Annotated in this window: 52 protein-coding genes and 1 pseudogene (1 of these 53 running past the window's edge); 30 read left to right on the top strand and 23 right to left on the bottom strand. The window is 63.2% G+C overall.

The window, feature by feature from the left end; all coding sequences use genetic code 11:
• Positions 1–674, bottom strand: the 5' portion of a protein-coding gene (locus tag V1289_RS19365) for a vWA domain-containing protein (protein ID WP_334398371.1). It extends 448 nt beyond the left edge of the window; the window shows 674 of its 1,122 coding nt (coding positions 1–674); it begins with the start codon at positions 672–674; the stop codon falls past the left edge of the window.
• A gap of 156 nt (positions 675–830) precedes the next feature.
• On the opposite strand from V1289_RS19365, the gene V1289_RS19360 reads away from it, so the two are divergent.
• Positions 831–1,316 (top strand): MmcB family DNA repair protein, encoded by a 486-nt coding sequence (locus V1289_RS19360; protein WP_334398370.1) that lies wholly within the window; start codon positions 831–833, stop codon positions 1,314–1,316.
• A gap of 22 nt (positions 1,317–1,338) precedes the next feature.
• Here the strand turns inward: V1289_RS19360 and V1289_RS19355 are convergent, their stop codons facing one another.
• Positions 1,339–2,544, bottom strand: coding sequence for a serine hydrolase domain-containing protein (locus V1289_RS19355; protein ID WP_334398369.1), 1,206 nt, complete (start codon positions 2,542–2,544; stop codon positions 1,339–1,341).
• A gap of 168 nt (positions 2,545–2,712) precedes the next feature.
• On the opposite strand from V1289_RS19355, the gene V1289_RS19350 reads away from it, so the two are divergent.
• The gene (locus V1289_RS19350; RefSeq protein ID WP_334398367.1) at positions 2,713–3,867 is read left to right on the top strand and encodes an IS110 family transposase; all 1,155 of its coding nucleotides are present in this window, start codon (positions 2,713–2,715) and stop codon (positions 3,865–3,867) included.
• Between the two features lie 443 nt (positions 3,868–4,310).
• Here V1289_RS19350 and V1289_RS19345 read toward each other — a convergent pair whose 3' ends face one another.
• Both V1289_RS19345 and V1289_RS19340 read right to left on the bottom strand, forming a co-directional pair.
• Positions 4,311–4,865 carry an ActR/PrrA/RegA family redox response regulator transcription factor gene (locus tag V1289_RS19345; RefSeq protein ID WP_309180677.1) on the bottom strand — a complete coding sequence of 185 codons (555 nt, stop codon included), beginning with the start codon at positions 4,863–4,865 and terminating at the stop codon, positions 4,311–4,313.
• 107 nt (positions 4,866–4,972) lie between these two features.
• Entirely contained in the window at positions 4,973–6,295 is a 1,323-nt protein-coding gene (locus tag V1289_RS19340; RefSeq protein WP_309180676.1) for an ActS/PrrB/RegB family redox-sensitive histidine kinase, read from the bottom strand.
• A gap of 109 nt (positions 6,296–6,404) precedes the next feature.
• On the opposite strand from V1289_RS19340, the gene V1289_RS19335 reads away from it, so the two are divergent.
• The 4 genes from V1289_RS19335 to V1289_RS19320 all read left to right on the top strand — a co-directional run bounded on the left by V1289_RS19335 (position 6,405) and on the right by V1289_RS19320 (position 10,526).
• Positions 6,405–7,199 carry an ABC transporter ATP-binding protein gene (locus V1289_RS19335; protein WP_334398366.1) on the top strand — a complete coding sequence of 265 codons (795 nt, stop codon included), beginning with the start codon at positions 6,405–6,407 and terminating at the stop codon, positions 7,197–7,199.
• Positions 7,200–7,246: 47 nt separating this feature from the next.
• Positions 7,247–8,014: an ABC transporter permease gene (locus tag V1289_RS19330; protein WP_334407553.1), complete on the top strand. Its 768-nt coding sequence runs from the start codon at positions 7,247–7,249 to the stop codon at positions 8,012–8,014.
• Between the two features lie 124 nt (positions 8,015–8,138).
• Positions 8,139–9,488: a polyhydroxyalkanoate depolymerase gene (locus V1289_RS19325; protein ID WP_334398365.1), complete on the top strand. Its 1,350-nt coding sequence runs from the start codon at positions 8,139–8,141 to the stop codon at positions 9,486–9,488.
• 198 nt (positions 9,489–9,686) lie between these two features.
• The gene (locus tag V1289_RS19320; RefSeq protein ID WP_334398364.1) at positions 9,687–10,526 is read left to right on the top strand and encodes a M48 family metallopeptidase; all 840 of its coding nucleotides are present in this window, start codon (positions 9,687–9,689) and stop codon (positions 10,524–10,526) included.
• 160 nt (positions 10,527–10,686) lie between these two features.
• Here the strand turns inward: V1289_RS19320 and V1289_RS19315 are convergent, their stop codons facing one another.
• A complete protein-coding gene (locus V1289_RS19315) occupies positions 10,687–12,942 on the bottom strand; it encodes a transglycosylase domain-containing protein (RefSeq protein ID WP_334398363.1) in 2,256 nt (751 codons plus the stop codon).
• Positions 12,943–13,073: 131 nt separating this feature from the next.
• On the opposite strand from V1289_RS19315, the gene V1289_RS19310 reads away from it, so the two are divergent.
• Together V1289_RS19310 and V1289_RS19305 are read left to right on the top strand one after the other, a co-directional pair.
• On the top strand, positions 13,074–13,499 hold the full coding sequence (locus V1289_RS19310; protein WP_334398362.1) for a DUF1330 domain-containing protein: 426 nt from the start codon (positions 13,074–13,076) through the stop codon (positions 13,497–13,499).
• 87 nt (positions 13,500–13,586) lie between these two features.
• Positions 13,587–13,763, top strand: a complete 177-nt coding sequence (locus V1289_RS19305; protein ID WP_334398361.1) for a hypothetical protein — start codon at positions 13,587–13,589, stop codon at positions 13,761–13,763.
• Here the strand turns inward: V1289_RS19305 and V1289_RS19300 are convergent.
• The 3 genes from V1289_RS19300 to V1289_RS19290 all read right to left on the bottom strand — a co-directional run bounded on the left by V1289_RS19300 (position 13,760) and on the right by V1289_RS19290 (position 17,040).
• Positions 13,760–14,986: an ABC transporter substrate-binding protein gene (locus tag V1289_RS19300; RefSeq protein WP_334398360.1), complete on the bottom strand. Its 1,227-nt coding sequence runs from the start codon at positions 14,984–14,986 to the stop codon at positions 13,760–13,762. The two genes, V1289_RS19305 and V1289_RS19300, sit on opposite strands and share 4 nt — an antisense overlap.
• A gap of 365 nt (positions 14,987–15,351) precedes the next feature.
• Positions 15,352–16,578, bottom strand: coding sequence for an ABC transporter substrate-binding protein (locus tag V1289_RS19295; protein ID WP_309180668.1), 1,227 nt, complete (start codon positions 16,576–16,578; stop codon positions 15,352–15,354).
• A gap of 99 nt (positions 16,579–16,677) precedes the next feature.
• Entirely contained in the window at positions 16,678–17,040 is a 363-nt protein-coding gene (locus tag V1289_RS19290) for a DUF1304 domain-containing protein (RefSeq protein WP_334398358.1), read from the bottom strand.
• A 177-nt stretch (positions 17,041–17,217) separates the two neighbouring features.
• Between V1289_RS19290 and V1289_RS19285 the strand changes: the two genes are divergently transcribed.
• From V1289_RS19285 to V1289_RS19270, 4 genes are all read left to right on the top strand, one after another.
• A complete protein-coding gene (locus V1289_RS19285; RefSeq protein ID WP_442896189.1) occupies positions 17,218–17,700 on the top strand; it encodes a PaaI family thioesterase in 483 nt (160 codons plus the stop codon).
• A gap of 19 nt (positions 17,701–17,719) precedes the next feature.
• On the top strand, positions 17,720–19,228 hold the full coding sequence (locus V1289_RS19280; protein ID WP_334398356.1) for an AlkA N-terminal domain-containing protein: 1,509 nt from the start codon (positions 17,720–17,722) through the stop codon (positions 19,226–19,228).
• Positions 19,209–19,736, top strand: a complete 528-nt coding sequence (locus V1289_RS19275; protein WP_334398355.1) for a methylated-DNA--[protein]-cysteine S-methyltransferase — start codon at positions 19,209–19,211, stop codon at positions 19,734–19,736. The genes V1289_RS19280 and V1289_RS19275 overlap by 20 nt, the downstream gene beginning before the upstream one ends.
• A 152-nt stretch (positions 19,737–19,888) precedes the next feature.
• Entirely contained in the window at positions 19,889–20,293 is a 405-nt protein-coding gene (locus V1289_RS19270; protein WP_334398354.1) for a nuclear transport factor 2 family protein, read from the top strand.
• Between the two features lie 1,060 nt (positions 20,294–21,353).
• On the opposite strand, the gene V1289_RS19265 is transcribed toward V1289_RS19270, so the two are convergent.
• The 3 genes from V1289_RS19265 to V1289_RS19255 all read right to left on the bottom strand — a co-directional run bounded on the left by V1289_RS19265 (position 21,354) and on the right by V1289_RS19255 (position 24,250).
• Positions 21,354–21,743, bottom strand: coding sequence for a response regulator transcription factor (locus tag V1289_RS19265; protein ID WP_334398353.1), 390 nt, complete (start codon positions 21,741–21,743; stop codon positions 21,354–21,356).
• Between the two features lie 147 nt (positions 21,744–21,890).
• On the bottom strand, positions 21,891–22,556 hold the full coding sequence (locus V1289_RS19260) for a response regulator transcription factor (protein WP_334398352.1): 666 nt from the start codon (positions 22,554–22,556) through the stop codon (positions 21,891–21,893).
• Positions 22,553–24,250, bottom strand: a complete 1,698-nt coding sequence (locus tag V1289_RS19255) for a PAS domain-containing sensor histidine kinase (RefSeq protein ID WP_334398351.1) — start codon at positions 24,248–24,250, stop codon at positions 22,553–22,555. Before V1289_RS19255 ends, V1289_RS19260 begins: the two co-directional genes overlap by 4 nt.
• A 614-nt stretch (positions 24,251–24,864) precedes the next feature.
• Between V1289_RS19255 and V1289_RS19250 the strand changes: the two genes are divergently transcribed.
• On the top strand, positions 24,865–25,011 hold the full coding sequence (locus V1289_RS19250) for a hypothetical protein (RefSeq protein WP_334398350.1): 147 nt from the start codon (positions 24,865–24,867) through the stop codon (positions 25,009–25,011).
• Positions 25,012–25,212: 201 nt separating this feature from the next.
• Positions 25,213–25,824, top strand: a complete 612-nt coding sequence (locus V1289_RS19245) for a LabA-like NYN domain-containing protein (RefSeq protein WP_334398349.1) — start codon at positions 25,213–25,215, stop codon at positions 25,822–25,824.
• 11 nt (positions 25,825–25,835) lie between these two features.
• On the opposite strand, the pseudogene V1289_RS19240 reads toward V1289_RS19245, so the two are convergent.
• From V1289_RS19240 to V1289_RS19225, 4 genes and pseudogenes are all read right to left on the bottom strand, one after another.
• A pseudogene (locus tag V1289_RS19240) lies at positions 25,836–26,771 on the bottom strand (sensor histidine kinase); the annotation flags it as partial.
• Positions 26,772–27,201: 430 nt separating this feature from the next.
• The gene (locus V1289_RS19235) at positions 27,202–27,894 is read right to left on the bottom strand and encodes a response regulator transcription factor (RefSeq protein WP_309180650.1); all 693 of its coding nucleotides are present in this window, start codon (positions 27,892–27,894) and stop codon (positions 27,202–27,204) included.
• 346 nt (positions 27,895–28,240) lie between these two features.
• Entirely contained in the window at positions 28,241–28,732 is a 492-nt protein-coding gene (locus V1289_RS19230) for a hypothetical protein (RefSeq protein WP_334398347.1), read from the bottom strand.
• 208 nt (positions 28,733–28,940) lie between these two features.
• Complete coding sequence (locus tag V1289_RS19225; protein WP_309180648.1) at positions 28,941–29,177, bottom strand: hypothetical protein; 237 nt, start codon at positions 29,175–29,177, stop codon at positions 28,941–28,943.
• A 404-nt stretch (positions 29,178–29,581) separates the two neighbouring features.
• Here V1289_RS19225 and V1289_RS19220 point away from each other — a divergent pair, with 404 nt between their 5' ends.
• Positions 29,582–30,070, top strand: a complete 489-nt coding sequence (locus V1289_RS19220; protein ID WP_334407551.1) for a DUF417 family protein — start codon at positions 29,582–29,584, stop codon at positions 30,068–30,070.
• Between the two features lie 65 nt (positions 30,071–30,135).
• On the opposite strand, the gene V1289_RS19215 is transcribed toward V1289_RS19220, so the two are convergent.
• Positions 30,136–32,931: a [protein-PII] uridylyltransferase gene (locus tag V1289_RS19215; protein WP_334398345.1), complete on the bottom strand. Its 2,796-nt coding sequence runs from the start codon at positions 32,929–32,931 to the stop codon at positions 30,136–30,138.
• A 197-nt stretch (positions 32,932–33,128) separates the two neighbouring features.
• Here V1289_RS19215 and V1289_RS19210 point away from each other — a divergent pair, with 197 nt between their 5' ends.
• The 5 genes from V1289_RS19210 (at position 33,129) to V1289_RS19190 (ending at position 37,425) form a co-directional block, all read left to right on the top strand.
• Entirely contained in the window at positions 33,129–34,103 is a 975-nt protein-coding gene (locus V1289_RS19210) for an aliphatic sulfonate ABC transporter substrate-binding protein (protein WP_334398344.1), read from the top strand.
• A gap of 194 nt (positions 34,104–34,297) precedes the next feature.
• Positions 34,298–35,146 carry an ABC transporter permease gene (locus V1289_RS19205; protein ID WP_334398343.1) on the top strand — a complete coding sequence of 283 codons (849 nt, stop codon included), beginning with the start codon at positions 34,298–34,300 and terminating at the stop codon, positions 35,144–35,146.
• Positions 35,146–35,931, top strand: a complete 786-nt coding sequence (locus V1289_RS19200; RefSeq protein ID WP_334398342.1) for an ABC transporter ATP-binding protein — start codon at positions 35,146–35,148, stop codon at positions 35,929–35,931. Before V1289_RS19205 ends, V1289_RS19200 begins: the two co-directional genes overlap by 1 nt.
• A gap of 54 nt (positions 35,932–35,985) precedes the next feature.
• Positions 35,986–36,495 (top strand): OsmC family protein, encoded by a 510-nt coding sequence (locus V1289_RS19195; RefSeq protein WP_334398341.1) that lies wholly within the window; start codon positions 35,986–35,988, stop codon positions 36,493–36,495.
• 132 nt (positions 36,496–36,627) lie between these two features.
• A complete protein-coding gene (locus V1289_RS19190) occupies positions 36,628–37,425 on the top strand; it encodes a hypothetical protein (protein WP_334398340.1) in 798 nt (265 codons plus the stop codon).
• 99 nt (positions 37,426–37,524) lie between these two features.
• Here the strand turns inward: V1289_RS19190 and mutS are convergent, their stop codons facing one another.
• Positions 37,525–40,266 carry a DNA mismatch repair protein MutS gene (mutS, locus tag V1289_RS19185; RefSeq protein ID WP_334398339.1) on the bottom strand — a complete coding sequence of 914 codons (2,742 nt, stop codon included), beginning with the start codon at positions 40,264–40,266 and terminating at the stop codon, positions 37,525–37,527.
• A gap of 238 nt (positions 40,267–40,504) precedes the next feature.
• On the opposite strand from mutS, the gene pcaF reads away from it, so the two are divergent.
• The 5 genes from pcaF to V1289_RS19160 all read left to right on the top strand — a co-directional run bounded on the left by pcaF (position 40,505) and on the right by V1289_RS19160 (position 44,626).
• Positions 40,505–41,713 (top strand): 3-oxoadipyl-CoA thiolase, encoded by a 1,209-nt coding sequence (gene pcaF, locus V1289_RS19180; RefSeq protein WP_334398338.1) that lies wholly within the window; start codon positions 40,505–40,507, stop codon positions 41,711–41,713.
• 135 nt (positions 41,714–41,848) lie between these two features.
• Entirely contained in the window at positions 41,849–42,550 is a 702-nt protein-coding gene (gene pcaH / locus V1289_RS19175; RefSeq protein ID WP_334398337.1) for a protocatechuate 3,4-dioxygenase subunit beta, read from the top strand.
• Positions 42,550–43,152, top strand: a complete 603-nt coding sequence (gene pcaG / locus V1289_RS19170) for a protocatechuate 3,4-dioxygenase subunit alpha (RefSeq protein ID WP_334398336.1) — start codon at positions 42,550–42,552, stop codon at positions 43,150–43,152. The genes pcaH and pcaG overlap by 1 nt, the downstream gene beginning before the upstream one ends.
• Positions 43,153–43,156: 4 nt before the next feature.
• Positions 43,157–44,050: a dioxygenase family protein gene (locus V1289_RS19165; protein WP_334398335.1), complete on the top strand. Its 894-nt coding sequence runs from the start codon at positions 43,157–43,159 to the stop codon at positions 44,048–44,050.
• An 87-nt stretch (positions 44,051–44,137) separates the two neighbouring features.
• The gene (locus tag V1289_RS19160; RefSeq protein ID WP_334398334.1) at positions 44,138–44,626 is read left to right on the top strand and encodes a type II 3-dehydroquinate dehydratase; all 489 of its coding nucleotides are present in this window, start codon (positions 44,138–44,140) and stop codon (positions 44,624–44,626) included.
• 55 nt (positions 44,627–44,681) lie between these two features.
• On the opposite strand, the gene V1289_RS19155 is transcribed toward V1289_RS19160, so the two are convergent.
• From V1289_RS19155 to V1289_RS19145, 3 genes are read right to left on the bottom strand one after another with little or no spacing between them, the layout of a single operon-like run.
• Positions 44,682–46,241, bottom strand: a complete 1,560-nt coding sequence (locus V1289_RS19155) for an MDR family MFS transporter (protein ID WP_309180636.1) — start codon at positions 46,239–46,241, stop codon at positions 44,682–44,684.
• Positions 46,242–46,243: 2 nt separating this feature from the next.
• A complete protein-coding gene (locus V1289_RS19150) occupies positions 46,244–47,410 on the bottom strand; it encodes an HlyD family secretion protein (RefSeq protein WP_334398333.1) in 1,167 nt (388 codons plus the stop codon).
• Positions 47,403–47,882, bottom strand: coding sequence for a MarR family winged helix-turn-helix transcriptional regulator (locus tag V1289_RS19145; RefSeq protein ID WP_334398332.1), 480 nt, complete (start codon positions 47,880–47,882; stop codon positions 47,403–47,405). Before V1289_RS19145 ends, V1289_RS19150 begins: the two co-directional genes overlap by 8 nt.
• Before the next feature lie 157 nt (positions 47,883–48,039).
• Between V1289_RS19145 and V1289_RS19140 the strand changes: the two genes are divergently transcribed.
• Positions 48,040–48,525 (top strand): Fur family transcriptional regulator, encoded by a 486-nt coding sequence (locus tag V1289_RS19140; protein ID WP_334407549.1) that lies wholly within the window; start codon positions 48,040–48,042, stop codon positions 48,523–48,525.
• 209 nt (positions 48,526–48,734) lie between these two features.
• The gene (locus V1289_RS19135) at positions 48,735–49,691 is read left to right on the top strand and encodes a DMT family transporter (protein WP_334398331.1); all 957 of its coding nucleotides are present in this window, start codon (positions 48,735–48,737) and stop codon (positions 49,689–49,691) included.
• A 122-nt stretch (positions 49,692–49,813) separates the two neighbouring features.
• On the opposite strand, the gene V1289_RS19130 is transcribed toward V1289_RS19135, so the two are convergent.
• Positions 49,814–50,689: a sulfurtransferase gene (locus tag V1289_RS19130; protein WP_334398330.1), complete on the bottom strand. Its 876-nt coding sequence runs from the start codon at positions 50,687–50,689 to the stop codon at positions 49,814–49,816.
• Positions 50,690–50,947: 258 nt separating this feature from the next.
• On the opposite strand from V1289_RS19130, the gene ispG reads away from it, so the two are divergent.
• From ispG to V1289_RS19115, 3 genes are all read left to right on the top strand, one after another.
• The gene (gene ispG / locus V1289_RS19125) at positions 50,948–52,243 is read left to right on the top strand and encodes a flavodoxin-dependent (E)-4-hydroxy-3-methylbut-2-enyl-diphosphate synthase (protein WP_334398329.1); all 1,296 of its coding nucleotides are present in this window, start codon (positions 50,948–50,950) and stop codon (positions 52,241–52,243) included.
• Positions 52,244–52,451: 208 nt separating this feature from the next.
• The gene (locus V1289_RS19120) at positions 52,452–53,348 is read left to right on the top strand and encodes a TauD/TfdA dioxygenase family protein (protein WP_334398328.1); all 897 of its coding nucleotides are present in this window, start codon (positions 52,452–52,454) and stop codon (positions 53,346–53,348) included.
• A 75-nt stretch (positions 53,349–53,423) separates the two neighbouring features.
• The gene (locus V1289_RS19115) at positions 53,424–54,761 is read left to right on the top strand and encodes a Rieske 2Fe-2S domain-containing protein (RefSeq protein ID WP_334398327.1); all 1,338 of its coding nucleotides are present in this window, start codon (positions 53,424–53,426) and stop codon (positions 54,759–54,761) included.
• A gap of 109 nt (positions 54,762–54,870) precedes the next feature.
• On the opposite strand, the gene V1289_RS19110 is transcribed toward V1289_RS19115, so the two are convergent.
• Positions 54,871–56,478: a Na+/H+ antiporter gene (locus V1289_RS19110; RefSeq protein WP_334398326.1), complete on the bottom strand. Its 1,608-nt coding sequence runs from the start codon at positions 56,476–56,478 to the stop codon at positions 54,871–54,873.
• A 70-nt stretch (positions 56,479–56,548) separates the two neighbouring features.
• Positions 56,549–56,923 carry a nuclear transport factor 2 family protein gene (locus V1289_RS19105; protein WP_334398325.1) on the bottom strand — a complete coding sequence of 125 codons (375 nt, stop codon included), beginning with the start codon at positions 56,921–56,923 and terminating at the stop codon, positions 56,549–56,551.
• Between the last annotated feature and the right edge of the window lie 103 nt (positions 56,924–57,026).

The following is a 57,026-nucleotide window of genomic DNA, read 5'->3' as shown; positions in this document are numbered from 1 at the left end:
CGCTGCAGGATGATGATGTCCTGATCGAACGGCGTCTCGATCACGACGATCTGTCCGCCATCCTGCGGGATCGGAATGAAGCGGCCGTTGCCGTTCTGGGCGATATCGCGCCAGACCCGTTCGGTATCCTGCGCGTTGCCGGCGAGCACGGTGTTGACGATGATGTCCTTTTGCTTCGCCACCGACAGCGTGACCGGATATTTGGTGTCCTGCGCGTAATCCATGTGCGGCGGCGCGTCGCCGACCAGAAACACGATCCGCCTGGTATCGCCGCCGGTGGTCCATTGCAGCTTGTTGACGGCGACATCGAGCGCCTCGTTGACGCTTTCCGGCCAGTCGCCGCCGCCACGAGCCCTCAATTCCAGAAGGTGAGCGTAGAGATCCTGGATGTCGGTGGTGAGTTCAATCTTCCTGGTGACGTAGTCGTCGCCGATGTCGCGGTAGGCGACGAGGCCCATGCGGATGTCGGCGTCGGGATTTGAATCGACGATCGCGGTCGCGATCGACCAGATCTTTCGTTTGGCGCCTTCGATCAGCCCGCCCATCGATCCCGTGGTGTCGAGAACGAAGGCGACTTCGACGGTGGGTTTTGCAACGGCGGCCGACAGGCCAGCCGACAGCGGGAGCGCAGCGAGAGCGAATACGAGCGAGCGAAGTGCGATGCCTGACTTCATGGTTCTCCTCCGTGTGTTCCGTCCCTCGGAACCAAGGTTCCACTCGGTTCACGGTCGCCTGAGGTCGAAAACAAGGCGGGGCGGGTGCGAATTTGCGGCGCATTTCGCGCCACCGTCCTGTTGGGCGGCCGCGCCAAAATCGGCTAGGATTGCCGGATGGAATCGCCCGCCCGCCAGATCAGCCTCGTGCCCGCGCCGGACGGCCGTCAGTCGGAGACTGCGCTCAAGATCGCGCGCGGCACCGCGAGGCTGTTGAGATCGCTCGGATTTTCCTGCATCAGCGAACTGCCGCTGCCGTCGGGCCGGCGCGCAGATCTGGTGGCGCTGAACGAGCGCGGCGACATCTGGATCGTCGAGATCAAATCATCGCTCGAGGATTTCCGCGCCGACCAGAAATGGCCGGAATATCGCGCGCATTGCGACCGGCTGTTCTTTGCCTTTACGCAGGATCTGCCGTGCGAGATTTTCCCGCCCGATACCGGTCTGATCGTCGCCGATGCCTATGGCGCGCATATGCATTGCGAGGCGCCCGAGCATCGCCTGCCGGCGCCGACGCGCAAATCGATGACAGTGCGGTTTGCCATTGCCGCCGCACAGCGCATCAACCGGCTGGTCGATCCGCAGGGGCAGGGCGAGTTTTAGCGGGGCGAGTTGACCGAACGGGTCAACCCTTGCGCTTTACCGCCTCATACGCCAACCGCTTGAATTCGACCGCGAACGGATGCGTGAAAGCCATCTGACGCTGTGTCATCATCAAGCCCGCGACATTTGCCTTGGGTGAAATCCACCATTGCGTGCCAGCTATGCCGCCCCAGTAGAGTTCGCCGACGGAGTCCGGATGGTCGAACAGCGAAGGCTGCAGGATCCGCGCGCCAGCCAAGGCGAACCCTCTGCCCGGGAGATCGCCGATCCTGGCGAAGCGTATCCAGACGCCGTCAGGCAACTGGTTGGTCATCATCAGCGCAATGGTATCCGGCTTGAGCAGGGTGGGGCCGCCGGGAAGCAGGCTCCGGATCAGCGCCACCATATCCGGCAGCGTCGAAACCAGCCCGCCGCCGCCATTCAGCCGCGGGACGGGACGCAAATAAGCGCCCGGATAGGGCGCGTCATCGGTGCGCGTGAGCCCCGGCTTCATCGGCTCCATGATATCGGCCCCCGCGTAATACGCGGCAAGGCGGTTTCGATTTTGCTCCGGGATGACGAATCCGGTGTCCACCATGCCAAGCGGATCCAGGATTCGCGCCTGGATGAATGCGTCGAACGGCTGCCCGCTGACGATTTCGACCAGCCGCGCCGTGACATCGCTGGCGACCGAGTACTCCCACGACGTTCCCGGATGAAACACCAGCGGCAGGTCGGCCAGCACGTCCATCATGTCCGCCAGCGTTGTGGCGGGGTTGAGCACCTTGCGCTCGTTATACGCCTTGAAGATCGTCGTTCCTGGATCGAGCAGACCGTAGCTCAGTCCCGAATTGTGGCTCAGCAGATGGCGGATGGTGATCGAGCCCTTGGCTGGCTCGGTATCGTCCAACAAGGTTGCATCCGGACGCAGCACACGGCGGTTCGCAAGCTGCGGAATGAATTTTTCGATGGGGTCGTCGAGCTGGAAGCGCCCTTCTTCAAACAGCAGCAGCGCGGCACAGGAGGTGATCAGCTTGGTATTGGAAAACACCCGGAAGATGTGGTCGACGCGCAAGGGTATCTGCGCTTCCTTGTCGGCCCATCCAACGCAATTCACATCCACCAGATCCCGGCCGACCAGCACCACCGACGAAACACCCGAAAGAATGTTGCCATCGACGTAGCGGCGCATGGCGGCATGCGCTGCGCCAAAGTCGTAGCCGGCCGTCACCTTCATGTCTTCCATCATTGTCCCCTGTTCCCCGGAAATGCGTCACATGCATATCATCTCGCGACGGGGCCACGAGTGAGAAATGACAAACAGCTGGCTGTTCGAATTTTTTCGTAGATTCCATGTGGCGATGGGCGTGCATCCGCTAGGTTTGGGTTTCCACACTCGAACCCGCGGAGACGTCAGATGCAAGCATCCCACGTAAGCACGCCCATCAAGAGCAATGTTAGCACGATTTTTGTAGCGATCGAACTGAGCCAGAGGAGTTGGCTAGTGACGATGCACTGCCCGGACAAGGATAAGATATCCCACCATAAGCTGGAGGGCGGCGATCATGTCGGCTTGCTGACGCTGATCGAGCGGATGCGTGAGCGGGCAGCGCGAACGCTGGGAGCGGTCCCGGCGGTGGTGAGTTGCTATGAGGCGGGCTACGACGGGTTTTGGCTGCATCGGCTTCTGATGGCGGCGGGGATCACGAACCACGTGTTCGACCCTGCGAGTATTGCAGTGGATCAGCGGGCGCGGCGGGTGAAGACCGACCGGATCGATGGCGAGAAGATGCTGCGCACGCTGATGGCGTACCTGCGCGGCGAGCCGCGGGTGGTGCGGATCGTGCGGGTGCCGACCCCCGAGCAGGAGGACGCCCGCCGCGCCAGCCGCGAACGCGGCCGGCTGACCAAGGAACAGACGGCTCACACCACCCGGATCAAGGCGCTGCTGCGGCTGTTGGGCATGGCGGTGGGGAACCCGCGCCGACACGACTGGCTGACCTGGCTGGTGAAGCAGCGGGACTGGCAAGGCCAGGCGGTACCGCCGCAGATCATGGCCGAGATCAAGCGCGAACACGCGCGGCTGATGCTGGTGCGCGAGCAGCTTGATGCGCTGGCGCAGGCTCCGGCGGATCTGACCTCAGCGGCGGCTCAGATGGCACAGCGCAGCGAACTCTTGCTCCGGCTCAAAAGCCTCGGCCCGGCGTTCACAACGACGCTGACCAACGAGGTGTTCTACAAGGACTTTCGCAATCGGCGTGAGGTCGCGAGCTATTTCGGACTAACGCCCAGTCCATGGCAGAGCGGCGGGATCGATCGCGACCAAGGGATCAGCAAGGCGGGCAACCCGCGCGCCCGTTGCGCCGCGATCGAGATGGCCTGGCTGTGGCTGCGACATCAGCCGGACAGCAAACTCACCCAGGAGTATCGGCGACGCACACTCAATGCCAGCAAGCGCATCAAGCGCGTCGCCATCGTGGCCTTGGCGCGCAAGCTGATCGTGGCGCTCTGGCACTATCTCACAACCGGCCTTGTACCCGAGGGAGCGATGCTCAAGACGGCAGAGGTCTAAACTTTCAACCAACGCGTCGGCGTCGCGGCATCTGCCGCGGTCAGCGCGGGATGGATGGTGACCGTGCCACCCTTGGGCCAAAAACAGGCTGTTTCGTAGATGGGTCTCATCCTCATGGCTTCCTCGCCGCAAGTATGCGGAATGTGGGTACGGGCCAAAGCGGTCCGACCGGATATGAGGTGATGCAGTGAGCTGCTGCATAAATCGCCGGAAGCCAGTCCCTGAGCGCCTCGACCGCGGCGGCACGCTGCGCTACGCATGGCTCCGCGCGCCGCCTCTACGCCGAACACCAAAAATTAAACCCGAGCCTCCGGCGCGACGCTTGACTCAAAAGGCCTCATATGAGGGTGGGCAAAGCGAAGCGTGCCCACCATTGAGTAGCCGATGTGGATAAACGGTGGGCACGGCGCAAAGAGCGCCTTTGCCCACCCTACGATCTCAACTCAGCGCGGCGCGCGCTTGGCCAGAATGCGCTGCAGGGTGCGGCGGTGCATGTTGAGGCGACGGGCGGTTTCCGAGACGTTGCGATTGCACATCTCGTAGATGCGCTGGATGTGCTCCCAGCGTACGCGGTCGGCCGACATCGGGTTTGCCGGCAGTTCGGATTTCTCGGTGCCGCTGGCCAGCAATGCCGCGACCACGTCGTCGGCGTCGGCGGGCTTTGAGAGATAGTCCACCGCGCCCATCTTCACCGCGGTGACGGCGGTGGCGATATTGCCATAACCGGTCAGCACGATCGCGCGCGCCTCCGGCCGCTTGCGTTTCAGCGCGGACACCACGTCGAGGCCATTGCCGTCGCCGAGCCGCAAATCCACCACGGCGAAAGCCGGCGCGGCGCGGCCGATCTCGGCCAGCCCGTCGGACACAGTGTCGCAGGACGTCACCGAGAAGCCGCGGGTCTCCATCGCCCGCGACAGCCGCTCCAGAAACGGCTTGTCGTCCTCGACGATGAGGAGCGAACGGTCGGCGTGATCATTCAGTTCGGTGATGGCGTTCACGGTTGGATATCCTTGTGTCGGATATTCAACATATGGCGTGGCAAAATGGCGCTGCCAAGGCCACCTAAAGTCGACCGGACTGCCATCCTTAATGCCAGGAACCGCTGTTAGGACGCCGTCTCAGGTTCGGCCTCGGCCGCCTCGAAGCGGTCGCGCGGCCAGACGATATGAACCACCGCGCCGTGATCGGGAAACACACGGTTGGAGAACGACACCTTTGCGCCGGTGCGTTCCAGCAGGGTGCGGGCGATGAATATCCCAAGTCCAAGCCCGCCATGCTGGCTTTGGGCCTCGTCCGCGCTGCGCCGCCGCGATAAATAGGGCTCGCCGATCCGCTTCAGCATGTCCGGCGCGATGCCCGGGCCATCGTCGGAAATGTTGATCTCGACGGTGTCGGCGTTCCACCACGCGTTCACCTCGACGGTCGTGCGCGCGAAATCGACGGCATTTTCCAGGATGTTGCCGACCCCATAGAGGATCGCGGGATTGCGGGCGCCGACCGGCTCGCGCGTGGCTGCGACAGCAAGCCGCACCTTGATGGCGACACCGAAGTCACGGTGCGGTGCAACCGTCTCCTCGATCAGCGTCGACAGCGGCATGCGGTCGAACGGCGCGCCGGACGCGGAGAGCTGGGTGATCTTGGCCAAAATGTCGCGGCAGCGCTGCGCCTGCTCGCGCAAGGTCTTGAGATCGGCGGCGAGATGGCCGTCCTGCACGGTCTTCTCCAGTTCACGCGAAATCAGGAAGATCGTCGACAGCGGCGTGCCGAGCTCGTGCGCCGCCGCGGCGGCAAGCCCATCGATCTGGGTGAGGTGCTGCTCGCGGGTCAACACCAGTTCGGTCGCGGCCAGCGCATCCGACAGCTTGCGGGATTCCTCGGTGACCTGGAACGCATACAGGCTGGTGACGCCGATCGCGAGCACGATCGAGAGCCAGACGCCGAGCAGATAGATCGGCGGCAGCACCAGGGGATCTTCGTTGTCCCATGGCAGCGGTAGATGGAAGAACACCAGCGCCGAGGCGCAGGCCACCGCGAGCACGCCGAGCGCGATCGTCAACCGGATCGGCAGCGCGGTTGCCGAGATCAGAACCGGGGCGAGGAACAGGAATGAAAACGGATTTTGCAGGCCGCCGGTGAAGAACAGCAGGGCGGCCAGCTCGACGATGTTGAGCGCCAGCAGCGCCGCGGCATAGACCGGTTCCAGCCGCTGCATCGGATTGAACGCGATCTGCAGCGCAAGATTGACCACGGCCGAGAGGCTGACGATGGCGACGCAGGGGATGACGGGGACATCGAATTCGAGTCCCTGCGCCACGATGAAGATCGCGGCGAGCTGACCGAGCGCGGCCAGCCAGCGCAGCCGCAATATCGTATCCAGACGGACATAGCGGCGCGGCTGGCGGAAATCGGAGGCTGCAATTTCGGTCATATCCGCAGTTTAGCCGCGCAAGCGCCCGATCACAAACGCGCGGCTCACGGCTTCGATTCTCGCGCAAGTCTTGCACTCACCGCCGCAATGGCCCAATGAACGGCCCCAAATGGCGAAAAGTGACCCGGTGCCTAATCCGTCGCCCGCCGCCGATCCGGCAGGATCCGCGGCGATCGACGTCGCGCATCTGGTCAAATTCTACAAGACGACCCGCGCGGTGGACGACGTGACGTTTCGGATTAGGCGCGGGAGCATCACCGGCCTGCTCGGCGGCAACGGCGCCGGCAAGACCACGACGATTGCGATGATCATGGGGCTGGTGCTGCCGACCGCAGGCCGCATCCAGGTACTGGGCGCCGCGATGCCCGAGCAGAGCGCCGACGTGCTGGGGAGGATGAATTTCGAAAGCCCCTATGTCGACATGCCGATGCGGCTCACGGTGCGGCAGAACCTGACCATTTTCGGCCGCCTCTATGCGGTCGAGAATCTGCCCGCACGGATCGCGCAACTCGCTTCCGATCTCGACCTCGGCGACTTCCTCGACCGCGCCAACGGAAAACTCTCCGCCGGCCAGAAGACCCGCGTCGCTCTGGCGAAAGCGCTGATCAACCAACCCGAATTGCTGCTGCTCGATGAGCCAACCGCGTCGCTCGACCCTGACACGGCCGACTGGGTCCGGCAGCATCTGCAGAACTATCGCAAGACCCATGACGCGACCATTCTGCTGGCCTCGCACAACATGCTGGAGGTGGAGCGGCTGTGCGACCGCGTCATCATTATGAAGCGCGGCAAGATCGAGGACGATGACAGCCCCGACCAGATCATGGCCCGCTACAACCGCGCCACGCTGGAAGAAGTGTTTCTGGACGTCGCGCGCGGGCGCGAGCGGGAGGGCGCGGCGTGAGCGAAGCGGCGATCCGGCACACAATTTCGCTGCATCGCATCAACGCGATGGTGCTGCGCTATTGGTATCTCCTGGTGTCGTCATGGCCGCGGATGCTGGAATTGATCTACTGGCCGGCGCTGCAGATCATCACCTGGGGCTTTCTGCAGAATTACATCGCGCAGACGTCGGGGTTTTTCGCCCGCGCCGGCGGCTCGCTGATCGGCGCGGTGATCCTGTGGGACATCCTGTTCCGCGGTCAGCTCGGCTTTTCGATCTCGTTTCTCGAGGAGATGTGGGCGCGCAACCTCGGCAATCTGATGATGAGCCCGTTGAAGCCGATCGAGTTCCTGATCTCGCTGATGATCATGAGCCTGATCCGGCTCGCGATCGGCGTGATCCCGATGACGCTTTTGGCGCTGTACTTCTTCGATTTCAATTTTTATGGCATCGGGCTGCCGCTGATCGCCTTCTTCTGCAACCTGATCTTCACCAGCTGGTCGATCGGGATCTTTGTTTCAGGCCTCGTGCTGCGCAATGGGCTCGGCGCCGAGAGCATCGTCTGGACGCTGATGTTCGGCCTGATGCCGCTCGCCTGCATCTATTATCCCGTCAGCGTGCTGCCGCATTGGCTGCAATATCTCGCCTGGGCGTTACCGCCGACCTATGTGTTCGAGGGCATGCGCGCGCTGTTGATCAATCATGAGTTTCGGACCGAGCTGATGGTCGACGCCCTGGCGATCAATGCGGTGCTGTTCATTGCCTCATTTGCGATCTTTCTTGCCCTTTTACGCAGCGCCAAGCGGCACGGCTCGCTGCTCGGAGGCGGTGAATAACTCTCACTTTCCCGTGGATTTGCGGGGTTTTTGGTGGTTTTGGCAGGTAGATTTACCGATCTGTGCATTGACGCAATATTACGCATTCGGCACTATGCTGCGGCGCAAACGAGGGTCACAGATAATGCCGATTGGTGAATTTGGCGGAGCACCGCCACTGGCGGCCGAAGGCAGTCCGGCACTTACGACGCCGATGTACTGGATGTACGAATTGGCCCACGCGTCGCTCAACCCGGGGCGCGCCGTGACCGACGCCACGAAAATCCTGTTTCAAAACCCGCTCAATCCGTGGACGCATACCCAACTCGGCAAATCGATCGCCGCCAGCTGCGAATTGTTCGAGCGGGCCACGCGCCGTTACGGCAAGCCGGAATGGGGTCTCGACACCACCGAGGTCAACGGCATTCGCACGGCGGTGGAAGTCCGCTCGATCTGGGAAAAGCCGTTCTGCCGTCTGCTGTATTTCGATCGCAAGCTGACGCGCCCGCTGCGCGCGCCCCAGCCGCGCGTCCTGATCGTGGCGCCGATGTCCGGCCATTACGCGACGCTTTTGCGCGGCACTGTCGAAGCCTTCCTGCCGACGCATGAGGTCTACATCACCGACTGGTCGGACGCGCGCATGGTGCCGCTTGCCGAAGGCCGCTTCGACCTCGATGATTATGTCGATTACGTCATCGAGATGCTGCACGTGCTCGGCGGCAACATGCATGTCGTCGCGGTGTGCCAGCCGTCGGTGCCCGTGGTGGCGGCGGTTTCCGTCATGGAGGCGGCAAACGATCCGTTCGTGCCGCTGTCCATGACGCTGATGGGCGGGCCGATCGATACCCGCCGCAATCCAACCTCGGTCAACAACCTCGCCGCCGAGCGCGGCATCGAATGGTTCCGCAACCACGTCATCACCAAGGTGCCGTTCCCGCATCCCGGTGTGATGCGCGACGTTTATCCGGGTTTCCTGCAGCTCTCGGGCTTCATCACCATGAATCTCGACCGCCATACCGACGCCCACAAGCGGCTGTTCAGCAATCTGGTCAAGGGCGACGGCGATCTGGTCGACAAGCACCGCGAATTCTACGACGAGTACCTCGCGGTGATGGATCTGACCGCGGAGTATTATCTGCAGACCGTCGACGTCGTGTTCGTCAAGCACGCACTGCCGAAGGGCGAGATGACCCATCGCGGCAAGCCGGTCGATCCCTCGAAGATCAGGCGCGTGGCGCTGATGACGGTGGAAGGCGAGAAGGACGACATCTCCGGTCTCGGCCAGACCGAAGCGACCCACGCGCTATGCACCGCAATTCCCGCTCATCGCCGCGTGCATTACGTGCAAAAAGGCGTCGGGCATTACGGCGTGTTCAACGGCTCGCGTTTTCGTTCGGAAATCGTGCCGCGAATCTCCGATTTCATGCTGTCGGCGGCGAATACCAAGCCGAAATTGGTCGCCGCTGCCGAAAAATCGGTCGCCGCGGCCGAATAAGGGTGATTCCGGGGTCGAATCGGGGGGCGCGATAAGCCCCTGAATTGATTAAAAGAACCAAGATTCGCCGCCCTCACAAGGAATGAGTGTGACCTCAGTCTTTGAGGGTGCGTTCCCGGCCCGGTTCCATCCAAAATTTATGGTTCCGCCCCCAGCCGGTAGAGGTCAAATAGTGACCAGCCCCTGTATATTGGGCAAATGATTTGTTTTTGCGCCGAGCGATTTCAGTGGCGGCGGTTATGGCAGAATCCGGGCGAACTCCTGCTCCCCGGACTGTCAGACATGGCTACTCGCGCGCTCCTCTATCGGCGGCCTGCCGAACCTTCGACTCTCGTGGTCAAACACGGCTCCCAATTCTTCGCGATCAGGCTGCGCCGGCATCGCCGCGCGCGGCGCTACACCTTGCGCATTCATCCAACCGACCGCGAAGCGATCCTGACCATGCCGCCGCGCGGCACGCTCATGGAAGCCAAGGACTTTGCGCAGCTCCACGGCGGCTGGATCGCCGCGCGGCTCGGCCGTTTGCCGAAGGCGGCGCCGTTTCATTCCGGCACGGTGGTGCCGCTGCGCGGTGTTCCGCACCGGATCGTGCATCGCTCCGGCGAACGCGGCACGGTGTGGACCGAAACCCGCGACAGCGGCGAGAAGATTTTGTGCGTGGCCGGCGGCCCCGAGCATATGGACCGGCGCGTCCACGACTTCCTCAAGCGCGAAGCGCGCAAGGATTTGCACAAGGCTTCGCTCGCCTACGCCGCCGATCTCGGCGTGCGGGTGCGGCGAGTCTCGATCCGCGACCAGTCGAGTCGCTGGGGTTCGTGCACCTCGGCCGGATCGCTGTCGTTCTCGTGGCGGCTGATCCTGGCGCCGCCTTATGTGCTCGACTATCTCGCCGCCCATGAAGTGGCGCATCTCGTCGAGATGAACCATTCGGCCAGGTTCTGGCGGGTCGTCGGCCGGGTCTGCGATCACGTCGAGCGCGCCAAGCGCTGGCTCGACACCTACGGCAACGACCTGCATCGCTACGGGATCGAGGATTAGGGCGGAGTCGCGCCGCCCAACCGCTGTCATCGCCCGGCTTGAACGGGCGACCCGGTATTCCAGAGGCATTTGTGCTCAAGCCGAGAAGCCGCGGCGTACTGGATATCCGCTTTCGCGGGTATGACGACCGAATGTAATGCGCGCGATCGCCATGCGGCGGTCACCTTCCGCCGAACACCCGGTCCATCAGCCAGCCGTCCAGTCCCGCCGCCGCTTCCGGGCGCGCCGAGGATACAGGGGGCGCCGACGTCCGCGTCGGTGGCGGACGATAGCCGCCGCCGGATGGAATCGGCGGGACCGGGGCCTGGGCCGTCGGCGCGGAAGGTGCGCTGACCTGCGATACGGTCTGCATCAAATTCGAGAACAGCCCGCCGCCGCCGGCTTGCGAGTTCGGTAGATTCGCCACCGGCACGCCCTGATGCGCGGCTTTCATGAAGCGGGACCAGACTTCGACCGGCAGGCCGCCGCCGGTCGCCTTCCTGGTCGGCGAGTTGTCGTCATTGCCGAGCCAGACTCCCGTTACGAGATTGGCGGTGTAGCCGATGAACCAGGCGTCGCGGAAATCCTGGCTGGTGCCGGTCTTGCCGGCGGCGGTCCAGCCCGGAATTTCAGCCTTGTGCGCGGTGCCGGAGATCAGCGTCTCCTGCATCATGGTGTTCATCATTGCGACATGGCGCGGTTCGATCACCTGACCGAGTTGGTCGGCGGGCCGCATATACAGCACCTTGCCCTCACTGGTGCGGATCTTGGTCACGACATGCGGGGAGACGCCGAGCCCGCCATTGGCAAACGGCGCATAGGCGCCGACCAGTTCGATCACGGAAACTTCCGAAGTGCCGAGCGCGATCGAGGCATTGGCGTCGAGCTTCGATGAAATGCCGAGCCGGTGCGCGGTCCGCACCACGTTTTTGGCGCCGACTTCGAGGCCGAGCCGCACCGCGACCGTGTTGAGCGACATCGCCAGTGCTTGGGTCAATGTGACCGCGCCGAAATATTCGTGGCTGTAATTCTCCGGCTTCCAGCCCTTGACGTCGAGCGGCGCGTCCTGCCGGATCGTTTCCGGCGTCAGGCCCGCCTCGATCGCGGTGAGATAAACGAACGGCTTGAACGCCGAGCCGGGCTGGCGCTTTGCCGTGACCGCGCGGTTATACTGGCTCTCGGCATAGTTCCGGCCGCCGACCATGGCGCGCACCGCGCCGTCAGGCGTCATCGCCACCAGCGCGCCCTGGCTGACATTGAACTTTACGCTCTTGGCCGCGAGTTCGTCGATGATGGACGCTTCCGCCACGCTCTGCAGCTTTGGATCGATCGTGGTTTCGACGGTGATGTCACGGTCGATCTGGCCGACCAGATCGTCGAGCACTTCGCCGATCCAGTCGGCGACATAATTGACGGTGCCAGCGCCGGCCGGCTTCACATTGATCTGGGGATGGCCGATCGAGGCCTGCGCCTGCGCGTCGGTGATGAATTTGGCGTCCGCCATCGCCGCGAGCACGGTCTGGGCGCGCTGCGCGGCGCCTTCCGGATTGCGGTTCGGCGCCAGCCGCGACGGCGACTTGACGAGGCCCGCCAGCATCGCGGCCTCGGCGAGGGTGACGTTCTTGGCCGACTTGCCGAAGTAGCGTTGGGCTGCGGCCTCGACGCCATAGGCGCCGGAACCGAAATAGACCCGGTTGAGATAGAGCTCGAGGATTTCGGTCTTGGAATGCTTGCGCTCCAGCCAGAGCGCGAGTTCGACCTCCTGCAATTTTCGCTGCAGGGTGCGTTCCTGGGTCAGGAACAGGTTTTTCGCGAGCTGCTGGGTCAGCGTCGAGCCGCCTTGCGAGACGCCGCGATGCAGGATGTTGGCGACGGCCGCGCGTAAAATGCCGATCGGATCGACGCCGTAATGCGAATAGAACCGGCGGTCCTCGATGGCGATGAACGCCTTCGGCAGATAGGGCGGCAAATCCTTCAGCGAAACATTGGCGCCGGCCATTTCGCCGCGCTGTGCCAGCACGCTGCCGTCCATGCCGACAATCTGGATTGTCGGCGGACGCTTTGGAATTTCCAGCGACTGGATCGCCGGCAGATGCGCGCCGACCCAGACCACGACGCCGATAACCGCGATTCCCGCCCACAGGCCGAGCACCGCGCCCCAATAGAACAGGCGCGCAAGGCTGAAGCCGCCGCGCGATTTCGACCGCCGCCTGGCGCCGCCGCTGGACGCACGCGGTTTTCGCTCGCGCGGCGGCTCGTCATTATCTTCTTTGCGGTTTGCGGACGATTTGGCGGAAGATTTGGTCGAAGGTTTCTTGGGCCTGTCCTCGGCGGCGGGGATGCGATCTTCCGGCGAAAGACGCAGCTCCGCGAGCGCGGCCGGAAGCCCGAAAAGCGGCTCCTTGCGTCCGCCGCTCTTTTTCCGTCCCAACGCCATACGCACCGCCCACACCGGTCCCGCCGCACGCTAGCGCCCGGAATTTAAGGGCCGGTTACGCAAAGGTTAACGGGGGATTAGGAGGTGGGGCGGTGCGTGGTAAAGGTGGCCAAAGTCATAAGGAGAGCCGCATGGGCCACATCGATCCGACCAAGGAAGTTTTCGCGCAATTCCGCGCCAATGATCGGCCAGGGCCGATCCACATGCTCAATCTGGTGCGCTTGAGGGAACACGCGGCCTATCCCGACGGCCGCAAGGCAACCGGTGCGGAAGCCTATGCGGCCTATGGCCGGGAAAGCGGGCCGGTGTTCGAACGCCTCGGCGGGCGGATCGTCTGGCAGGGCCGGTTCGAGCTGATGTTGATAGGCCCTGCGGAAGAGCGCTGGGATCACTGCTTCATCGCCGAATATCCAAGCGTCGCTGCGTTTGCGGAAATGATCCGCGATCCCGTTTACCGGGAAGCGGTGAAACACCGCCAGGCGGCCGTCGAGGATTCGCGCCTGATCCGGCACGCGGTGTTGCCGGTCGGCAAGACGTTTGGGGAGATTCCGAAGTGAGTTTCGCTCGTCATGCGTGGGCTTGACCCGCGCATCCATCAAGAAAAACGCCTCCCTGTGGGATGGGCTGCCGGATCAAGCCCGATAATGACAGGCGAAAAGCCGGCACAAAAAATCGGCGGCTCCGAGAAACCGCCGATTGCAGATCTTAACCGCCCGTCATTGCGAGCGAAGCGAGGCAATCCATCTCGCCGCGCCAAGAAAGAATGGATTGCTTCGTTCGCTGCGCTCCTCGCAATGACGAGCGTCGAGCCGTACTACTAGCCCGCCGGTCCGGAATCCTCGAGGATCGGGCCGAACAGTTCCCAGCGCTCGCCGTTGAACTTCTGCATCTGCAACTGCTTGTTGACGCGATAGTCGTCCGGCGTGGTGCTGTTGACGATGCCCGGCAGCGACAGGTCGAGCTGGACATTCTTCAGGTTGGTGGCCTGCTTCATGACATTCTCGCGCGTCAGGTCGTCGCCGCACGCCTTGAGAACGTGAATCAGCAACTGCGAGGTCGAGTAGCCATAGGTGTTGAAGATCGAGTCCTTGTCGCCATCCGGATAGTACTTCGCCATGAAGTCGAGATACTTCTTCATGCCGGCATCGTCCTTCCAGGTCGGGTCGAGCGGATCCTTGCCGTAGTTGACGCTGATCACGCCCTTGGAGGCCTCCAGTCCCGCCGGCTTCATCACCGCGCCGACCGAGGTGGCGTTGATGTCGAGGATGTGCACCGGATGCCAGTCGAGCTCGGCGATCTTCTTGATCGCCTGTGCCGCCTGCTTCGGGGTCGAGGCGCTGAAGAACAGGTCCGCACCGGAGGACTTGATCTTGAGAATCTGCGAATCGATGGTCGGATCGGACACCTCGTAGGAGGCCTCGGCCACGATCATGGTCGCGGCCTTGTCGCCGAGGCCGGCCTTGATGCCGTTCAGATAGTCCTTACCGAGGTCGTCGTTCTGATAGAGGATTCCGACCTTGGCATTCGGATGATTCTTGATGATGTACTGGCCGTAGATGCGGCCTTCGACGAAGTAGTTGGGGTTGAAACCCATCGTCCAGGGGAAGTTCTTTGGATCGGTGAACTTCGACGCGCCGGTGGCGGCGAACAGCTGCGGCACCTTCTTGGCATTGAGATATTTCTGTACCGCCGCGTTCGAGGGCGTACCGAGGATCTGGAACGTGAGCAGCACTTCGTCGCTCTCGACCAGCTTGCGCACCTGCTCGACGGCCTTGGGCGGCGAGTAGGCGTCGTCATACTGGATCAGGTTGATCTTGCGGCCGTTTACGCCGCCCTGGTCGTTGATCATCTTCATATAGGCGGCCTGGGTCTTGCCGATGGTCGCGTATGACGAGGCCGGTCCGCTGAACGGATTGGTCTGGCCGACCTTGATCTCGGTATCGGTCGCGCCGGTATCGTATTTCTTCTGCGCGTAGGCCGACGAGGCCGACAGCGCAATCGCGAGCGCCGTGCCGGTGACCAGATGGAGAATACCCTTCCTCATAATGCTTATTTCCTCATGTGTTGTGATTGAGCCGACAGTCTTGTCCCGGGCCTTGATCGGCCCAGTGGATGCCATCGCTGGCCGGGATACTGGCGGAACGCTTGCTGCAATGCAAGGTGAGCCCTGCCGAAAAGGTGAACGATTTCGGGCCGACGAAAGTAGGATTGATGCGGGTGCAGTGGCCCAGCGCCTCTTCTCCCCGCGTGCGGGGAGAAGGCCGGGATGAGGGGGACTCCCCGCGGGTAATGCTCGCGGAGGGTCCCCCTCACCCGAAGCCTTCGCTATGCAAAGGCTTCGACGTTTCAAGAACGGCCGCCGCAAGCGGCGGCCTATGCTCTCCCCGCAAGCGGGGCGAGGTAAGAGAACTAACCCGCAGGTCCGGTATCCTCGATGATCGGGCCGAACAGCTCCCAGCGCTCGCCGTTGAACTTCATCATCTGCATCTGCTTGTTGATGCGATAGTCGTTCGGCCCCGTCGTGATCGACATGCCGGGCAGCGCCAGGCTGGGGACGAAGTTCTTCAGGCTGGTGGCCTGCCGCATCAGGTTTTCGCGGGTGAGATCGTCGCCGCACTGACGCAGGATCTGCACCAGCAATTCCGCGGTCGAATAGCCGTAGGTGTTGACGGTGTTGAGCTTGTCGCCCTCCGGATAATATTTGTCCATGAAGGCGAAATAGGCTTTCAGGCCGGCATCGTCCTTCCACTGCGGGTCGGCCGGATCCTTGCCGTAATTGGTGGAAACGATGTCCCTGGAGATGTCGAGGCCCGCGGGCTTCAGCGTCGCCGACACCGGGCTCGCATTGATGTCGAGGATGTGGACCGGCTTCCAGGCGAGGTCGGCGACCTTCTTGATCGCCTGCGCCGCGAATTTCGGCGTCGATGCGTCGTAGAGCAGATCGGCGCCCAGCGATTTCAGTTTCACGATCTGCGAATCGATGGTCGGGTCGGTCAACTCGTAGGACACTTCGCCGACGATCATGGCCGCGGCCTTGTCGCCAAGCCCGGCCTTGAGGCCGGTGATGTAGTCGCGGCCGAGGTCGTCGTTCTGGTAGAAGATGCCGATCCTGGCGTTGGGGTAATTCTTCAGAATGTATTTGGCGTAGATGCGTCCCTCCGACTGGTAGTTGGGATTGAACGCAATGGTCCAGGGCGCATTTTGCGGATCGGAGAAGCGCGAGGCGCCGGTCGAGGCGAGCAGTTGCGGCACCTTCCTGCCGTTGAGGTATTTCTGGACCGCGGCATTCGACGGCGTGCCGATGATCTGGAAGGTGAACAGGACCTCGTCGCCTTCGACCAGCTTGCGTACCTGCTCGACCGCCTTCGGCGGCGAATAGGCGTCGTCATACTGGATCAGATTGAGCTTGCGGCCGTTGATGCCGCCCTGGTCGTTGATCATCTTCAGGTACGCGGCTTGCGTCTTGCCGATGCCGGCATAGGCGGAAGCAGGGCCCGAGAACGGCACGGTCTGGCCGATCTTGATCTCGGTATCGGTAGCGCCGGTGTCGTATTTCTTTTGCGCAAGGGCCGATGATGCCGACAGTGCAATGGCAAGCGCGGTCGTCGCGATTAGCCGGGTAATCCCGTTCTTCATATCGTTATCTCCCATATGTGCCGATGGTCGAATGCCATCGTTGATGGGGAGTTTGGGGGATCGGTTGTGGCATTGCAAGGCAATGCCAAGGCGAGTGCCTTACACCAGCCAGAGCAGGATCATCGCCAGCACAGCCGGTGCTGCCTGCACATACAGGATCCGGCGGCTGACGGTGGCGGCGCCATAAATACCGGCAACGATCACGCAGAGCAGAAAGAAGGTTTTGATCTGGAACGCGAAGCCGGGATTGCCATGGAACAGGCCCCAGACAAGTCCGGCCGCGAGAAAGCCGTTATACAGCCCCTGATTGGCGGCCAGCACCGCGGATTCGGCGGCATTCTCGGGCGTGTTGCGAAAGGTTTTCAGGCCTAGCGGCCTGGTCCAGAGAAACATCTCCAGCACCAGAAAATAGACATGCAGCGCGCCGACCAGCGCCACCAGGCCATTGGCGATCCAGATCATGGTGCGGTCCCCCCAACCGGCAACGGAATTCGGGTGGACGCTAGCATGCCCGGCGTGAAAAGTGCGGCGGCTAACCAGGAATTGGACGAAAATGATGATGTCCGAAAACCGCCAGACAATCCGGTCCCGATCGATGATGCTTCGATCGATGCACCGCAACGCCAGGAAATGACAATGATGCCGGGTCGTAACGCCAGCAAGACCTATGGGACCGTCAGTGCCGACAGGCAGAAGGCGATGAGTGGGCTGGAATTCGTTCAGGGGCTGGCCGACGGAACGCTGCCCCTCAACACGATCGCCCAGACCCTGGGTTATGATGTGGCTGAAGCCGCGAACGGGCGCGTCGTCGTTACCGCGAAACCGAGCGGCATTCATCTCAATCCTGCCGGCACGGTGCACGGCGGTCTGGCGGCCACGCTGCTCGACAGCTGCATGGGATTGGCCGTCCAGTCGACCCTCGAGAAAGGCGTCGGGCAGACGACGGTCGAGTTCAAGATTTCGCTGCTGCGGCCGATTACGCCGGAGACCGGAGAGATCAGGGCCGAAGGCGTCGTGTTGAGCCGCGGCCGGCGTGTCGGCACCGCCGAAGGGCGCATCACCGATGGCAAGGGGCGTTTGCTCGCCCATGGTACAACCACCTGCCTGATTTTTGAGTGCTGATCGCGTGTCCGATATTTCGATGATGGATATGGACCGCACCGCCTGCTTCCGCGCGATCTCGACGCGGGATGCGCGCTTCGACGGAAGGCTGTTCGTTGGCGTCAGGACCACGGGCATCTATTGCCGGCCGATCTGTCCGGCGCGCACGCCAAAATTCGAGAACGTGTCGTTCTATCCTTCCGCGGCGGCGGCGCAGGAGGCCGGCTTTCGCCCCTGCCTGCGCTGCCGGCCGGAAGTCTCGCCCGAGCTTGCGTTCTGGTGCGGCACCTCCAACACCGTGTCGCGCGCGCTGGCGTTGATCGAATCCGGCGGGCTCGACGACGACGATGTCGAGGGCCTTGCCAACCGGCTCGGCGTCGGCGCGCGGCAGCTACGGCGGCTGTTCGCCCAGCATGTCGGTGCGTCGCCGGTCACGGTGGCGCAGACGCGGCGGGTGCTGCTCGCCAAGCAATTGATCCATGAGACCGTGCTGCCGATGGCCGAGGTCGCGTTGGCTTCGGGTTTCAACAGCGTCCGCCGTTTCAACGAGACCTTTCGTGAATTGTTCGGCCGTCCGCCGGCGGCGCTGCGGCGTGTCCGCGACAAGGGCAAGGACGGGCGCGAAGCCGGCGCATTGTCGGTTCGTCTCGCCTATCGGCCGCCCTATGATTGGGACGCGATGCTGGCCTTTCTCGCCGCCCGCGCCATTCCCGGCGTCGAGACCGTGTCGGAAAATCTCTACCGGCGCTCGATCGCGATCGGCGAAAATTGCGGCGTGATCAGCGTCAAGCCGGCGGACAAAAATCGTGTCGATGTCCGGGTACGTTTTCCCGATATGGCGGCATTGCCGCAGATCATCGCGCGGGTGCGGCGGGTGTTCGATCTATCAGCCGATCCCGATACGATCGGGGCGCATCTTGCGCTCGATCCGGCGCTGGCGCCGCTGGTGGCGGCACGGCCGGGCCTGCGCGTGCCCGGCGCGTGGGACGGCTTTGAGCTCGCGGTGCGCGCGATCTTCGGCCAGCAGATCACGGTTCCGGCCGCGACCAGGCTGCTCGGCAAACTGGTGCAGGCCTTTGGCGATCCGCTGCCGGCGGCGCTGCGCGAGAGCGAAGGCCTCAGCCATCTGTTTCCGTCGACCGCGCGGATCGCCGATGAAAATCTGGCAACGCTTGGCTTGCCCGGGGCGCGGGCGAGAGCGGTGACGTCGCTGGCGCAGGCGATCGCCGCTGATCCCGCGATCTTCAGCCGCGGCGCCAACCTCGAAGACGCCATTGTAAAACTGCGGTCGTTGCCGGGGATCGGTGAATGGACCGCGCAATACATCGCCATGCGCGAGCTGCGCGAACCCGATGCGTTCCCGGCCGCCGATGTCGGCTTGCTGCGTGCCCTGGCCGATGCCGACGGCCGGCGTCCCTCGCCGCCGGAGCTGCTGTCGCGCGCCGAGCGCTGGCGGCCGTGGCGCGCCTACGCGGCCTTGCATCTGTGGGCCGCCGGCGTCCAGCATCCCGCCCTGTCCGGAAAAATCGATGCCCGCGAAGCCGCCTGAAACGTTCGGTCTCGACCGGCTGCAAACGCCGATTGGCGTGGCGCTGCTCGTTACCGATGCCGACGGCGTTTTGCGCGCGCTGGACTGGGAAGATTTTGCGCCGCGCATGAAGGAGCTGCTGCGGCTGCAAGTGGGTGCCGTGGTGTTGCGCGGCGCACGGGCTCCCCAAGAGCTCAGGGCGGCGCTATCAGGTTATTTCAAAGGCGATCTCGATCGCCTGACCGCGATCAGATGGCGCGTTGCCGGCACGCCGTTCCAGCAAAAGGTCTGGAAGGCGCTGCCAAGAATTCCCGCCGGCACAACGATGAGCTACGGCGCGCTGGCGGCGAAACTGAAATCGCCCAACGCGATGCGCGCGGTCGGCCACGCCAACGGCTCAAATCCGATCAGCGTAGTGATCCCCTGTCATCGCCTGATCGGCGCCAACGGCTCGCTGATCAAATATGGCGGCGGGCTCGAGCGGAAGCGCTGGCTGTTACAGCACGAAGGCGTGGATATCGGCTCGTAGGTGGGCGTGCAATCCCTCAGGCCGTCATTCCGGGCCTGCGCCAAGAGGCGCATCCCGGAATGACGGCTTGAGAAAAACGTCAGGTCCGTAAACCGCCAGACAGCTTTTTGCATCACCCGTAGCGTCTCCATCCGACACAATGGAGACGACCAATGACCGATGCAGAGATTCAGGATTTCGTGACGCGATTTGCCGCCGCCTGGGCGGCGCGCGATGGCAAGGCTTTTCTCGATCTGTGGCACCCGGAAGGCTTGCTGCACACGCCGCTGGTGGACCGCGCGGTCTCGGGCAGCGAACTCGATCGCCTGATGGAGGTGCAGAAAGCCGCCGCCCCGGATTTCGTCTGGCAATTGCTCGACTGGACCTCGCGCGGCGATGTCGTCATCATCGAATGGCAGACCACCCGGGTCATCAACGGCGCACGGTTCGACTGGCGCGGCGTCGACAAATTCCGGATTAAAGACGGCAAGATCATCGAGGAGCGCGTCTACAGCGACACCGCGCCGCTGCGCGCATTCCGCAAAGGCGAAACGCTGGAACCGATCACCAAATTCTAGAAGCGCTCGTAACATCTTCGAGTGAGCGCGCGTGGCCAACACGGCCAACTGCCGTGTTGGCCATTACACTGCAATCACCTCGGCGGGGATAGCCCTCGTCAGACAATCGTAACCGGCTTGTTTTCCTGGAGCTAATCGAGGTCTTCGCCACGGGTGTTTCGAATGTCCCGCATGATCCAGGCGAACACAAGAAGCGAAGGCGCCCACGCGAGTACCGCTCCGACTATCATCGCTTGTGCTGTCGTCATCATAGCTCCTTGATGTCCCACGCGCTCTATCGACACCAATGCAACGGTTCAACGGGCTCGCTTTCCACAATGTACGGGACGCGATTGCGGGTGCGCCGCGATTCCATGACGCGCCCGGTTCCTTACGCGCCAATGACATTTTCCAGCTCCGGTACCGTCAAATGCCTCACGAGCGACAAGTGCGGAGCTGCAGCATCGCCGGACTATTTCTGGTCTGCGACAGACGCCTCAGGACATTTGTAGAGCCATCGCCAATAGGCTTTGTTGCGTTCGCGCTGACGTTTGTAGTTCTCGCGGCACCTGGCCGAGCAAAATTGCGCGAAGTGCCAGCTGAACCGGACTAACCCGAAGGGACGATCGCAGTCCGGATTGCCACAGCGATTGGTCACGACACGGCCTCCGCAATCGTCTGCTGCATCAACCGAATGAAGTTCTTCTGGCCTTCGCGAAGACAAGCGCGTCCGCAGTAATGTTCACCCGCAGGGCTTCTCAAAGAGACTATCTTGGCGTCTTCACTGTCGCATTCGGAACAGCGTGGGCATGCACGCATGGCGGCCTCCTTCTGAGGAATTGCCATTCACTGATCGTAGTGTGATGCATTATCTCGCCGTCGAATTATCGAAAGGCGACGATACCCCTAGTCTCATTCCCGCCCCCCCGATATTCAACTTGTCTAGATGGTTGGTCCGCTCATCCCTACGTATATCGGGCCCCCGCCCGATGGCGTCGGTGGTATGTCGATGGTATGATGTTCCCGTTTTGTCCGCTGTCGCCCGGACCGATCCGGTCGGTGCCGCCCTGGCCAAATTGCGTCAATTGCTCCTTCCATCGCCGTGATTCCGCAGAGCGAGGTCGAGGCAGTTGATCAAAGCTTCTCCGGCGAACGGCTTGGCCAGGAAACAGGTCGCTCCTGCTGTCAGGGCCCGCGCGCGAACGTTCTCGGCAGAGAAAGCCGTGATGAAAATGAACGGCACCCGGTATCCGCCGGCAAGCAGGTGGGCTTGCAGTTCGAGACCGTTCATTATTGGCATGTGAACATCTGCTATCACGCACGAGGTGGCATTCAGGTCAGGCGAGCGCAGGAACTCCTCGGCCGATGCGAATGCATGGACGATGTATCCAAGCGACCTCACGAAATTGTAGGTCGCGGCGCGAACGGAGCCGTCGTCGTCGATGATCGAAATTACGGCTGGGTTGGACAAAGCGGTCCTTCCTGGAGGGCAGAATACCACTTGGCGTAAGCCGCTTTGCGGCAGAGTGCTCGGCAAATAAAGAACGGAAAATCATACTTAGGTTTGTAGGGCGCAAGCGGATGGCTTGATGATGCGCCAGGTCACTCTATGCGCAGGTCACTGCGGCGGCGCCGCGCGCTGCAATCCGAGCGTCTGGGCCATCTTCACCAGATCGGCCAGCGATTTCGCGGCCATTTTTCGCATGATTTGCCCGCGGTGTATCTTCACGGTGATCTCGGCAATTCCGATTTCGGCCGCGACCTGCTTGTTCATGAGTCCAGCGGTGACCAGAGCCATCACCTCCCGCTCCCGGGCGGTCAGGGTCCCGAAGTGCGCATGCAGGTCCGAGAGGATCTTGGCTTCATCGCGGCTATTTCGGTCGCGTTCGATCGCCGCCGCCACGGCATCCAGCATGTCCTGATCGCGGAATGGCTTGGTCAGAAAGTCGACAGCGCCGGCTTTCATCGCCCTGACCGTCATCGGGATATCGCCGTGACCCGTCATGAAGATGATTGGAATGTGGATGCCCGCCCTGGCAAGGTCGACCTGAAAGTCGAGACCGCTCAGTCGAGGCAGCCTGATGTCAAGGATCAGGCAACTGGCAACATCCGGAAGCTTGCTCTGCAGGAATTCGGGAGCCGACCCGAACACTTCGACGCGCAAGCCCACTGACCGGAACAGACTGCTGAGTGCGTCACGCACCGACGCATCATCGTCGACAACGTAGACGATCGGCTCCTCCGCGCTTGCAACGTTGCGAGGCGATGTCGAACGGCCGATCACGGCGTATTGTCCTCCTGCTGCATCGGCAAGCTGAACTGAAACGTCGCACCGGGCCCCGTATTGCCGGAGGCCGACAGCCGCCCGCCATGAGACTCGACGATCGATCGGCAGATCGACAGGCCCATGCCCATGCCGCCGGATTTGGTGGTGAAGAAGGGGTCGAACAGCCGGTCGGCGTGCTCGGCGGCCAATCCGACACCGCAGTCGCTTACCGTGACCAGAATTTGACGACCTTCATCCTGATGCGTCCGGATCACCAGCTCGCGCGGTCGGTCGGTGACGGGTTGCATCGCTTCAATGCCGTTGACGACGAGATTGAGGATTACCTGCTGCAGCTCGATCCGATCGCCGAGGACCAGGCCGAGGCCCGGGGCCAGTTCCATACGCAGCGACGTCCGCTGGCCGAACAGTTCGCGATGCAGCAAGGTGATCACCTCGTTGACGACTTCATTGATGTCCAGCGGCACTTTCTGGCAGGCGGTCTTGGTTACCAGAGCACGGACGCGCTGGATCACTTCGCTAGCCCGATTACCGTCATTGACAATCGACTCCAGAGCGATGTGCGCTTCCTTCAGGTCGGGAGTGTCGCGGTCGAGCCAACGCAGGGCGGCCGCGGCGTTGGCGACGACGGCAGCGAGCGGCTGGTTTACCTCATGGGCGATCGATGCAGCCAGTTCCCCGAGAGCCGTCACGCGCGCGACGTGCGCGAGTTCGGCCTGCGCTTCATGCAGTTTCTCTGCGGCTCGCTTGTGTTCCGTGACATCCGTCACCGCTCCGACAAATTCGACGCCGCCCGATGCATCGGTCACAGCATGCGCCGTCGCATGGACGTATTTGGTCGAGTCGTCGGGCAGCAGCAATCGATATTCGTGATCGAAATCCCTCCCGTCGCTGGACGCCCGGTCGATGGTCTGTTGCGCGCCCGCTCGATCGTCGGGATGAATGCGTTGAACGACCATGTCGAGCGTGACGAAAGGTGCCCTGTCGTAGCCAAATATTCGGAAAGTTTCGTCCGACCAGATGCTTTCGCCGGTGGCGACACGCCAGCCGAAGCTGCCGGTGTGGCTCAATCGCTGCGCTTCGGCCAAATAGTTCCCACTCTGCCGCAGGGCGTTTTCTGCCTCCTTGCGCTCGGTGATGTCCTCGCATGCGATCAGGACGATCAACCGGTTATTCTGCCGTCGCACGGCTTTGGCGTTTTCACGAACCCATAGCGCCGAACCGTCCTTGCGGACCTTTCGGATCTCCCAACTGTGGGTTTGGCCGATATTGTCCAGGCAGACGGCAACATTATTCCGGACCCGGTCCCGGTCTTCCTCAAAGAAGACTTTCAGCACGGATTGCCCGAGCAATGCGCTGACCGGATAGCCGAGCTGCGCGGCACCAAAAGTGTTCACGGACAAGACGGTGCCGTCCGCATCGACCATGAAGTACATGACCGGGTTGTGCTCGAAGACCTCCTTCCACTGCGCCTCGCTCTCGCGCAGCGCTTCTGTCGCACGCTGTTCGGCCCTTGTGCGGCTGTCGAGTTCGGCTTCCATTTGCCTGCGGGTACTCCCCACCAGGTGCACCATGATCATTGCGGCGAGAAACAAGGCGATCAGCAGCGCGACGGCAATCAAATGGTCAGCGATATCGGGTGCGGGGCCGAGCACGAGCCAGATGCAGGCTGCCGCCAGCCACGCCAGCGCCATGCCGCCGAGCAGCGATTGCTCGGCAGACCGCGAGAATTTCAGTTTCTGGTTACGCATGGCAGCACTAAGCATTTGGCCATCCGGGCCGGCGCTGCGTCGTCAGGTGATCACGACCATCAGCGGCAACGACGTGGCCCTCCCAACGGACAGCATCCTAGCAGCTTTTCAAGCTTCGGACGTTATGGTGCGCCGCGATATGCGCAGCGTCTCAAGCCATTTGCCGTTGGGGCCGTTCGTGCGCCTGTCCCTCGCCAGGCTCAGGCCGCCGATCCTAAACCTAGGTATGTTCCTCTCAACCAAATGTAACCTACGGATCAACCTCCGTTCAATGGTCCGGCGCATCTCCGCGATTACGCTCGCTGGATAGCCGAGCCGCACCTGAGCGGCCTGCTCGCGTTGGACGTTGCGTATCGTCGCCGTTGTCCGGAATAGCTGCTTTGTTAATCCCGCTTGCTTAACGACCGCCGTCTTGTCCCGCCACAAATCCGGGGAATGATATGTCAAAGCCAAGCCTGCGATTGATCCATTGCTCGAATGGCATCGGACCGGAAGCAAGGCGCCGGCCGCGCGGCGGCGGCTTCCGACCATTCGTTATTCGTGGAGGCTATGGATCCGTGCCGGACGAGCGTTCATGGGAGGCTGCCCTTGAACTGATCGATATCGGCTTTCTGGTTTTCTTTGGAAATTATTTTGCCCTCGTGGAGGCCAGTACGGCCGTTCTCGGCGGCCGCGACTGGACGGATCCCGAAAACACCAGCTAGATTGACGTGGTGCGCCCGAACCATCTGCCGAACCGGGTGGGCCGCTGCAACAGCGCCTCAGGCGCATCGTTCGCATCGACGCTTTGTCCCTCCGGGTCGCGCTAGCTGCCTCGTCACATCGGCCAGCTTCGGCATTTTCCAACCCGCAGGCAGAGATCACCCTGCTGACCTGCGCGTCTCGAATTAGGAGATCAGTGCCTGATGTCACCGCTCGACAAGATCGCGCTCTTTATCGATGGCGCCAATCTCCACGCGACCTGCAGAGCGCTCGGTTTCGACGTCGATTACAAGCGTCTGCTCAAGGAATTCCAGAGCCGTGGCGTGCTGCTGCGGGCGTTCTATTTCACAACCATTATCGAGGATCAGGAATATTCATCGGTCCGCCCCCTCATCGATTGGCTCGACTATAACGGCTATACCGTCGTTACCAAGCCCACCAAGGAGTTCATCGACGCCGGCGGCCGCCGCAAGGCGAAGGGCAGCATGAATATCGAGCTCGCCGTCAATGCGATGGCGCTCGCCGGTCATATCGACCAGATGTTTCTGTTCTCGGGCGATGGGGACTTCCGCCCGCTGCTCGAAGCGATGCAGCGCCGCGGCGTCCACGTTACCGTCGTCTCTACCAATGCCAGCCAGCCGCCGATGGTGGCTGACGAATTGCGGCGGCAGGCCGACCTCTTCGTTGACCTTGTGGAATTGAAGCCCAAGCTCGGGCGCGATCCGTCGGTTCGGCCGGGACCACGCGAGATACGCCAGCGATCGCCCCAATTCGCGTCGCGCGGGACGATCAATGGAAATGACCTCACGGACTGATTTCTCGACGGCTAACCGGCCGGCGCCGAAAACCACAGCATGAGCTTGAGCCCCGGCGAATTGTCGCGCATCTCGATCCGTGCGCCGTGAAGGCGGGCGACGGCGGCCACAAGGCTGAGCCCGAGACCGTTTCCCGGCGTGTAGCGGCTTTGCTCGAGCCGGTAGAAGCGCTTGAAGACATGCTCATGCTGGTCGGCGGGAATTCCCGGCCCGTCATCGGCGATCGAGACCACCGGCCTGCCGTCGATGGTCTCGTTCGCCACCACGACATGCCCTCCGGCGCGGCCGTGCTTGATCGCATTGTCGACGAGATTGGCGATCGCGTCGAAGATCAGATCGCGATCGCCCGTCACCAGCACCTCGGGATCGCCGACAATGGTGAGACGGGTGCCGTCCGGTTCGGCCGCGGCATCGTACAGCTCGACGACCTCACCGGCGATTTCGACCAGGTTCACGGTGCGGAACGCGCCCTTGCGCTCCCGGGTCTCGATCTGCGCAATCCGTGTCAGCGAGGAGAATATCCGCAACACCGCGTCGAGGTCGGCGATGGTGTCGCCGATCAGCGATTGATCGCCGGCGCCATCGCGCTGACCGTGATAGGCCTTCTCCAGCCGTCCGCGCATCCGCGTCAGCGGGGTCCGCAGATCGTGGGCAACGTTGTCGCTGACCTGCTTAACCTCGCCCACCAGGGTTTCGATGCGGTCCAGCATCTGATTGAGATTCTCCGCAACGCGATCCCATTCGTCATTGGTGCCGCGGAGCGGGATGCGCTTGTCGAGCCCGCTCTGCATGATGGCCCGGCTGGTCGCGTTGATCGATTCGATGCGCCCGACCGTCCGCCGCGTCACCAGAATGCTGGCGACTGCCGCCAGCACGAAGATCAATGCGATGCCCGAGATCACCGCGAGCTTCATCTGATCGGTAAAGCTGTCGAGGTCGCCGATATCGCGTCCCACCAGCAGACGATCGCCGTTGGCGAATGTTTCGAGCATGGCCCGCAGCAGCGGCCGGTCTGCCGTGCCACGCAACGGCTCCTGCGCGCGAAACTCGGCCCATCCCCTGGCCGCCGCGACCGTCGCCGGCCATGCCTTCAGGTTCCCGGCCAGCGGGACCAATGCGCGATCGACGAGCAGATAGACATTGCCGGCAAAGCCCCGGTCGGCGATGCGCTGCTCGATCAGGGCGGCCAGGCCTTCGCGCCCCGATTGCGCGTAAGCGCCTTGCAGGCTGACATAATCGGTCATGATGGCGCGATCCGAGCGGCCGCGCACGTAGGAGGAGGTGGATAGATAGACGTAGCTGAAAATCGCCGACGCGATCACGCCAAACGTCCCGATCGCGATCAGCGCCAGCCGGAACGTCGATGACGTGAGCGTCTTAGTCAGGAGCACGGAGACAGTATCCCATGCCGCGCACCGTATGGATCAGCGGATAGGCCTGCTGGCCGTCGACCTTGCGGCGCACGCGTCCGACATAGACATCGATGATATTGGTCGAGGGATCGAAATGAAGGTCCCAGACGTGCTGAAGCAGCATCGCCCGGGATACGACGCGGCCCTCGTTGCGCACCAGATATTCCAGAAGCTGGAATTCCCTGGGCAGCAGCAGGATGTCCTTGCCGTGCCGGCTGGCGGTCCGCGACATCAGGTCGACGGCGAGATCGCCGACCCGCAAAATGGTTTCCTTGACGATGGTGTCGCTGCGCCGCCCCAGCGCCTCGACGCGCGCCAGCAATTCGACGAAGGAAAACGGCTTGACCAGGTAGTCGTCGCCGCCGGAACGCAGACCGCGCACCCGGTCGTCGACTTCTCCGAGCGCGCTGATGATCAGCACGGGCGCCGCAACGCCGTCGTCGCGCAATTGACGCATCACCGCGATGCCGTCGATATCCGGAAGCATGCGATCGATCGTGATCACGGCATAGTCGGAGGTCGCGCCGCGGTTCAGCGCCTCGTTGCCGGTGGCGGCCAGATCCACCTGGTAGCCGCTGCTGGTGAGCGAATCCACCAGCTGCCCGGCAGTTTCCGGGTCGTCTTCAACGACCAGAATGCGGCGGTGACCTCCCGTCATGGTCCTTGTTCTCCGAACGACCGGTCGAGCGCCCAATCAAGCGCCCAAGTCTCAAGCGTCCAAGTCAGCGTCCAAGTCGCCTCGCTTGGCCTAGATATACGTCAGAATATACGTCAGAAACCGAGTGGAAGGTCGTCTGACGGGTCGCACATAAGCGTGATGGCCGCAGCCGGCCGATCCAGATTCGGCTTCGCCGTAACATGCGCTGCTCACGACCGCAGCTTGCCCGTGAACCGCGCCGACGCGATGGTACGCGATACAGGCCAACGCGTCGGGCGGTGTTCCAGCCATGCGCCGGATCGAGATGACAGCGGCGTCCGTTCGATCGCGCCGCGCTTCGGCCGCGTCAGTAATAGTTGCCGTAGCAGACGTTGACGTACTGCAGTCCATAGGACGTCCACACCCGGCGCCAGCAATCGTCGTAGCCGGCGTAGACATAGGACCCGTCAAAGAATCCGAAGCGATGGTGGCGATGGAAGAACCGGCCGTTATGGAACGCGAACCGGGGCGAGATTCCGGCATGCGCGAACCGCGCGCCTGCGAAACTTCTGCCGACGAAATGCTGGCCGCCGATAGCGGCGAAATGCGCGCCTCCACCGCCGAAGTGCATGCCACCGCCGCCAAAGCCACCGCCGTGCATGCCGCCGCCAAAGCCCCCGCCATGCATGCCGCCGCCAAAGCCGCCGCCCATGCCGCCGCCGTGCCCACCACCGCCGCCACCGCCACCGTGCCCGCCACCACCACCGCCGCCACCGCCGCGAGCGAGCGCCGGTGACGCAAGCGCAAGCGACGTGGCAAGCGCGCCTGCGATGAGGCTTCTAAAGAACTTGTTGTTCATCCGGATCCTCCTCCGTGGTTGAATTGCAGCGACGAATACCGTCGCAGGAAGAACGATCAGGAGACCCAAACGATCCAATGATTACAACTTACAAAGGCGACAGTTTCTGACAGCGAAGTTAGTTTCGCCCGCGTCGCGGAGGCGAAGCTGTTCGGGGGGGACGAAGAACGAAGCCGGGCTTGGTTGCTCGACGGCCGGGAAGCGCCAATCAGGGCATGACAAGCGTGATGACCCCGTCGGCGCTGTCCCCGCTGTTGATGCCGTCGCGGGCCATCGATTCGATGACAGGCCATTTCTGCCGAAACAGCGCCGACGCCTCGTGTATGTCCGAGGCGTCTACCCTGACGCAGCACGCCCGCCGTCCACCTTCGTTCGCGATCTGAAAGAAGAAGGTGTAGCCAGCCGGCTCCCCATTGCCTTTCATCGGCGTTCGTTCTTGTCGCATCCAGTATCCCCTCTGATTTGCGTCGAACCAGAGCAGACTGCATTTTCAATTTGGATTTTCGTGCGGCGCGATTGTGACGCAGGAAAAATCCGCGCGCAGTGTTGCAAACATCAGACAGTTGGAACGGCGACGGTCTGGGAAGACGCAGCGATTCGCGGAATCGTCACGACGAAGGCGGAATCGTCACGACGAAGGAGGACGAATCCTCCGGCGATCATGCATCACGGTACGCGCTGCCGCCGCATTTCCATTCCGCGAAAATTTCGCGCCTGTCGCATGCACACAATCGTGATTCGTGGAACCGTGGCTGCGCGTAACGAAGGTGCCGCGCGTGCGTAAATCGGGAACGTGCCGCAAAAAGCGGCAGCTGTCGTCAATCTTGATCAGGGAACGAAATGGTCGGCATGAAAACATCTCTCAACATCGCCGAAAAAGGCGCCGGATCCTATCGTGTTCTGGCCATACTGCGCTGGGTCATGGTCGTGATCTTCGTGTCGTTTGGCATGCAGAAGTTCACGCTGCAGTCGGCTCAGGGCATTGTTCAGTTCATCAGCAATAGTCCATTTATTTCGTGGCTATCGGTATTCGGCCTAAGGGGAGAGGCGTATTTCCTCGGCGTTGCCGAGTTTGGCATTGCGGCGCTTCTCGCGGCGGGCGCGTTCAGCCCGATCCTGTCGGCGATCGGTTCGCTGATGGGGGTGATCACTTTTGCCATCACTTGGTCGTTTTTCTTCACGACTCCCGGTGTTGTCAGATGGAGCCTGTCGACCGATCCGATAGCCTGGAATTTGACCGGCGAGTTCATATTCAAGGACATCGTCCTGCTGTGCGTCTGTGCGGTGTTGTTTCTCGCCTCCCTGCCGCAATCCGTCATCCGGTCACGCTCGGCCTAGAACTTTCCATCATCGTGGCTCGCGCTTGCGCGCGCCGGGAATGACGCGCGGAGAGAGCGCCCGGCTCACGCCGCGGGCTGGGCCACGGTGTCTTCGTTGGTGAGCAGATGGATCAGCGCGCTCTTGATCGCGGCCTGCCGCGTCGGTGCGTTGATCTGTGCGCCCAAGAGGTCGGTGACGTAGAACACGTCGCGGGCGCGCTCGCCGAAAGTCGCGACATGGGCCGAGGCGATATTGAGGTTGAGTTTCGAGATCGCCGTCGTCAGCTGGTACAACAGACCCGGCCGGTCGAGGCCGGAGACCTCGATCACGGTGTAGCGGTCCGACCATTGGTTGTTGATGATGACTTCCGGCTCGACGACGAAAGGGCGCGCCTTGCCGCGGCTTGCCGCCCGCCGCGCCACCACGTCGGGCAGGCGCAACTTGCCTTCGAGTACGTCCTCGATCATCTCTCCGATCCGGGTGGCGCGCCGTCCCTCGTCCTCGTCGCGGTCGTATTCCCGCGAGATGGCGATGGTGTCGAGCGCGCGGCCGTCGGTGGTGGTGTAGATCTGCGCGTCGACGATATTGGCGCCCGCCGACGCGCAGGCCCCGGCGATGATCGACAGCAGCCAGGGATGGTCGACGGCCAGAATCGTCAGTTCGGTGACGCCGCGCGCCTCGTCGAAGCCGACATTGATCGCAAGCTTGTGGCCGGCGGTTTCGCTGGCGCGCAGGAAGCGGGCATGGCGGATCTTGCGCGGCAGCTCGACCTTGAGCCAGTACGCCGGATAGTGCCGGCCGATATAGGCGTTGAGTTCCTGCTCCGGCCATTCGTTGAAGGCGGCGCGGAATTCCCGTTGCGCGACCTCGATGCGCTGCGCGCGATTCACTTCCGAGAAGCCGCCGGTCAGCACCGGCTCGGTCTCGTAATACAGCGTGCGCAGCAGCTGCGCCTTCCAGCCGTTCCAGACGCCGGGGCCGACGCCGCGGATGTCGGCCGTGGTCAGGATGGTCAACAGCTTCATCTGCTCGACCGACTGCACGACGGCGGCGAAATTCTCGATCGTCTTGCGGTCGGACAGGTCGCGCGACTGCGCCACCGACGACATCGTCAGATGCTGCTCGATCAGCCAGGCGATCAGTTCGGTATCGGCGGTGTTGAATCCGAGCCGCGGGCACAGCCGCCGCGCTACCTTGGACCCGGCGATCGAATGATCCTCGGGGCGGCCCTTGGCGACGTCGTGCAGCAGCGTGGTGATGTAGATCACCGCGCGGTGCTCGGGGCGGATCTTGCGCATCAAATCGCTGGCGACGATGAACTCGTCGTTGCCGCCGCGTTCGATCTCCTGCAAATGGCCGATGCAGCGCAGCAGATGTTCGTCGACCGTGTAGTGATGATACATGTTGAACTGCATCATCGACACGATCTTGCCGAAGGCGCGGATGAAATGACCGAGCACGCCGGTCTCGTTCATGCGCCGCAGCACGGTCTCCGCATCGTTCGATGCCAGGATTTCGATGAACAGCCGGTTGGCTTCCGGGTTCTCGCGCAGCGGGGTGTTGATCAGCTTCAGCGAGCGCGTCACCGTGCGCATGGCGTCGGGGTGGAAGGCGAGATTGTTCTTTTGCGCCAGGCGGAAGATCCGGATCAAATTGACCGGGTCGTGCTTGAAGACATCGGGGGCGGCGAGGTTGATGCGGTTGTTGTCGACGATGAAATCGTCGCTGTCGGGCACCCGACGCCGGTGCATGCTCGGCCTTAAGCGAGCCACCATGCGGCTCAGGACCGGTGCCGGCTTCTTCTGCTCTTCTTCCAGCTTGGCGCACAGGATCGCGGTGAGATCGCCGACGTCCTTCGCGATCAGGAAGTAGTGCTTCATGAAGCGTTCGACATCCTGCATGCCGGGATGCGAGGTATAGCCGAGCCGGACCGCGATCTCGCGCTGCATGTCGAACGACAGCCGCTCCTCAGGCCGCCCGGAGAAGAAATGGATGTTGCAGCGGACCGACCACAGGAAATCGGCGCAGCGGCGGAAGGTGCGGTATTCCTGCGCGTCGAACACGCCGCGGTCCAGCAGCTCGTCGGTCTCGCGCACGCGGTAGACATATTTGGCGATCCAGAACAGCGTGTGCAGGTCGCGCAACCCGCCCTTGCCGTCTTTCACATTGGGCTCGACCAGATAGCGCGATTGGCCGGCGCGGCGGTGCCGCTCCTCGCGCTCGGCGAGCTTTGCGGTGACGAATTCGGACGCGGTGCCCTGCACGACCTCCTTGTCGAACCGGTTCACCAGTTCGTCGTACAGCGGCTGATCGCCGGTCAGGAACCGGGTCTCGAGGATCGCGGTGCGGATCGTCATGTCGCCGCGCGCCTGCCGGATCGATTCATCGACCGAGCGGGTGGCGTGGCCGACCTTCAAACCCATGTCCCACAGGCAATAGAGGATGGCTTCGGCGACCTGCTCGCCCCAGGCGGTCTGCTTGTAAGGCAGGATGAACAGCAGATCGATATCGGACTCGGGCGCCATCAACCCGCGGCCATAGCCGCCGGTGGCGACCACCGCCATGCGCTCGGCGCCGGAGGGAATATGCGAGCGATAAAGGTGCCGGGTTGCTGCGGCGTAGAGGATGCGGATGATCTCGTCCTGGACGAAACACAGCCGCTCCGCGCAGTGCCGGCCGTGCCGGTCCTTCAGCAGCACGGCCTGGGCGGTGGTGCGCGCCGCGACCATTTCGGCCTTGAGCAGTTGCGCCATCGCCGCGCGAAACATGTCCTCGCGGCCGGCGTGTTGTTCGGCAAGCGCGTCGACCGCGGCGGTGATCCGCGCGGTATCGAACCGTTCGTCGGCTTGCGGGCGGGGCTCGGTCACGGCGCTGTCCATGATCTACCCCGATATCGGACGCCGCTTGCGCTGTCACTGATGATTGTTGGGCAACAGTAGCTCTATGCTGGATTCCGGCCGCCGCAAGCAAAGCTGTTCTCGCAGCGCCGGTTTCGCGGCAGCTATTTTCTCGTTGATTTTGCAATCTAACTTATTGAAATACAAGGCTGTTTTTCAGGCCAATCAGGGGGGCGACGATGCCAAGGATTTCACGGCGGGCTTTTGCTGCGCTCATCGCGGTCTCGACATGGCTGCCCGGCGCAGCCTTTGCCGCCGACGCGCTCAAGGAAATTCACATCGACTGGGCGACCTACAACCCGGTGTCGATGGTGTTGAAGCAAAAGGGCTTGCTGGAACAGGAATTCGCCAAGGACGGCATCAATATCGTCTGGGTGCAATCGGCCGGTTCCAACAAAGCGCTCGAATTCCTCAACGCCGGCTCGATCGACTTCGGCTCGACCGCGGGATCGGCGGCGCTGGTGGCAAAAATCAACGGCAACCCGATCAAGGCGATCTATGTCTTTTCGCGCCCGGAATGGACCGCGCTGGTGACGGCGAAGGATTCAAAAATCGCCAGCGTTGCCGACCTCAGGGGCAAGCGCGTCGCAGTGACCCGCGGCACCGATCCGCACATCTTCCTTGTGCGGGCGCTGCTCGACGCCGGCCTGTCCGAAAAAGACATCACGCCGGTGCTGCTGCAGCACGCCGACGGCAAGACCGCTTTGATCCGCGGCGACGTCGATGCCTGGGCCGGCCTCGATCCGATGATGGCGCAGGCGGAAATCGAGGACGGCGCAAAACTGTTCTTCCGTAAGGCCGACGCCAACACCTGGGGCATCCTCAATGTCCGCGAGCAGTTTTTGAAGGACAATCCTGAAATCGTCCGCCGCGTGCTCGCGACTTACGAGGAGGCGCGCAAATATTCGCTGGCCAATTACGACGACCTGAAGAAGACCTTCATCGCGGTGACAAAGCTGCCGGACGCGGTGGTCGACAAGCAGCTCAAGGAGCGTACCGAACTGACCCACAGCCGCATCGGCGCCCCGCAGCGCGAGTCCATCCTCGCGGCTGGCTTGGCGCTGCAGCAGGCCGGCGTGGTCGACGCCAAGGTCGACGTCAAAGCAACGCTGGATGCGCTGATCGACGATCAGGTGCCATTGCCGACCAATTGAGGAAAGGAAGTATTAGCGTCGTCCCTGCGAAAGCAGGGACCCATACGCCGCGGCCGTTATTGCGATACTCGATCGCTGTCACCTTCCTTCATTACTTAAGCCGGTGGTTATGGGTCCCGGCCTTCGCCGGGACGACATGCGGATGGTCTCGTCGCTTCCGCCACCTTGCAATCCCTCACGAGACGAACCTTGCTATGGCCATGACCGTCGAACTGCCAGCCCTGGAACAGCCCGACGCGATCGTGCGCCCTGCGCCGTCCGCGCTGCGCCGTTATGCGCGGCCGGCACTGGGGCTGTTGCTGCCGGTTGGCCTCGCGCTGGCCTGGGAGATCATCGTCCGGCTCGGCTGGTCCAATGGCCGACTGGTGCCGCCGCCGACAAAAATCTTCGCCACCATCATGGAACTCGCCAAAAGCGGCGAACTCTCGCGCCACGTCGTGGCGACGCTGTGGCGCGTCGCGGCCGGCTTTGGCCTCGGCGTGGTTGCCGGCACCTTGCTCGGCGCCGTGTCCGGTTATTGGGACCTGGCGCGCCGGCTGCTCGATCCGACAGTGCAGGCGCTGCGTGCGATCCCGTCGCTCGCCTGGGTGCCGCTGTTCATCCTGTGGCTCGGCATCTTCGAAACCGCGAAGGTCGCACTGATCGCCGCCGGGGTATTTTTCCCGGTCTATCTCGGCGTGATGGGCGCGATCCTCTCGGTCGATCGCAAGATCGTCGAAGTCGGCCGCGCGTTTCGCCTCTCGGGCCCGGCGATGATCCGCCGCATCCTGCTGCCCGCGGTGTTGCCGGCCTATGTGGTCGCGCTGCGGGTCGGCCTCGGTCTCGGGTGGATGTTCGTGGTCGCCGCCGAACTGATGGGCGCATCCGAAGGGCTCGGCTATCTCCTGCTCGACGGCCAGCAGCTCGGCAAGCCGGCGCAGATCATGGCCGCGATCGTGATCTTCGCGATTTTGGGCAAGACCACCGACTGGCTGATCGAGATCGCAACCGCGCCATTGCTGCGCTGGCAGGATGCGTTCGGCCGCCAGGGCGGAGCTGTCTGATGCTGGCACTCGACAGGATCGGAAAGACCTATCCCAACGGCGTTCACGCGCTGGAGCGCTTTTCCGCCGAGATCAGGCCGGGCGAAATCGTCGCCATCATCGGCGGCTCCGGTTGCGGCAAGTCGACGCTGCTGCGCGCCATCGCCGGGCTCGATCGCGCGACATCGGGGGCGGTGACGCTGGACGACACGGCGATCACGGCGCCGCACGCCAAGATCGGCATCATCTTCCAGGAGCCGCGGCTGTTGCCGTGGCTCAGCGTCGCCGACAATATCGGTTTCGGCCTGTCGGAATTGCCGGTTGATGTCAGGTGCGAGAAGGTCGCGCGCGCACTGAGGCGGGTCGGCCTCACCGACAAGGCCAATGCGTGGCCGCGCGAACTGTCCGGCGGGCAGGCGCAGCGGGTCGCGATTGCGCGCGCACTGGTGCCGCAGCCGGAAGTGCTGCTGCTGGACGAGCCGTTCTCCGCGCTCGACGCCTTCACGCGGCGCGACCTGCAGGACCATCTGCTCGACCTCTGGGCCGATACGCGGCCGACCCTCGTTCTCGTGACGCATGACGTCGATGAGGCCGTCGTGCTGGCAGATCGCGTGCTTGTGATGCGGCCGCGGCCGGGGCGGCTGTTCGAGGAGATCAGGATCAATCTGGCGCGGCCGCGCGACCGTAATTCGCCTTTGTTCGGCAATTTCAAGCGCCGCGTGCTGACCGCGCTGGACCGCTCGCTCGATCGCAACGTGCCCGATGCCGATCCCAAATCGACCGCGGGCGAGGCGATGTGGTGGTGACATCGGCCGCAATAGCCATTACATCCGGTCGGACAAAAAATCCGGGAGAAAAAAATGGACGCCGCCGAACTCCGCGCGATGCAGGCCCCGATCAAGGAACGCTACAAGTCCGATCCCTCCGCCGCGGTCATCACGCTCAAGGCCAAGGGCTCGATCGACAATGACGGCCTCACCTGCAAGGTCGAGACCGGCCGCGCGCTCGCGGTGGCAGGTCTTCATCCCGCCACCGGCGGCTCCGGACTTGAATTGTGCTCGGGCGACATGCTGCTGGAGGCACTCGTGGCCTGCGCCGGGGTCACGCTGAAATCGGTCGCGACCGCGGTCGATGTGCCCCTCAAGTCCGGCAACGTCATCGCCGAAGGCGATCTCGATTTCCGCGGCACGCTCGGCGTCGACAAGGAGGCGCCGGTTGGCTTTGCCGAAATCCGCCTGCGCTTCGACGTGGCAACCGACGCGCCACAGGACAAGCTCGATCTGCTGTTGAAACTCACCGAGCGCTATTGCGTGGTCTACCAGACCATCAAGAACGGCCCGAGGATTTCGGTGTCGATGAAGCGGATTTGATCTTGCGTCGTCCCGGCGAAAGCCGGGACCCATACGCCGCGCTCTCTCGTTTCTAGATCCGCTGCTCATCGGCTTTCGCGCCACACGAATGGCTGTGGTTATGGGTCCCGGCCTTCGCCGGGACGACGAAAAATGTCCCCCGAACTCATCTTCCTCCTGACGCTCGTCCTGCGCATGGCGATCACGGCGGCGTTCGTGGTGACGGCCTCCGTCATCACCGAGCGGTCGGGCCCCGTGATCGGCGCGCTGGTCGCGACGCTGCCGATTTCGGCGGGGCCGTCCTATGTCTTCCTCGCGCTCGACCATGATGCCGCGTTCATCGCCGAGGGCGCGCTGGCAAGCCTGCCGATCAATGCCGCAACGATCCTGCTGGGGCTCACCTATGTCATCCTGGCCCAGCGCCGCAGCGTGCTGGTCAGCGCCGGCGCCGCGGTCGCAGTCTGGATCGCGCTCGCGTCCCTGATCCGCTCGGTGCATTGGACGCTCGCCGGCGGATTGATCGTCAACGCGATTGCGTTTGCGATCTGCGTGCCGCTGTTGCAGCGCTACCGTCACGTCAAGATGCCGATCGTTGCACGCCGCTGGTACGACATTCCGCTGCGCGCCTGCCTGGTCGCGACCCTGGTGGCGACGGTGGTCACGCTGTCCGGCTGGGTCGGCCCCAAGATCAGCGGCATCATCGCGCTGTTCCCGGCCGTGTTCACCTCAATGATGCTGATCCTGCACCCGCGCATCGGCGGCCCGCCGACCGCAGCCGTGCTCGCCAACAGCGCCTGGGGCTTGATGGGGCTCGGCGTCGCCATTGCGGTGCTGCATGTCGCCGCGCTGCGGTTCGGCTCGGTGATTGGCCTCAGCCTCGCGTTGGCAACTTGCGTGAGCTGGAATCTTGCTTTGTGGTGGAACGAGCGGCGGAAATTGGCGCGGTGCTAGTCCCTCATGGTGAGGAGCGCGTCTTCGCGCGTCTCGAACCATGAGGCCCGTGGCCCATCCTTCGAGACGCCGCTTCGCGGCTCCTCAGGATGAGGACCGTTACCGCTTCGGCAGTTTCGCCTTCAGCGCATACAACGCCTCCAGCGCCTCGCGCGGCGACATCTCGTCGGGGTGCAGCGTCTTCACCGCCTCGACCAGCATTTCCGCTTCGGTTGGCGGCGCCGGTTCGGCGGCGGCGCGGGAGGGGACCGCGAACAGCGGCAAATCGTCGGCGAGCGCACGCGCGCTCTGGCCGCGGTCCTGTGCTTCCAGTTTCGCCAGCACCGATTTGGCGCGCGCGATCACCGCCGGGGGCAGGCCGGCGAGTTTCGCGACCTGGATGCCGTAGGAGCGGTCGGCCGAACCCGGCAGCACTTCGTGCAGGAACACGACGTCGCCCTGCCATTCCTTGACGCGCACGGTGGCGTTGAACATCCGCGGCAGTTTTGCCGAGAGCGCGGTCAGTTCGTGGTAATGCGTCGCGAACAAGGCGCGGCAGCGGTTGCTCTCATGCAGATGCTCGATCGCGGCCCAGGCGATCGAGAGGCCGTCGAAGGTTGCAGTACCCCGTCCGATTTCGTCCAAAATCACCAGCGAGCGTTCGCTGGCCTGGTTGAGGATCACGGCGGTCTCGACCATTTCCACCATGAAGGTGGAGCGGCCGCGCGCCAGATCGTCGGCCGCGCCGACGCGCGAGAACAGCCGGTCGACGATGCCGATCCGCGCCCGCGACGCCGGCACGTAAGAGCCGATCTGCGCCATCAGCGCGATCAGCGCGTTCTGGCGCAGGAAGGTCGATTTGCCGGCCATGTTGGGGCCGGTGATCAGCCAGATCTGGCCGGACTTTTGTGCGGGCCCCGGCGAAAGGTCGCAGGCGTTGGCGATGAACGGCTGGCCATCGCGCTTGAGCGCCTGTTCGACCACCGGATGGCGGCCGCCTTCGATCGCAAAGCCGAGCGTAGTGTCGACGTCGGGCCGCACATAGTTATCATCGACCGCAAGCTTTGCCAGCGCGGTCGCGACATCGAGCAGCGCGAACGCATGCGCCGCGCCGCGGAGCTCGTCGCTGGCGGCGAGCGCCTGTCCGCACAGCCGCTCGAAGATCTCCAGCTCCAGCCCGAGCGCACGGTCGCCGGCATTGGCGATCTTGGCTTCGATCTCGCCGAGTTCGGAAGTGGTGAAGCGGACCTGCCCGGCCAGCGTCTGGCGATGGATGAAGGTCGCGTTCAAGGGTGGCGACATCAATTTGTCGCCGTGCTGCGCGGTGACCTCGACGAAATAGCCCAGCACATTGTTGTGACGGATTTTGAGGCCCTTGATGCCGGTGTCGTCGGCGTAGCGCGCCTGCATCGCGGCCACCACAAGGCGCGAGGCGTCGCGCAGGCTGCGGGTCTCGTCGAGGGCTGCTTCATAGAATTCGCGGACAAAACCGCCGTCGCGCTTGATCAGCGGCAATTGCTCGGCCAGCGCGCGCTCGAATTCCCGCGCCAGGTCGCGCGAGGGCCGGCGCAGCGCTTCCATCACCGCCGCGATCTCGGCCGGCGGCGCCTCGAACTGCCCCAGCCGCGCCAGCGCCTGATCGGCCGCCAAAATGCCGTCGCGCAAACCAGCGAGATCGCGCGGGCCGCCGCGTCCGACCGATAGCCGCGCCAGCGCGCGCGACATGTCGGGCGCCCCTTTGAGCATGCTGCGGATATCGTCACGCGCCGCACTATCGGCGACGAAGGCGGCGATGGCGTCCAGCCGCCGCGCGATCGCGGCGCTGTCGGTCAGCGGGGCCGCGAGCCGCTGTGCTAGAAGCCGCGATCCGGCCGCGGTGACGGTGCAGTCGATCGCATCGAGCAGCGAGCCGCGCCGTTCGCCGGCCAATGTGCGCGTCAATTCGAGATTGGCGCGGGTGGCGGGGTCGATCGCCATGGTGGTTCCGGCGGCCTCGCGCGACGGCGGCGACAGCGGCGGGCGTTTTCCCACCTGGGTGCGGTCGATATAGGTGACGGCGGCGGCCGCCGCGGTCGCCTCCAGCCGCGACATCGCGGACAGGCCGTCCATAGTCGCAACCACAAAGTAATCGCACAGCCGCCGTTCGGCGGTGGCGCTGTCGAACACGTCGCGGGTCAGCGGCGTCACCGCGGGCAGTTCGCGCAGCAGGGGACCGAGATCGGGATCGCCATAGAGCGCGTCGGTGACGATGACCTCGTTCGGATTGATCCGCGCCAGCGTTGCCGCAAGTTCCGCGATCGCGCATTCCGTGACCGAGAATTCCGAGGTCGAAATATCGATCCAGGCGAGCCCGATGCGGTCGCCGCCTGCGGAAGCGCGGGCGCGCGCGATCGCCAGCAGATAATTGTTGGTGCGGGCATCCAGCAGCGTGTCTTCGGTCAGCGTGCCCGGCGTCACCAGCCGGACCACGCCACGGCGCACCACGCTCTTGTTGCCGCGCGCCTTTGCTTCGGCGGGATTCTCGGTCTGCTCGCACACCGCGACGCGGTGGCCGGCTTCGATCAGGCGGTGCAGATAGTCCTCGGAGCGCTCTACCGGCACGCCGCACATCGGGATGTCGAGGCCCTGATGCTTGCCGCGCTTGGTCAGCACGATGCCGAGCGTTTTGGAGGCGATTTCGGCGTCCTCGAAGAACAGCTCGTAGAAATCGCCCATCCGGTAGAACAGCAACAGCCCGGGATGGCCGGCCTTGATCTCCAGGTATTGTTCCATCATCGGCGTGACGCGCGACGGCGCATCATTGGCCGGAGTTGCCTCAGGCGTTGCTTCGGGGGGGACGGGAATGGACTGCTGGATTGTCATTGAGGGCGGAAACTACAAAATTTTCGCGGTCGGGTCCTATTCCTTTGCCCGTATCATCCGGGTTTTCCACGCCTCCCGGCCCCTAATTCAGCACCCCGGCGCTGCCGGCATGACCGACATCCCGCGAAAGCGCGGCGGGGGGCGCCGCGGTCAATTGACCTGCCCCAAAGGCGCTCCTAAAACTCGCCGTCAATCCAGCGGGCCAACGCCTAAAACGCGGCATTCAGGGAGAAATTCGATGCGTGATGTCTATATTTGCGATGCCGTCCGGACCCCGATCGGCCGCTTCGGCGGCGCGCTCGCCAAGGTGCGCGCCGACGATTTGGCCGCCGCCCCGATCAAGGCCTTGATGGCCAAGCATCCGAAACTCGACTGGTCGCAAGTCGACGAGGTGTTTTTCGGCTGCGCCAACCAGGCCGGCGAGGACAACCGCAACGTCGCGCGCATGGCGCTGTTGCTGGCCGGCATGCCTGACTCGGTTCCCGGCCAGACGCTGAATCGCCTCTGTGCCTCGGGCCTCGACGCAGTGGGCGCCGGTGGCCGCGCGATCCGCGCGGGCGAAATCGATCTTGCGATTGCCGGCGGCGTCGAATCGATGACGCGGGCGCCGTTCGTGATGGGCAAGGCGGCGGAAGCGTTTTCGCGCTCCGCCGACATTTTCGACACCACCATCGGCTGGCGCTTCATCAATCCCTTGATGAAGGCGCAGTACGGCGTCGATGCGATGCCCGAGACCGGCGAGAACGTCGCCGAGGAATTCCAGGTGTCGCGCGCCGATCAGGATGCGTTCGCGATCCGCTCGCAGCAGCGCGCAGGCGCGGCGATCGCCTCGGGCTATTTCGCCGAAGAGATCACGCCGGTATCGGTGCCCGGCGGCAAGGCCGGTCCCATTACCGTCGACAAGGACGAGCATCCGCGCCCGGAAACCACGCTGGAAGGCCTCACCAAATTGAAGCCGATCGTGCGCAATCCCGGCACGGTGACCGCGGGCAATGCGTCCGGCGTCAATGACGGCGCGGCTGCAATGATTCTCGCCTCGGAAGCCGCGGTGAAGAGGCAGGGGCTGACGCCGCGGGCGCGCATCCTCGGGCTCGCCTCGGCCGCGGTGCCGCCGCGCATCATGGGCATCGGCCCGGTGCCGGCGACGCGCAAGCTGATGGAACGGCTGGGCCTGAAAATCAGCGATTTCGATTTGATCGAGCTCAATGAAGCCTTTGCCTCGCAGGGCATAGCGTGCTTGCGGCAATTGGGCGTTCAGGACGATGCCGACTTCGTCAACCCGCATGGCGGCGCGATCGCGCTTGGCCATCCGCTCGGCATGAGCGGCGCGCGGCTGGCGTTGACGGCGGTGCACGGCATGGAGAAGCGCGGCGGCAAACGCGCGCTCGCCACCATGTGCGTCGGCGTCGGTCAGGGCGTCGCGATGGCGATCGAGAGGTTGAACTGATTGAACGGTCCTCATCCTGAGGAGCGCGCCCTTGGCGCGCGTCTCGAAGGATGACCGCACACGGGCTTCATGGTTCGAGACGGCGCCAAGCGGCGCCTCCTCACCATGAGGTCCCCCGGAAAGCAGGAGACATAGGTGACCTTATCCTACCCCATCGAAAGCCTCGCGGCGCATCCGCCGCGGCTGTCGCCGGCCTACAAGAGCACGGTGAAACGCACGCCGTCGAAGCCGCTGATCATCATGCGGCACACGCTGTCGGAACTGACCGGGCCGGTCTACGGCCACGAGACCGTGCGCGAGAACGACAACGACCTCACCCTGCAGTGCAAGGGCGAGCCGCTCGGCGAGCGCATCATCGTGCATGGCCATGTGCTCGACGAGGACGGCCGCGGCGTGCCGAATACGCTGGTCGAATTGTGGCAGGCCAATGCCTGCGGCCGTTACATCCATGTCGTCGACCAGCATCCGGCACCGCTCGATCCGAATTTCACCGGCGCGGGGCGCACGCAGTCGGACGCTGCGGGCTACTACAAATTCGTCACCATCAAGCCCGGCGCCTATCCCTGGGGCAATCACCACAACGCCTGGCGTCCGGCCCACATCCACTTCTCGGTGTTTGGCCATTCCTTCATCTCGCGGCTGGTGACGCAGATGTATTTCCCCGGCGATCCCCTGTTTCCGTTCGATCCGATTTTCAATTCGGTGACGGATGAAAAGGCGCGCAACCGGATGATCTCGAGCTTCGATCTGGAAAACACCCGGCCGGAATGGGCGCTGGCCTACCGCTTCAACATTGTGCTGCGCGGCCGCAACGCCACGCCGATGGAGACCAAATAGTGTCCGAGACTGCCAAAGGAGTTACGCCGTCGCAGACCGTCGGTCCGTACTTCGCCTACGGACTGACCCCGAACGGCAAATATGACTGGAACGACGCGTTCAGCAACAATCTCGTCACGCCGGACACGTCGGGCGAACGCATCCGCGTCGAGGGCAGGGTGTTCGACGGCGACGGCGCGCCGGTGTCGGATTGCATGCTGGAAATATGGCAGGCCGATGCGCAAGGCAGGTTCAACGATCCGCAGGATAAGCGCGCGCTGCCTAATTCATCGTTCAGGGGATTTGGCCGCGTCGGCACCGACGGCAATGGCGGCTATGCCTTCGACACCATCAAGCCGGGCGTGGTGCCCGATCCCGACGGCAAGCCGCAGGCGCCGCATCTCGTGCTCGCGGTGTTCGCGCGCGGCATGCTGCTGCACCTCTATACAAGGATCTATTTCGACGGCGAGGCGGCCAATGCCGCCGACCCCGTGCTGGCGCTGGTACCGTCCGATCGCCGCGCCACGCTGATCGCGACCCGCAAGCCCGGCACAGGGAGCGCAGTCTATTGCCTCGACATCCGCCTGCAGGGCGACAACGAGACGGTGTTCTTCGAGGTGTAAGTCCATGATCATCGAACGTCAGCAGGATGTCACGGTTGCCGCGACATCCGTGATGGAACGGACGTCCGATCCGCGGCTGCGCGAAATCATGGTGTCGCTGGTCAAGCACCTGCATGGCTTTGTCCGCGACGTCGGCCTGACCGAGGCGGAATTCCGCGATGCCGCCGCCATCGTGGCCGAACTCGGCAAGCTTTCGAACGACACGCACAACGAAGTCGTCCTGATGGCGGGCTCGCTCGGGGTCTCGTCGCTGGTGTGCCTCCTGAACAATGGCGATCAGGGCAACACGGAAACCTCGCAATCCCTGCTCGGGCCGTTCTGGCGGCTGCACTCGCCCAAAGTTGACAACGGCGGCTCCATCATCCGGTCCGAGACCCCGGGCGCGCCGCTGTTCGTCACCGCGCGCGTGGTGGACCAGGCGGGGAATCCGCTTCCCGGGGCGGAGGTGGATATCTGGCACGCCTCGCCGGTCGGGCTGTACGAAAACCAGGATCCCGAACAGGCGGACATGAACCTGCGCGGCAAGTTCACCACCGATGCCGACGGGCGTTTCTGGTTTCGTTCGGTGATGATGATCGGTTATCCCATTCCGACCAACGGCGTGGTTGGGCGGCTGTTAAGGCTGCAGGACAGGCATCCCTATCGGCCGGCGCATCTGCACGCGCTGATCTTCAAGCCGGGATTCAAGGTTTTGGTTTCCCAGGTCTACGATCCCGCCGACCCGCATATCGACAGCGACGTGCAGTTCGGCGTCACCAGGGCGCTGATCGGCAATTTCGTGCGTCATGAGGAGCCGCATCCGACGGACGCCGATGTAGGTCGGCCCTGGTATTCACTCGACTACGTCTACAGGATGGAAGAAGGCGACGCCGTGCTGCCGCGGCCGCCGATCAAGTAGCGGGTACCTGCGCCGTGTCAAAATTCCCGGCAAAATGGCTGGGCGGCTAGAACAACGTCTCATTGATACAAAAAGGGGGGAGCCACGATGGCTATCAAGATCATGATCCTGAACGGACCTAATCTGAATTTCCTGGGCATTCGGGAGCCTCACATTTATGGCTCGACGACGCTCAAGGAGATTGAAGCGAGTTGTCAGGATGCGGCTGATTATCTCGGGGTCTCGATCTCGTTTCACCAGTCAAATCTCGAAGGCGAACTGGTCAATTTGATACAGTCGGCGCACGGGACGTTCGATGCCATCATCATGAACCCGGCAGCCTACTCGTTTACGTCGATAGCACTGATCGACGCCCTGAAAATATTCGAGGGCCCAAAGATCGAGGTCCATGTCTCCAATATTCACGCGCGCGACGATCTGCACCGGCATTCGATTACTTCAAGCGCTTCCACCGCCGTCATCTGCGGCCTCGGTCCTTACGGATACATCGCCGCCATCCTGGCTGCCGTACAAAGGCTGGGGAAGTTGCCCGATGCGGTTCCGGCATCGTTGCACGGCTTGCGGGCGAAAGCGTAGCACTATCACCCACGTCGTCCCGGCCTTCGCCGGGACGACGAACAGCGCGCCCCTTCTACTCGATCACCGCATGCTCCGCCGGCGCGGCTTGCGCCCGCAGCGTGGCCTTGGTCGAGCCGATCATGATCGCGAGCGGGATCGAAGCGAGAATGAACAGCATCACCAGCTGATAGTCCTGCGAAAACGCGATGATCTGCGCCTGAATGCCAACCATCGCATCCGCCATGGCGCGGCCGGTGTCGGTGTTCATGTCGATCATGCCGGCGACATTGGGCATCTGCATGGCGTGGTTGAACGGATTGATGTGCTCGGAAAGATTGGCGTAGACGCGCCGCGATCCCTCGGTGAGCTGCGCGATCACGACCGAAATACCGATCGAAGAGGCGACGTTGCGCATCAACGTCAGCATTGAGGTGCCGTCGGTGCGCAAATGATTGGGCAGCGTCAGGAACGCCACCGTGCTCAGCGGTACGAACACCAACCCGAAGCCAAAGCCCTGGATGATGCTCAAGGTGACGATCTCGGGGACGCCGGTCTGGTCGGTCCAGCCGGTCATGTAGAACAGCGACAGGCCGGTCAGGCTGAGACCGCTGATGATCAGCGTGCGCGCCTCGATAAAGCGCATCAGGCGGCCGACCAGCATCATGGCGACGAAGGTGCCGGAGCCGCGGGTCGCCAGCAGCACGCCCGCGGTGATGATGGGGTAGCCGATCACGTTCTGCAGGAACGGCGAGGACAGCGCCATGGTCGAATACAGCACCAGCCCCATCACCGCCATGAAGACGCAGCCGCCGACGAAATTGCGGTCCTTGAACAGCGCGAACTGGATGAACGGCTTTGACGTCGTCAGCGAATGCGCGAAGAAATAATAGAAGCCGATGCCCGAGACGATGAATTCGCCGATGATCTCGCCGGATTCCAGCCAGCCCAGCTGCTCGCCGCGGTCGAGCGCGATCTGCAAGGAGCCGATGCCGATCGCCAGCGCCGTGAAGCCGAACCAGTCGAATCGCAGATCGAGGTCCTTCCTGGTCTCGTCCATGAACACCATCAGGCCGAGCACGGTGAAGATGCCGAACGGCAGATTGACGAAGAACACCCAGTGCCAGGAATAGGTTTCGGTCAGCCACGCGCCCAGCGACGGGCCCATGATCGGGCCCATCATCACGCCCATGCCCCAGATCGACATCGCCTTCGCCCGCTCCCGCAGCGAATAGGAGTCGAGCATGACCGCCTGCGACAGCGGCACCAGCGCCGCGCCGAACACGCCCTGCAGCAAACGGAACAGCACCATCTGGTTGATGTCCTGCGCCAGGCCGCACAATACCGAGGCGATGGTGAAGCCGCCGGAGCAGATGATGAAGATGCGCTTGCGGCCGAAGCGGTTGGCGATCCAGCCGACCGGCGCGGTCATGATCGCGGCGGCGACGATGTAGGAGGTCAGCACCCAGTTGATCTGGTCGGTCGAGGCCGACAGCGTGCCCTGCATGTAGGGCAGCGCGACATTGGCGATGGTGGTGTCCAGCGCCTGCATGATGGTCGCCGTCATGGCGCAGATCGTCACCATGTTCCGGCGCAGGCCGGGAACGGCGGATGGTGACGGGCCCGGCGTCGGCATGGCTATTCCTGGTTGGCGACCGCCGGCGAGAGGCCGAGCAGGCCAGCGAGCGAACGGCGATGGTTGGTGTCGATCGTGGCGTAGACGCTCATGCCGGCCTTCAGCTTGGCGACGAACTTGTCGTCCTTGTCGAAATAGATCCGCACCGGGACGCGCTGCACCACCTTGACGAAATTGCCGGTGGCGTTCTGCGGCGGCAGGATCGCGAATTGCGCGCCGGTGCCGGGCGAGAGCGAGCCGACCGTGCCCTTGAACACGTGGTTGGGGAACGCATCGACGTCGAGCGTGACGGGCTGGCCGACCGCGACATAGGTGAAATCGGACTCCTTCGGATTGGCGTCGACCCAGGGGTTGGCGACGTCGATGATGGAGAACACCGGCGCACCCGCCATCGCGAAGCGCCCGAGCTGAATCTGATCGACCTGGGTGGCGATGCCGGCCATCGGCGCGCGCATCACGGTGTGGTCGAGATTGCGCTCGGCGATCCCAAGCGCCGCCTTGGCCTGGGCGTAGGGCGGAAATTGTTCCAGCGGCAATTCGGGATTGCCGAGCAACTGGGCCTTGGCGTTGGAAAGCTGCTGCTTGACGAACTGGGCCTGCGCGCCCGCGGTAACGAGGCTGGTCGCCGAATTGTCAAGGTCGAGCTGCGAGCCGACATTGCTCTTGACCAGCGCGGACTTGCGATCGACGTCGCGCTGCTTCAGGTCAATGCCCTGCTGGGCGAGATCGAGCATCTGGCCGTAGATTTTGATGTTGGCGACCAGATTGTCGTAGGTCGTCTTGGCCTGCTCGAGCGTCGCCTTGGCCTGGTCGACGGCAAGGCGGAACGGCACCGGGTCGATCTCGAACAGGACGTCGCCTTCCTTGACCTGCTGGCCTTCCCTGACCACGACCTTCTCGATCTTGCCGGAGATGTCGGGCGTGATCAAAACCTTCTGCGCGCCGACATAGGCGTCGTCGGTGGTCACGTAGCGGCCGCCATTGAGATAAAAGGTGAGGCCGGCGATCGCCGCCACCAGCGGCAGCACCACCAGCAGCAGAAAACGCCGGTAGCGGCGCAGGCCGGCCATCAGCCGGCGGCGCGGCTCCGCGGCGATCTTGCTGCGGGGCGCGGGAGACGCCGGGCTGCCCTTCTGTTCGGGCGGGAATTTGAGGACGGGATCAGCCATAGCGCTGCTCCTTTCTGGGAGGTTCGCCGGCTGGGTTCTGGATCGCATTGCGAATGTTTTCCTTGACCGATTCCAGTTGGGCGAGCAGGCGGTGGGCATCGGCGGGATTGATGCCCTCCAGCGCAGTCGCGGTGATGTCGGAGCGCAGCCCCGAGAGCTTGCCGAGCAGGGGACGCGCGGCCTTGCGCAGATACAGGCGGTTGACGCGGCGGTCGGTCTCGTCGCCGCGGCGTTCGATCCAGCCATTGTCGCAGAGCTTGTCGATCAGTCGCGTCAACGTGATCGGCTGCATCTCCATCTGTTCGGCGAGTTCCGTCTGCTTCAGGCCTTCGGTGCGCCCGACCTTGGCCAAAACCGCCCATTGCGCGCGGGTGATGCCGTAGCGCGCGGCCTGCTTGTCGGCATAGGCGCGCACCAGTCGTTGCAATTCGCCGAGCGTAAACAGGAAGTTCATATCCACGGAACCGCGCATGGTCTTTCCCCGCCTCCATAAGCTTTGGATATAATAAGCTAGCTTATGAATTCCGCATGGCAGGTTAACAATTGGCTGACCTGCTCTGAGAACATGGCTGGGACGCGTGCAGCGCCGGGCTTTGGGATTGCAGGCAAAAATGCTACAAATCAACGTGATGACCCTGACAAAACCTACCTTCCCCGCGCCCGGCCACGATCACGGCCGCTGCACCGCGGATGCGATGACGCATGCCGAGCAGGTTTGCGCGCGGCGGGCGCAGAAATTCACGCCGATCCGGCGTCAGGTGCTGCAGGCGCTGCTGTCCAGCCACCGTCCGCTCGGCGCCTATGAGGTGATCGACGAACTCGCCAAATCGATGCCGCGGCCGGCGCCGATCACGGTCTACCGCGCGCTGGATTTTTTGATGGAAAACGGGCTCGTCCACCGCATCGAAAGCCGCAACGCGTTCCTGGCCTGCGCGCATGACCATGATGCCACCGCCATGGTGGCGTTTCTGATCTGCGACCATTGCGGCTCGGTCGGCGAGATTCCCGCGGCCCCGGTGGCGCAAAGCCTCAATGCGGCGGCGCGCGCGCTGGGGTTCGCGCCGAAACTCTCGGTCGTCGAAATCGCCGGCACCTGCGCGCACTGCCAGAAATGATCCAGGAAGATTGAACCTGAGACCCTCACCCCCGTCATTGCGAGCCAACGGGTCGCGCGAATGCGCGCCCGATGATAAACTCCGCGAAGCAATCCATTTCACCACTTGCTGAGGCATGGATTGCTTCGTCGCTTCGCTCCTCGCAATGACGGGTCAATTATGTGTGAGTCATAACCACAAACACGGCGCCAAGCCAGCCACGAGGATCGATGTCGTTAACCCAGGTGATTTCTCCAAATCAAGCCGTCTCCACGACCGGGCGCGAGCTCAGCGCGGGCGCCATCGCCCTGATGCTGATGCTGTGCCTGAGCTGGGGTTTCAACCAGATCGCAGTCAAGCTGGTGCTGCCGGACGTGCCGCCGATGCTGCAGGCGCTGATCCGTTCCGCCGGCGCCTTGCCGGTGCTGCTCGTCATCGGCCGGCTGCGCGGCACGAAATTCTTCGAGCGTGACGGCACGCTGTGCGCCGGGCTGTCGGCGGGCGTGATCTTCGGCATCGAATTGGTGCTGATCTATCGCGGCCTGCTGCTGACCACGGCGTCCCGCGCGGTGGTGTTTCTCTACACCGCGCCGTTCTTCGTGGCGCTGGGGTCCTATGTGTTTCTCGGCGAGCGGCTGCGCGCCTGGCAATGGGGCGGGCTCGGCCTGAGCTTTGCCGGCGTAGCCCTCGCGATCGGGGTGCCGCAGCCCAATGTCGATTCGAATGTGCTGCTCGGCGATCTTCTGATCGTCGCCGGCGGCGCGCTATGGGCGACGACGACTCTGATCGTGAAGGCCACCGCGCTGATCAGGGCGCCCGCGGAAAAGGGCCTGGGCTATCAGGTGGCGTTGTCGATCCCGATTCTCAGCCTTGCGGCGTGGATATCGGGCGAGCGGATCACCCACGTCCCGAGCCCGCTGTCGCTGTCGCTGCTGGCCTATCAGTCGTTCTGGGTGGTCGGACTAACCTTCCTGTTGTGGTTCGCTCTGGTGAAGGCCTATTCCGCCAGCAAATTGTCCGCCTTCACCTTCATCACGCCGCTGTTCGGCGTCGCCGCCAGCTACTTCATCATGCACGACACGCTGACGCTTGCCTTCGGTGTCGCAGCGCTGCGGGTGATCGCCGGGCTCTATCTCGTCAACAAGCTCGATCCGAAGGTCGTGCCGGATCCGAACGTTCCGGCGTGAGGGTCACTCCCGTCATTGCGAGCGAAGCGAAGCAATCCATCCATCGGCTTGCGTTGCTATGGATTGCTTCGCTTCGCTCGCAATGACGTGGAGGGAGCGCGCATGCCGTGCAAAATAGCCCATCAGTCCGTTTCGATCGGCAGCGACGCATCCTTGGCCCATTCGCCCATCGAGCCGTCATAGAGGGTGAGGTTGTCGTAACCGAGCTGGTCGAGCAGGAACAGGTCGATCGTGGCCGAAATGCCGCCGCCGCAATAGGCGACCACGCGCTTGTCCCTGGTGATGCCTTGCGCGGCGAATTTCTTCTCGGCGTCCGCGAGCGGCACGAAAGCCTTGGTCTGGGGATCGAGCAAGGTCGCCGCCGATACATTGCAGCTGCCGGGAATGCGGCCGGGCCGGCCGTAGCGGCTGGGCTCGAGACCCCTGTGGAATTGCGGCCCGAGCGCATTGACCACGACGGTGTTGCGCCTGGCGCTTGCGGCAAGAACCTCGTGCTTGCCGACGAAATATCCGGGCTTCGGTTTCGCCGTGAACGCCGCCGGCGAATACCCCCTTTCGGGTCCGGTCTCGATCGCGCGGCCTTCCGCCTTCCATTTGTCGAGACCGCCGTCGAGCACGGAAACGTTGTCAAAGCCGAGCGATTTCAGCATCCACCAGAATCGCGTCGCCCACATCGCGGTGCCGATCGAATACAGCACCACCCGGCTGTCGGCCGATATGCCGTGGCGGCCGAACGCGGCCTCGAGCTGGGCGACCTGTGGCATCATGAAGCGAAGCGCGGTGCCCTGGTCCGAGAATTCGCCCTGCAGGTCCAGAAAGTCCGCGCCCGGAATATGCCCGGCCTCGAACGTCTGCCGTCCGGGGACCGCGAGATAGGGAACCCCGCTGCCCTCGGGCGCTGGTTCAAGATAGGTCGTGCAATCGAACAGGCGGAGGTCCGCATGATGGAGGATGTCGGCGAGTTCCGCCGTGGTGATCAGCCCGCTCCGCTCCGGCATGTTCGCCTCCCTCTCATTGTTATGCCGATGCTATTGGGTGCGATCGGCGATGAAAAGCCGGCAGATTGCCCTTTGATCCCGTGATTCCCGTCCAATATAGCGGTGAGGCCAGGCGTCCCCGGGATGCCCTTGCTTTCGATCCCAGCCGGCGTAATAAGCTATTGAATTAACAGCGGAAAGTTTCCGATCCGGACGAAGGCGCCCCGCCCGCTACCATCCCCTTGGTGAATGTCACCAAAACCTGATATTCGAGACGCCATGAACAAGCCCGAAAAACCGTCCCAAGAAAAACTGCAAGACGACATCGCCGGCCCCAGCGCCCGGCATAAGACCACGCGAGTCATGGTCGGCAATGTTGCCGTCGGCGGCGGTGCGCCGATTGTCGTGCAGTCGATGACCAATACCGACACCGCCGATATCGAAGGCACCATCGCGCAGGTCGCAGCTCTTTCGCGCGCCGGCTCGGAAATGGTGCGCATCACGGTCGACCGTGAGGAAGCCGCCGCCGCCGTGCCGCACATCCGCGATGGCTTGCGCAAGCGCGGCATCACCACGCCCCTGATCGGCGATTTCCATTACATCGGCCACAAGCTGCTCGCGGACTATCCGGCCTGCGCCGAGGCGCTCGACAAATACCGCATCAATCCCGGCAATGTCGGCTTCAAGAACAAGCGCGATACGCAATTCGCCGACATCATCGAGATCGCGAACAAGAACGACAAGCCGGTTCGGATCGGCGCCAACTGGGGTTCGCTCGATCAGGAGCTGCTCACCAAGCTGATGGACGAAAACGCGCTGCTTCCCGCACCGAAGGATGTCCGCGCGGTGACGCGCGAAGCCATGGTGCAGTCGGCGCTGTTGTCCGCTGCCCGTGCGCAAGAGCTCGGCATGCCCAAGAACAAGATGATCCTGTCGGCCAAGGTGTCGGCGGTACAGGATCTGATCGCGGTCTACCAGACCCTCGCCGAACGTTCGGACTACGCCATCCATCTCGGCCTCACCGAAGCCGGCATGGGCTCGAAGGGCATCGTGGCCTCGTCGGCCGCGCTCAGCATTTTGCTGCAGGACGGCATCGGCGACACCATCCGGATTTCGCTCACGCCCGAGCCCGGCGGCGATCGCACGGTGGAAGTCCAGGTCGCGCAGGAACTGCTGCAGACCATGGGTTTCCGCACCTTCGTGCCGCTGGTGGCGGCATGCCCGGGCTGCGGCCGCACCACCTCGACCACGTTCCAGGAACTGGCGCGCTCGATCCAGGATTTCATCCGCGAGGAAATGCCGGGCTGGAAGACGCAATATCCCGGCGTCGAGGAGCTTAACGTCGCGGTCATGGGCTGCATCGTCAACGGCCCCGGCGAATCCAAGCACGCCAATATCGGCATCTCACTTCCCGGCACCGGCGAAACGCCGGCCGCGCCGGTGTTCGTCGACGGCAAGAAGTTCCGCACCCTGCGCGGCCCGGGCATTGCCGCGGACTTCAAGGCGCTGGTGATCGATTATATCGACCAGCGCTATGGGGCGGGGAGCAAGGCGCCGGTGACGGCGGCGGAGTAAGATTTCTCTCCACTGTCGTCCCCGCGAACGCGGGGACCCATAACCACAGGTCGTTGTGGTGATGGCGTGCTGTGGCTCCAGCATTAACAACAACATCCTCCTGCGGGTATGGGTCCCGGCTCAAGGCCGGGACGACAAAATGGATGCATTGCGCTTCGTACGCCACAGGCTACGATGATCCCAATCAAGAACGATTGGGAGAACGTCGATGAGCTCGCTTTCCGGCAAGCACGGACCCCGTTATCGGCACCTCGCCGACGAGACTGAACCCTACGAGACCATCGGCGTCGAAAAGCTGACCCCGATCATCGGTGCCGAGATATCCGGCGTCGACATCGGCAAACTGGTCTCCGACGATGCCCGCTCCAATCGCCAGATGGACGAGATCCATCGGGCGCTGGCCGAAAACCTCGTAATCTTCTTTCGCGACCAGCACATTACGCCGCAACAGCATCTCGCCTTCGGGCGCAAATTCGGCGATCTGCACATTCACCCTGCGGCGCCCCATGAGGGCGACGACCCGGCGCTGATGAAGATCTATGCCGACAAGGACTCGCCACGCGCCAATGGCGAGGGCTGGCACACCGACGTGTCCTGCGACGTCGAGCCGCCGATGGGCTCGATCCTCTACATCAGGCAATGCCCGCCGCGCGGCGGCGACACGCTGTTCGCCAATATGTATGCGGCCTATGAGGCGCTGTCGGACCGGATGAAGGCCTATCTCGACGGGCTGACCGCGCTGCATGACGGCGAATCGACCTATCGCGGGCTCTACGCCAATTACGGTGTCGCCGACCGCCCGAGCTATCCGCGCGCCGAGCATCCGGTGGTGCGCACCCATCCGGTGACCGGCAAGAAGGCGCTCTACGTCAACCGCGGTTTTACCCGCCACCTCATCGGCATTCCCCGCGACGAGAGCGACGCCATGCTGGCGTATCTCTATCAGCACGCCGAAAACCCGCTATTTCAGTGCCGCTTCCGCTGGACCGAAAACGCCATCGCGTTCTGGGACAACCGCTGCGCCCAGCACCGCGCGATGTGGGATTACTGGCCGCACACCCGCGCCGGCACGCGTGTGACGGTGAAGGGGGAGCGGCCAGTGTAGTCCATACCGCGTTGACGCCCCGCCTGGCCTGCGCCAAGCTCACCCAAAAGCAAAACAAAACCCCGGAGGACCCCCATGCTCCGCGCAGAAGATAACAAGTTCCTGACCGAAAGCGGCAAGGGGACGGGAATGGGCGAATTGCTGCGCCGGTTCTGGATGCCGGTGCTGTTGTCGAAAGAATTGCCCGAAGCGGATGGACCGCCGAAGAAGATCGCCGTGATGGGCGAGGAGCTGCTCGCGTTCCGCGACTCTAGAGGCGTGGTCGGGGTTATCGATCAATATTGCCCGCATCGCGGCGCCAATCTCTGGCTCGGCCGCAACGAGGAATGCGGCATCCGCTGCGTCTATCACGGCTGGAAGTTCGACACCGACGGCCGCTGCGTCGACATGCCGACGTCCTATCCCGATCTCAACGCCAAGAACCTGATCCGGATCAAATCCTATCCAGTGCGCGAATGGGGCGACATGATCTGGGCCTATATGGGTCCGGCGGATGCCGTTCCGGAATTGCCGGCGCTGGAAATGGCGCTGGTGCCGCCCTCGCATCGCTACGTCACCAAGAAATGGCAGGACTGCAACTGGGTGCAGGCGATGGAAGGCTCGATCGACACCGCGCATTTCACCTTCGCGCATCTGAGCTTCGAGAAGGAAGAGAACGAAATCCTCGATATCAAGAAGCACTTTGTCAATCCGCTGACGCGGGTCGCGACCGACCACATGCGCTGGATCGCCGAAGATCCCCGCCCGGTGATCAAGATCAATCCGCACGAGGCGGGTCTCACGGTCGCCGGTGGACGGCTCACCGGGTCAGACAATATTTACTGGCGTATCGCCCAGTTCCTGATGCCGGTGCACGCCTATGCGCCGAGTTCGATGCCCGGCGAGAACATTTTCGGCCAGAGCTTTGTTCCGGTCAGCGATACCAATTGCTGGATCTACACCTATGCCTGGAATCCGGAGCGTCCGCTGACGCAGGCCGAGCGCGATGGCTACGACCGCGGCAACGGCGTGATGTCGATGGTCGACGAGAATTACATTCCGCTGCGCAACAGGGGCAACGACTATCTGATCGACCGCAAACTGCAGAAGACCAGCAGCTATACCGGCATCAAGGGCGTGTCCGAACAGGACGCGGCGGTGCAGGACAGTCAGGGTCCGATCGCGGACCGCACCCGCGAACATCTCGGGCCGACCGATCTGGGCATCCTGCATTTCCGCAAGCTCGTGATGGATGCGGCGCGCGCGCTGCAGCAGGGGCACGCGCCGTCGCATCTCGCCCATCAGGACCGCTACACCGTGCGTTCCGGCGCCTGCGTGACCAGCAAGGCCAAGGATCTGACCGCGGTGATGATCGAGCGGTTTGGCGACGCGGCGGGTTATGTCGGGCGGCCGCGGACAGCGGCGGCGGAGTAGCCGAAGTCCATCCCACCGTCATTGCGAGCGAAGCGAAGCAATCCATTTCGCGGCTGGCGAAGTAAAGAGTGGATTGCTTCGTCGCTTCGCTCCTCGCAATGACGTCTAATTACAGCGGTATCCTGCGATACTCGCGGTTCGAGAGGCTGGCTTCCTCCAAATCGAGATCGCGCTCGATCCGTCGCCGGGTCTCGTCGGTGATCTTGCCGTCGCGCAAGAGGGCGTGGATGAATTTTCGCTCCGTTGCAATCAATTCACGTGTCAGCGCGGTCCCCGCCGCTGTAACGTCGTGCGCATCGGGATCGAGCGAATCCGGCAATTGATTGGCGCGGATCTCGTGCCGCGCGCGCAGCAGTTTCACCACCTCGTCGGACAATTCCCGGTCATCCGTGATGGCATCGAGCGACTTGAGCGCAGCGGCGAGCGCCTCGCGCCGGGCCGCGATCTCCGACTCATGTTCGGCGATGTGTTCGTCACGGCCGGCCTCCGCGACGCCGAGCCAGCGCACCACCGGCGGCAATCCCAACCCAAGCCCTACCAGCGTGATGAAGATGACCCCGAAGGCGACGAACAGGATCAGGTCGCGATAGGGAAAGCCGTCACCGTTTGGCAGCGCAAACGGCAGTGCAAGGGCTGCGGCCAGCGACACGGCGCCGCGCACGCCGGTGAACGCAATCACGAAGACCGTGCGCCAGGACGGCGCCGGATCGCGTTCGCGGGTCCGCTTGCTCATCAGGCGCGGCAGATAGGTGGCGGGAAAGACCCAGGCAAACCGCGCGACGATGACGATCACCGCGACCAAGGCGGTCGCAAGCAGGATGTCGTCGAGCGGAAACGCCTTCGATTTCTCGTATAGCGACCGCATCTGGAAACCCGTCAGAAGGAACAGCAGGCCCTCGATCAAATAGATCACGAGGTCCCAGAAGAAGATGCCCTGCAGCCGCGTCGCCGACGAGATCAGGAGCGGCCCGTTCCAGCTCATATAGAGCCCGCAGGCGACGGTCGCGATCACGCCGGAGCCGCCGAAATGTTCGGGGATCCAGTAGGCGACATAGGGCGTGATCAGCGACAGCGTGATCTCGACCTGCGGGTCGCGGGCGCGGTGGCGCATGCGCAGGCTGAGCCAGCCGACGGCGGCGCCGAACAGCACTTCGGCGACGACGATGACCAGGAATGTGCCCGCCGCTTTCGGCAGCGAAAACATGCCGGTCGAAATCGCCATCACCGCGAAGCGATAGAGGATCAGCGCGGTGGCGTCGTTGGCCAGCCCCTCGCCCTCGAGCACGACGAGGATCCGGCGCGGCATCCCGAGCTTGCGGGCGATCGCCAGTGGCGCCACCACGTCCGGGGGTGCCACGATGGCCCCGAGCAGGAAGCCGACACTCCATGGCAGCCCGATCAGATAATGCGTCGCGGCAGCGACCGCGAAGGCCGTGAAGATCACGCAGCCGACCGACAGCAGGATGATCGGCCGCAAATTGGATTTGAATTCGCGCCAGCTCATGGCGACGCTGGCCGAATAGATCAGCGGCGGCAGCACCACCAGCAGCACCAGTTCGGGCGGCAATTCCAGCGACGGCATGCCGGGCACGAACGCCAGCACGATGCCGGTGAGCAGCAGCAGGATCGCCGGCGCGACGTTGACCCGGCGCGCCAGCAAGGCGGTTCCCGCCAGCACGGCAAGCAGGATCAGGAAAATCTGAAATTTGGCTTCCATGACCCTTCAATTCGCCCGGAAGACCCCTTGAGGTCAATCCGGCCGAACGGTGGAAGCGCGCCGGTGCGGCTTATTCGCGCAGATCGTAGCGATAGGATTTGGACACGATCTGCCAGCCGTCGGCCAGCTTCATCGCGACCAGATAGTCGGTGAAATAGCGCGGCGGCAATTGGCAGCGCACCTTGATGAAGGCGGTGGACTCATCCGAGCGGTCGATGGTGACGATGAAATCCTCGCGCGGCTTGCCTTCCGCTTTGGCCGACGGCCGCTTCCGCACGCGGTCGAGCCAGTCGGGTACGGTCAGGACCTGCAGCTCGCCTTTTTCCAGCCAGCGCAGATCGGCGGTGGGATGAAAGATCGCCCCCAACTGGTCGGCATTGCCCTCGTACAGGCCGTCGAAATAATTCTTGACCACGGCTTCGACGGTCGATCGGTCATGGCTCACGGCGGGTCCTCCGATTGGCTGATTGATCTTTGTTCGAATTGAATTAAGCCACGAACACACCAATTGCGCTACGGCTGGCTTTCATCTTCATGCGAGGAAATTC

The organism is Bradyrhizobium sp. AZCC 2289, from assembly GCF_036924615.1.
Taxonomy (GTDB): Bacteria; Pseudomonadota; Alphaproteobacteria; order Rhizobiales; family Xanthobacteraceae; genus Bradyrhizobium.
This window is presented reverse-complemented; position numbering and strand designations above follow the sequence as displayed.

Bases quoted from the DNA above. Each gene is read 5' to 3' on its own strand.
- ispG (WP_334398329.1), top strand. From the start codon at position 50,948: ATGAACAAGCCCGAAAAACCGTCCCAAGAAAAACTGCAAGACGACATC.
- V1289_RS19280 (WP_334398356.1), top strand. From the start codon at position 17,720: ATGATGGATATGGACCGCACCGCCTGCTTCCGCGCGATCTCGACGCGG.
- V1289_RS19140 (WP_334407549.1), top strand. From the start codon at position 48,040: ATGACCCTGACAAAACCTACCTTCCCCGCGCCCGGCCACGATCACGGC.
- V1289_RS19275 (WP_334398355.1), top strand. From the start codon at position 19,209: ATGCCCGCGAAGCCGCCTGAAACGTTCGGTCTCGACCGGCTGCAAACG.
- V1289_RS19310 (WP_334398362.1), top strand. From the start codon at position 13,074: ATGGGCCACATCGATCCGACCAAGGAAGTTTTCGCGCAATTCCGCGCC.
- V1289_RS19220 (WP_334407551.1), top strand. From the start codon at position 29,582: ATGAAAACATCTCTCAACATCGCCGAAAAAGGCGCCGGATCCTATCGT.
- V1289_RS19235 (WP_309180650.1), bottom strand. From the start codon at position 27,894: ATGACGGGAGGTCACCGCCGCATTCTGGTCGTTGAAGACGACCCGGAA.
- V1289_RS19155 (WP_309180636.1), bottom strand. From the start codon at position 46,241: ATGCCGACGCCGGGCCCGTCACCATCCGCCGTTCCCGGCCTGCGCCGG.
- mutS (WP_334398339.1), bottom strand. From the start codon at position 40,266: ATGACAATCCAGCAGTCCATTCCCGTCCCCCCCGAAGCAACGCCTGAG.
- pcaF (WP_334398338.1), top strand. From the start codon at position 40,505: ATGCGTGATGTCTATATTTGCGATGCCGTCCGGACCCCGATCGGCCGC.
- V1289_RS19255 (WP_334398351.1), bottom strand. From the start codon at position 24,250: ATGGCGCTGGCGTGGCTGGCGGCAGCCTGCATCTGGCTCGTGCTCGGC.
- V1289_RS19190 (WP_334398340.1), top strand. From the start codon at position 36,628: ATGTCCCCCGAACTCATCTTCCTCCTGACGCTCGTCCTGCGCATGGCG.
- V1289_RS19120 (WP_334398328.1), top strand. From the start codon at position 52,452: ATGAGCTCGCTTTCCGGCAAGCACGGACCCCGTTATCGGCACCTCGCC.
- V1289_RS19335 (WP_334398366.1), top strand. From the start codon at position 6,405: ATGGCGAAAAGTGACCCGGTGCCTAATCCGTCGCCCGCCGCCGATCCG.
- V1289_RS19135 (WP_334398331.1), top strand. From the start codon at position 48,735: ATGTCGTTAACCCAGGTGATTTCTCCAAATCAAGCCGTCTCCACGACC.
- V1289_RS19330 (WP_334407553.1), top strand. From the start codon at position 7,247: ATGGTGCTGCGCTATTGGTATCTCCTGGTGTCGTCATGGCCGCGGATG.
- V1289_RS19215 (WP_334398345.1), bottom strand. From the start codon at position 32,931: ATGGACAGCGCCGTGACCGAGCCCCGCCCGCAAGCCGACGAACGGTTC.
- V1289_RS19145 (WP_334398332.1), bottom strand. From the start codon at position 47,882: ATGCGCGGTTCCGTGGATATGAACTTCCTGTTTACGCTCGGCGAATTG.
- V1289_RS19320 (WP_334398364.1), top strand. From the start codon at position 9,687: ATGATTTGTTTTTGCGCCGAGCGATTTCAGTGGCGGCGGTTATGGCAG.
- V1289_RS19245 (WP_334398349.1), top strand. From the start codon at position 25,213: ATGTCACCGCTCGACAAGATCGCGCTCTTTATCGATGGCGCCAATCTC.
- V1289_RS19315 (WP_334398363.1), bottom strand. From the start codon at position 12,942: ATGGCGTTGGGACGGAAAAAGAGCGGCGGACGCAAGGAGCCGCTTTTC.
- V1289_RS19160 (WP_334398334.1), top strand. From the start codon at position 44,138: ATGGCTATCAAGATCATGATCCTGAACGGACCTAATCTGAATTTCCTG.
- V1289_RS19205 (WP_334398343.1), top strand. From the start codon at position 34,298: ATGGCCATGACCGTCGAACTGCCAGCCCTGGAACAGCCCGACGCGATC.
- V1289_RS19360 (WP_334398370.1), top strand. From the start codon at position 831: ATGGAATCGCCCGCCCGCCAGATCAGCCTCGTGCCCGCGCCGGACGGC.
- V1289_RS19305 (WP_334398361.1), top strand. From the start codon at position 13,587: ATGACAGGCGAAAAGCCGGCACAAAAAATCGGCGGCTCCGAGAAACCG.
- V1289_RS19200 (WP_334398342.1), top strand. From the start codon at position 35,146: ATGCTGGCACTCGACAGGATCGGAAAGACCTATCCCAACGGCGTTCAC.
- V1289_RS19290 (WP_334398358.1), bottom strand. From the start codon at position 17,040: ATGATCTGGATCGCCAATGGCCTGGTGGCGCTGGTCGGCGCGCTGCAT.
- V1289_RS19230 (WP_334398347.1), bottom strand. From the start codon at position 28,732: ATGAACAACAAGTTCTTTAGAAGCCTCATCGCAGGCGCGCTTGCCACG.
- V1289_RS19285 (WP_442896189.1), top strand. From the start codon at position 17,218: ATGCCGGGTCGTAACGCCAGCAAGACCTATGGGACCGTCAGTGCCGAC.
- V1289_RS19300 (WP_334398360.1), bottom strand. From the start codon at position 14,986: ATGAGGAAGGGTATTCTCCATCTGGTCACCGGCACGGCGCTCGCGATT.
- V1289_RS19165 (WP_334398335.1), top strand. From the start codon at position 43,157: ATGATCATCGAACGTCAGCAGGATGTCACGGTTGCCGCGACATCCGTG.
- V1289_RS19350 (WP_334398367.1), top strand. From the start codon at position 2,713: ATGCAAGCATCCCACGTAAGCACGCCCATCAAGAGCAATGTTAGCACG.
- V1289_RS19115 (WP_334398327.1), top strand. From the start codon at position 53,424: ATGCTCCGCGCAGAAGATAACAAGTTCCTGACCGAAAGCGGCAAGGGG.
- V1289_RS19150 (WP_334398333.1), bottom strand. From the start codon at position 47,410: ATGGCTGATCCCGTCCTCAAATTCCCGCCCGAACAGAAGGGCAGCCCG.
- V1289_RS19110 (WP_334398326.1), bottom strand. From the start codon at position 56,478: ATGGAAGCCAAATTTCAGATTTTCCTGATCCTGCTTGCCGTGCTGGCG.
- V1289_RS19210 (WP_334398344.1), top strand. From the start codon at position 33,129: ATGCCAAGGATTTCACGGCGGGCTTTTGCTGCGCTCATCGCGGTCTCG.
- V1289_RS19295 (WP_309180668.1), bottom strand. From the start codon at position 16,578: ATGAAGAACGGGATTACCCGGCTAATCGCGACGACCGCGCTTGCCATT.
- V1289_RS19195 (WP_334398341.1), top strand. From the start codon at position 35,986: ATGGACGCCGCCGAACTCCGCGCGATGCAGGCCCCGATCAAGGAACGC.
- V1289_RS19270 (WP_334398354.1), top strand. From the start codon at position 19,889: ATGACCGATGCAGAGATTCAGGATTTCGTGACGCGATTTGCCGCCGCC.
- V1289_RS19325 (WP_334398365.1), top strand. From the start codon at position 8,139: ATGCCGATTGGTGAATTTGGCGGAGCACCGCCACTGGCGGCCGAAGGC.
- V1289_RS19340 (WP_309180676.1), bottom strand. From the start codon at position 6,295: ATGACCGAAATTGCAGCCTCCGATTTCCGCCAGCCGCGCCGCTATGTC.
- V1289_RS19225 (WP_309180648.1), bottom strand. From the start codon at position 29,177: ATGCGACAAGAACGAACGCCGATGAAAGGCAATGGGGAGCCGGCTGGC.
- V1289_RS19355 (WP_334398369.1), bottom strand. From the start codon at position 2,544: ATGATGGAAGACATGAAGGTGACGGCCGGCTACGACTTTGGCGCAGCG.
- V1289_RS19130 (WP_334398330.1), bottom strand. From the start codon at position 50,689: ATGCCGGAGCGGAGCGGGCTGATCACCACGGCGGAACTCGCCGACATC.